The following is a 57,671-nucleotide window of genomic DNA, read 5'->3' as shown; positions in this document are numbered from 1 at the left end:
AGAGAAAAACAAAGGAAAACGAAAAGCTGCAGCAGACGAACTAGGTATTTCGGAACGAACTTTGTATAGAAAAATAAAACAATTTGATTTGTAAAATAACACATTCAAATTGTGTAAAAATTGACAACTAAAATAAATACCTTTGGGGCTTTTAAAAAATAAAATGAGAAATATACAGTACCTAATTATAATTGTAATTGTTTTTACCTTTAGTAGCTGTTCCGTTTACAACTTTACGGGAACAGGTAAAATAGATGCAAAAACATTTCAAGTAAATTACTTCCAGAACAACGCTGATTTAATTGAACCAGGATTAGATCGTACTTTTACTTTACAATTACAAGATTTAATCCAAAACCAAACCAACTTAAACTTAGTGAGTTCAGGTGCGGATTTAATGTACGAAGGAGAGATTACAGATTACAGAATTAGTCCGATGACTGCAACTGCAGATCAACAGGCATCACAAAACAGATTAAAAATTCGTGTAAACGTACGATTCACTAATAGAAAGAAAGAAACAGATGATTTTGAAAAATCATTCGAATTTTATTATGACTACCCGGCACAAGATCAACTTATAGGCCCAATAAAAGATACAGCTATAAAAGAAATTCTTGACCGTATTACCCAAGATATATTTAATGAGTCATTAGCAAAATGGTAAAAGGTTGATTCGTTTAATTGGTTAATCGCTAATTCGATTCAAAAAAAGACGAGTACATAAATAAACAATTTAAAGATTAAACAACAGAATATAATGAATGTTAACGATTATACGTACCTAATAAACAGACCCGATGCTATTACAGAAAAGCAAACGGATGAATTAGGTAATGTATTGAATGAATTCCCCTATTTTCAAAGTGCAAGAGCATTGCGATTAAAAGGACTTTATAGTCAAAACAGTTTTAAGTATAATTATGCCTTAAAAGTTACTGCTGCACATACAACAGATAGAGCTATTTTATTTGATTTTATAACATCTGAAACTTTTTCAACCATTCAAAAAGAATATTACGATAAGAAAGCTTTGGCGCTTTTGGATATAACCGTTATTGATAGTGAGCATCTTTTACCTGAGATTGCAATAGAGGAAGAAGCAACAGAAAAGGTAGAAACTAAATTTATAGATCCTATTGAGCAATCTATCCTTACTTCAATAAAAGAAGCTTCAATACCAAATATTGAAGTAAATATAAAAGCAACAGAAGAGGCTATAGAAATTGCAGAAGAAAACCTAGAATTAGGCAAGCCTCTGGATTTTTCTGCAAAAGAAAAACATTCCTTTCAAGAATGGCTTCAACTTTCTAGAACAGAACCAATTGAACGAAAAGAGGAAAAGAAAGAAGAAAAACAAGGAGTTCCACCTATTGAAATAGACACTGCATTAATCGAAATCAACAAAGAGAAAAAGAAGAAAGCGGAGTTAATTGACAAGTTCATCGAAACTAGCCCAAAAATATCTCCTGTAAAATCGACGACAACAGTTGCAGCTAACATTCAGATAGACATCAACAAAGATGACAATTCTTACTTAATGACTGAGACTCTGGCTAGAGTATATTTGGAACAAAAAAAATACACAAAAGCAATACAAGCATATGAAATATTAATTTTGAAATATCCAGAAAAAATTAGTTTCTTTGCAGACCGCATATCGGATATTAAGACATTACAACAAAATAACAATAATAATTAAACAATGAGCACATTTTCAATTTTTTTAGTTTTAATCACAATAGTTTGTTTTCTATTGATCGTAGTAATCATGGTTCAAAACCCTAAAGGTGGAGGATTATCATCAACAATTAGTGGATCTCAAATGTTAGGTGGCGTACAGAAAACAACAGACTTTTTAGATAAAAGTACTTGGACGTTAGCTACAATCTTAATTGCATTAATCTTACTTTCTAGTTTAAGTTTTACAGGATCATTAAGCGATGTAGAATCTAAACTTATCGAGAAATCTGCTACTACAGCTCCAAGCACAACGCCTGTAGCTCCAGTTCAAGAAACACCTGCTGCAACTAACCCAGCGAAATAATACATTCTTTATAAAATATAAAAATGCCAGCCTGTCAAAGCTGGCATTTTTTATAAGAAATAATGTCAGTTTATTCAAGGTGGCATAGTTTCTGAAAGTTTATAAGCAAACAAAATTATAAACATAACATAATTATAAAATCATGACTTTAAACATTAAACCGCTTTCAGATCGCGTACTTATTGAGCCAGTTGCAGCAGAGACTAAAACTACATAGGGATTTTTATTCCAGATACCGCCAAAGAAAAACCACAAAAAGGAACTGTTGTAGCAGTAGGAAATGGTACTAAAGACCACACTATGACTGTTAAAATTGGAGATACAGTACTTTATGGTAAATATGCAGGAACTGAATTAAAACATGAAGGAACTGATTATTTGATTATGCGCGAAGATGATATCTTAGCGATAATCTAAAAAAACTTCAAGTTACAGGCTTTAAGTCTCAAGAATAAAGTATAAGTATCAGGGAAAACCTGAAACAACTCAAACCTTAAACTAAATTATAAGAAATGGCAAAAGATATAAAATTTGATATAGAAGCACGTGATGGATTAAAACGTGGTGTAGATGCATTGGCAAATGCAGTAAAAGTAACTTTAGGACCAAAAGGTCGTAACGTTATCATCGGAAAATCTTTTGGTGGACCAAACGTAACCAAAGATGGTGTTACTGTTGCAAAAGAAATTGAATTAAAAGACCCATTAGAAAATATGGGAGCTCAAATGGTTAAAGAAGTAGCTTCAAAAACTAATGATTTAGCTGGAGACGGTACTACAACTGCTACAGTTTTAGCTCAAGCAATCGTAAAAGAAGGTTTGAAAAACGTAGCTGCTGGAGCTAACCCAATGGATTTAAAACGAGGAATCGACAAAGCAGTTGAAACTATCGTTGCCGACTTAGCTAAACAAGCAAAAGTTGTAGGAAGTGATTCAGAAAAAATAAAACAAATTGCCTCAATCTCTGCAAATAACGACAAAGTAATTGGTGAATTAATCGCTACTGCTTTCGCAAAAGTTGGAAAAGAAGGCGTTATTACTGTTGAAGAAGCAAAAGGAACAGATACATTTGTAGATGTTGTAGAAGGAATGCAGTTTGACAGAGGATATCTATCTCCATATTTCGTTACAAATCCTGAAAAAATGGAAGTAGAATTAGAGAACCCATACATCCTTTTGTATGACAAAAAAGTTTCTTCTTTAAAAGAACTCTTACCAGTTCTCAACCAGTAGCTTCAATCAGGAAAACCATTATTAATTATTGCTGAAGATGTTGACGGAGAAGCTTTATCAACTCTTGTAGTTAACAAATTACGTGGAGCTCTTAAAATTGCTGCTGTAAAAGCACCTGGTTTTGGTGACAGAAGAAAAGCAATGCTTGAAGATATCGCTATCTTAACTGGTGGAACTGTGATTTCTGAAGAAAGAGGTTATACATTAGAAAATACTACAATCGAAATGTTAGGTATTTCTAAAAAAGTAACTATCGATAAAGATAACACTACAATTGTAAGTGGTGCTGGTGAAGCAGACATGATCAAAAATCGTGTGAACCAAATTAAAGGTCAAATGGAAGCTACAACTTCTGATTATGACAAAGAAAAACTACAAGAACGTTTAGCTAAACTAGCTGGTGGTGTTGCTGTTCTTTATGTAGGTGCTGCATCTGAAGTAGAAATGAAAGAGAAAAAAGACAGAGTTGATGATGCATTACACGCTACTCGTGCTGCTGTTGAAGAAGGAATTGTTGCAGGTGGCGGAGTTGCTTTATTAAGAGCTAAAAACGCTTTAAGCGAAATAAAAGCTGACAATGCTGATGAAGCTACAGGTATTCAAATTGTATCACGTGCAGTAGAAGCTCCATTAAGAACTATTGTTGAAAATGCAGGTCTTGAAGGTTCTGTAGTTGTTGCTAAAGTTGCCGAAGGTACAGGTGATTTTGGATACAATGCTAAAACAGATGAATATGTAGATATGCTTAAAGCAGGTATTATTGATCCTAAAAAAGTAACTCGTGTAGCTTTAGAAAATGCAGCTTCTGTAGCAGGTATGATCTTAACAACTGAATGTGCTTTGATTGACATTAAAGAAGACAATGCAGGCGGAAACCCAATGGGTGGAGGTATGCAGGAATGATGTAATACTATCCCTGACTTAAGTCTAAAAATAAAATCCGAAGTTTATAGCTTCGGATTTTTTTGTTTCTATTTATTTGAAAATCTACCTACCTCTTTCTGTAGTTTAAAAACAAATAACAGCAATACAATCTTAATCTTTAATTTATAAATAAAAGTAGAAACCTAAAGATTTACAGCATCCGACGAATATTCAAATCTTATTCCTGACAAAAGTCTAGAAATAAAAAATCCGAAGTGTATAACTTCGGATTTTTTATTTAAACATCTACTACTCTATTTTATCTGCTGGTCTTTTCTTTAGTAACTTCATTAAAACTGGAAAAGTCGTTATGATAACAATAATTATAATAATATATTCGATATGTTGTTTCAAATCAATTCCTTGTTTCAAAAATACCCCATAAAGGTAATGTCCTGAAAAGATTAAGATAAAAGCCCACAAAAACGAACTTAATATATTATCAAACATAAATTTCTTTTTATCCATAGATACAATTCCTGCAACTATAGGTGCAAATGTTCTAAAAATTGGTAAAAAACGTGCATAGATTATAGCTTTGCCACCGTATCTTTTCAAAGAAATCTTTTGACTGCAATAAGTATTTCTTCTTGAACCAAAAAGTATCTTCTTTTTTAAATAAATAATAACCGCTTTTGGCTCCAAACCAGTATCCAGTCATATTACCTAAAATTCCTGAAATAGCAACCATTAAAGAAAGAAGAAAAACATTTATGAAATCATTTTCTATATAAACCATGTTCTGAATTAATTCACGGCTATAAATTCCAGCTAAAAAAAGTAGGCTATCACCAGGTAAAAAGAAACCTGCAAAAAGTCCTGTTTCGGCAAAAACTATAAATATAACAATGTATAAACCAATTTGAACTCCACCTAAGGTAAGGGTAATATAAAACTCCGGATTAATTAATTGAGTCCAATCAAAATTATTCATATAAGCGATTTATTTGTTAAATTTATAAGTTGGTGAAAGTAATAATAAATTAGTTTAACCACAATAAATTAAGACATTTTAAAGTTTTATTAACGCTAAAAAAGCCCAAATTCTAAGTTAAGCTCTAATATTAATTTCTTTCATATTTACAACACATCGGAAGACCGTCGTAAACATCTTGCGCAGCCTTCGCAACGTCGGTATCATGACCTGATTTAGCAATAGCATTTTTCACATCTGTGACGAGGTTTTCTCTTCATTTAGGATTAAGCTTAATTTATGAGTACTAACATCCATATTGCAGATTTCACTCCAGAAACTCCGAAAGCCGTTTTTTCTATTCTTTTTTTACAGTGCTCACAATTACCACTTACTTAGTTTTCATATTTCGCGTTTATTTATTTATGTTGCCTGAGCGGCAAATGAAAAAAAAGCAACTGCCAATACTATTATTACATTATTACTTATCATTTTTATCTTGTTGTTTCGGAATTCGTGAATCTTCGATTTCATTTTATTCATTTTAAAGGTTCTATTCTAATTATTAAATTTTAATATGTTACGTCTTATTCAACACAAAGCTATGTATTAAAAACAAGTTGTTTTATTTTATTTTAAATCGCAATCCTGCGTAATACATTTTGTCCAAAAACTGGAGCATATACAATTGAAGCATAGAAGAGACACAACTACCAAACGGGTTACCACTTCCTAAGATTGCTTTGTCTTGTCGATAATTTCCAATGTTCTCCCCTCCTACATACACTTCAAAAGTATCCAAAAAACTCTGGTTACTTGTGCATTCATTAAAGAATAAGAAGGCGAAAAATTAGGCAATCTATCCTTATTTGAATAGAAGCTGTATTCGGTAATTGTTGTTGTCCAATCCAGTTAAAAGTATAATCCATTTTCCACTGCTTGCCGTCAACTAGATTTGTTTCGTATTCCAGATTACCAAAAAAACGATGTTTTGCTTGCAAAGGTCTTTCGAAATTTACTGATAAATAATCGGTTCGGATATCATAATATTTATACGCCGAACGAAAATTAAAACTCTTTAGCAATTCATAATTAAACTCAACCTGTAAACTATTTGCATATGATTTTTCCTTTTAAATTATAAAACAAAACTTCTTGTGGACTCTGCATTACATCTACAACAACCTGATTTTGGAAATCGGTTCTGTATAAATCAAAAACTACTTCGGCATGTTTATCAAAAGAGAAAACCTTTGCGAAAAGCTCACCCCATAATTCCAAGCAATCTCTGGACTCATCCCATAAATTTTACCGTTTTTATCCAGAATCGAAAACACTCTAGAACTAGCAAATAGCTGTTGGTTCTCAGCAAAGATATTAGCTGAACGTTTTCCTCTTCCTGCCGAAAATCTTAAAACTCCTTTCTCCCAAGGATTATACCTCATATGTAAACGTGGCGTTACAAAAGTCCCTAAACGATTATGATTATCAATTCTCCCTCCTAAAATAATACTAAAATTATCTGTGTTATCATATGTATATCAAAGAAAGCTCCAACAGAGTTATCGATTCGGCTATAATCATTTACGTTTACAAACTCCTTATATTGATCGTATGCAAAATTTAATCCTGCAGCAAATTTATTCTTAGTATTATCGATAATCGAATTAAAAATCAAATTAGAATAATAACTATTCTGTTTGATATCGTATTGGTTTAAGCCAAAATAAGATCTCTGATTATGACTGTTAAATGCATTCTGAAACCAATACTCTGATAAGGCATATCTGGAAAAACATAACCTATTTTAGTAGCTACATCAATTCGCTCCGTGTTAATTTCGGATCCCCAATAATTTGTTGTCCCTTTTATCACGATCCTTATCAAAATCGAGCTCTCCTGTTTCTTTTATCATTCATATATCTAAGATTGACAAAACCAACCCAGCCTGTTTCGGCATTAGTATATTGATAACGATTTAAAATATTGATTTGCTTTGCCAATGGATTATCCAAGAATCCATCATGATTCATATCTGTTTTTGCAACACGTGCATTTCCGTGAACTAATAAACTTGTTGCCCATTTACCTGAAAGCTGTTTCGTAAAATGAGTATTTAATTCGAAGCGAAAATATGTAGAACCATCGCATTTAAAAAAAACGGAATATCATTCATCGGTTTTAACAACTCTGTATTTATTTGCCCCGAAATACTTTCATACCCATTTACCACGCTCCCTCTCCTTTGGTAATCTGGATACTTTCGAGACAGATTCCAGTAAATGACAATCCGTAAGCTTGAGAAGCTCCTCGAACAGATGGAACATTTTCTTCGGTAATCATTAAATACGGACTTGTAAGTCCCAACATTTTAATTTGCTTTGTTCCTGTCAATGCATCCGAAAAATTAACATCGATAGATGGATTTGTCTCAAAACTTTCGGCGAGATTACAACAAGCTGCTTTAAGCAATTCTTTACTTGTTATAAGTGAAGTATTTCCTGTAAGTGTATATGATTTTTTAATTCCTTTTACTTTTTGACAATTTTAACTTCTTCCAAATTTTCTTGTGCGAAAACAGGAATACAAGTAAAAGCACAGCAAAAAGTGTATATTTTTTTTCATGAGAAATAATTTTAATGCTTAAAAAAGTAGATCCAAACCATACAAGATGATTTGATTTTAAAAAACATTAAAATAGGCGTAAAATATATATTGTTGATAGAGCTTAAATAGCGGAGGTGCATGAGCATCGCTATAATAAGTAATTAGCTGTTTACTTTTAAATTTTGGAATAAGAAAAGCAACTGTTTTGAATTCTTGTAGCGTAAAGGAAAATCAAGCTGAAATAAGAATGTTTTAATAGTAGCAGTATCTGATTTTTTTTCAAAATGAACTACTTTGTCCTTACAACAAGATGATTTTTTTTTAACAGCAATCCCGCAGCATTTTTTGACTGGGGGTGCTTCTAAAGTTTTGTTCAATGAAATAGAAGATAACTTACCTCCACAATAATGCACATCAAAAGCAAGTCCTACATTGGAAACCAATAGTAGAAATGCTAAAAATAAACTAGTGCATCTTTTTATATTCATATCGCTACAAAATTAGCATTATAATCAATTTATAAAATGAAATTCCTCTTAAAAATTTAAAAATTATTTTCACAATTCAAATTCCTGCCCCATTAAAGGAATTACGCAATTAAAACCATATTTTTCTTTAATTTTAATACGAAGCGCATCTGCTGGAACATTTTCTCCATGAACCAAGAATATTTTTTTAGGCTTATTCTCTAATACCGAAAGCCATGCAAGTAAATCATCTTGGTCTCCATGAGCTGAAAGCCCTCCTATTTCTAAAATTTTTGCTTTAACTGGAAAATATTTTCCCCGGATTTTAATTTCATCCACACCTTCTAATAATTTCCTTCCTCGGGTACCTTCAGCTTGATAACCTACAATAATTACTGTTGTTTCCCGCATCCCTATATAATGTTCAAAATAATTCAAAACCCTTCCTCCAGTAGCCATTCCGCTTGCTGCAATAATAACTTTTGGACTTTTGTTATAAATAACATCCATTGTTTCTTGGTAATCCGAAACTAGAGAAAACATTTTAGTCATACCTGTACATTCTTCCAGCGTAAGCTTATGCCACTCTTTATTATTAATAAAGATTTCCAAAGCACTAATTCCCATAGGCGTATCTATAATATACGGAATGTTTGGAACCCGACCTTCTTCTTTAGCTGCCACAACAAATACATTATACTTTGTGCTCGTTCTACAGCAAAACTGGGTATAATTACTGTTCCTTTTTTTTGAAATGTAGTATTGATGTATTTTTCAAGCTCTTCTTTTGCATCTGTATCTGGATGCAATCGATTCCCATAAGTACTTTCTAAAAATATATAATCTCCTTTTCTAGGTTTTTCTGGCGGAAAAAGCAATACATCATCATCTCGGCCAATATCTCCCGAAAACACCAAAGTTTTCTTCTCAACTGTTAATGCAATACTACATGCTCCCATTATATGCCCTGCAGTAGAAAAAACTGCCGAAATATCTGCCTCTAAAAGAAAAGGCTCATTAATCTTAACCACTCTAAAAAGCGGGAACACTTTCTTAGCCTGTTCTACCGTATAAAGCGGCTCTGCAATTTCATGACTAGAATAGCGTTCTTCGTTGGCCTTATTTGCCTCTTCTTCCTGAATTTTGGCACTGTCCAAAAGAATAAGTTTAGCTATTTCTTTTGTAGGTCCTGAAAATATATCTTCCCTTTCAACCCCTGATACACCAATCTTGGCAACCAACCACAATGATCTAAATGTCCATGAGTAAGCAATACAAAATCTATTGTTGAAGGCAAAACCGACAAAGGCTCCCAATTAAGTTCACGCAAAGGTTTTATCCCTTGAAACTGTCCGCAATCAATTAAAACCCTAATACCATTACTCTCAATCAATATTTTTGACCCTGTAACAGTTCCAGCACCACCGATGAATTTGACTTTCATTTGATTTGAATTTAAATTACATAAAAACTACATTCTCAAGAATACCTACACAACTCCGATGCTTCTTTTATTACTCCTTTTATTCTTTGAGAACTCAATCCAATTTTTTCTAAACAATTGTGACTATTTAATAACTCTTTTACCAAAATCGCATCCAAAGCCAATAATTTATCTTTTTCAGTGAGCGTAAGTGTAGTTAAACAAGTTATAGGGTATAGATTATTATTCTCATTCTTTGTTCTCAAATTATTATTTACAGGGTAATCCCAACTCAATAAATTCAATCCAGAACATGTTCCAAAAGTCATTGCATCCAACGTAAATCGGTTGTTTGTAACAATCCAACATTCTGAAATAACATCTTTTTCTGTAAAGACAGAATGTTTTCTTTCTTTAAGATCATTAAAACGAGATAAAATATACATCGGTACTTTTACATCTGTAGAAGCTTCTTTCCCCATATGAAATTTACACTCTATCATAGCAATAACACTATTTTTCTTTGTCAAAACATCTATTTCGTGCGAAACGCATTTACCTTGTAGTGTTAAATTAGTTCTCGTTTCATAATTTTCCATCGAGAAAAGTCTGGCAATATATTTTTCGAAATAAAAGCCATCAGGTCCTAATAACTGAATCGCTTCTTTTAAATTATAACGTGCAGCATGGGAATGAGATTTTTTTCTTAACAGATTAAAAGCCATTTTATAGATTCTCTTAGTAGAAATACCTTCGTAAATTTCTTTTTCAATCATTTGTAGAACTTCTTGAACAACTGACTGATTAGCTCCCGAATTCAGTAAAGACTTTTCTAATTTATTTTTATCAAAAACAACAAATTCTCCTGATTTTTTTACAACTTTCATCTGTTTCTTGATTTGATAATTAAACAAATACAAACCGACAAATAAAGATACAAAAAAGAGCTATTTATTTAGCTTTTGATAATAAAATCAGGAATAAACAACAGTACAAGAATGGGTTGAATTAAAAAACGACGCACATAAAAAAGTATCAAATTATTTTGATTGGTATAAAAATAAATAATACAATAAAAAGCAATAATTAAAACAAGAAAAAACATAGCATATAAAATCGAAGCAAATTTCACCAATTCAATTTCTTTAAAAAGCACATAAACTATTCCCAACGAAACAATTGTATTTAATATGTATCGAAACAGTAATCCGAAAAACAAACGAAACGAATCGAATTCAGGCAGAGGAAGTATTTTATAATCTCTTTCAAAATAAGTTAGAAAAGGATCATAAAACAACTGATTTTCGAAAGCTCTTATGCCTACCAAAAAAAGTACAAGGAGAATCAAAAGAAAAGCTTTTGATTTATTTTTAAGAATATCATTTAGCATATCTGGAAAATTTACTTACCCAAACAATCCACAAAATAAAAACCAGACCATAGATTACCAATGGAAAAAGCACCCCATGCAAAAAATGGGATTTCTCAGGAAAATAATACAGTAATGCACATAATGATGCAATTCTGCAAATATTAAGAATATAAATAAAAAGACTTCCTCCTAAAACATAAAGCAAAGTTGGTTTTAATTTCCCTGAAAAGGCAATTATAAAAGATACGAATAAAATAATTACACTTATTGCATTACAGCCTTCAACAATTGAGGCAACTGTCTTCTCGTTATATGATATCTTTACATATGGTTCCGCGTGAATTTTCTCAAATTTAACATCATCATTAAACAATTGCAATAATTGTTTCGTATGATTCCCTACTAATTTTGTTATCCCATCTAACTCACCAGCAGTTCCAAAACGACTCAAATAAAATTGATAAACGAATGTCAACACAATATAAGCAGCAAAAAATACTGATATAAAAAGAAGGAAAGATTTGTACTGAATTAAATATTTTTTCAAGAGAAATTTTTAACAAATTTATGTATTTTTTGATTTGGCTTTAAATACTTTTGTATAAAAACTAAATAAGATGACATTTCAAGAATTACAACCGAAAATAACTGCGATTATAGCAGACACAAATCGCTCAAGAGACGAAAAACTATTAAGTGTTTGTCAATTATTAAGTGACAATATAGATTATTATAACTGGGTTGGATTTTATTTTGCCAATCACGAAAACAAAACATTGCATTTAGGCCCATATGTAGGAGCTGAAACGGATCACACTGTAATTCCATTTGGAAAAGGAATTTGCGGTCAAGTTGCTGAAAGCAATGCTAATTTTGTAGTGCCAGACGTTGCTGCTCAGGACAATTATATTGCATGTAGTTTTACTGTAAAGTCTGAAATTGTAGTTCCTTTATTTGTTGACGGAGTAAATATTGGTCAAATTGACATTGATAGTCACGTTATTGATCCGTTTACTGAAGCAGATGAGAAATTTTTGGAATTTGTGAATCAAGAAGTTGCTAAACTGTATTAGAAACACAATTACATCTGTTCAGTTTTAAAAATGAAAAAACATGAAATTTAGCTTTCCTCCTTATTTTACAATTGCCTTTTTTTTATTAGTAACGACAAAATCGTTCTCACAAGGCTCCAAAGACCTTAACAAAATATTTTACATGGATTCTACATATACAGAAGCCACAGCAGAAAACTACAAATACATTAGGATTGTCGAGGGATATTATCAAAACAGAACACCTTATATTTTTAAAGATTACTATAAGTCTAAGACTCTCAAAATGATTGGAACATCAAAAGATAGAGATTTTTTAAGAAGAGACGGACAATTTGTTTACTACTATGAAAACGGCAAAAAAAAGTCAGCAGTTAGTTATATAGATACAAAAAAGGACGGCAAAGAATTTAACTGGTACGACAATGGCTATTTAAAATCGGAGCTTGAATATTTTAAAGACAAAAAAGGAGAGGTTATTTTTAAAGTCAATAATTATTGGAACAAGCAAAACGAGCAAAAAGTAATATCAGGAAATGGTGACTGTAAAGTAGAAGACCAAAACTATGAAGGAAGCGGAAAAATAAAGAATGGCTTTCCTGACGGTATCTGGAAAGGAAAAAACCTAAAAGCTAATTATACTTTTACCGAAAGCTATGAAAACGGCAAATTAATCTCTGGCATAAGCATCGATTCCTTAAACATTGAACACCCTTACAAAGTTGTACATGAAAAACCAAGTCCTAAAAACGGAATAGAGACATTTTATAGATATATAGCAAGAGAAATGTTTATTCCGATAGAGGTTAGAAATAAAGTTTTTGGAAAAATATACATGACTTTTGTTGTGGATAAGGAAGGAAATCTAATTGAACCAAAAATAGTAAAAGGGATTGGTTACGGATTAGACGAGAGCGCAATTAACGTAATTAAAGGGGCTAAAAAATGGAAACCTCGGATTAGAAAGAGGCATTCCGACAAGGGTTATTTATTCATTACCCATAACAATTGCAAAAAAGACTCAATAAAATTTATTTTTAGAAAAAAAAATACTATTTTTGCACCCGTCTTACAATAGATGTATGGCATACATAAAAATCATTAAATAATATTGGAATGTATTTAACTAAAGAAATTAAAGAAGAGATTTTCGCAAAACACGGTGAAGCAACAAACACTGGAAAAGCAGAAGCTCAAATCGCATTGTTCACTTACAGAATTTCACACTTAACTGAACACTTGAAAAAAAATCGTCACGATTATAACACAGAACGTTCATTAGTACTACTAGTAGGAAAAAGAAGATCGTTGTTAGATTACTTGAAGAAAAAAGAAATCAACAGATATCGTGAGATTATCAAAGTATTGAATATCAGAAAATAATCAATATAAAAAAGAGGTGCGAGAGTGCCTCTTTTTGTTTTTACACAAACAAAGAAAAAAAGTTTGGTTTTTCATTGGGTTTTAGGCATTAACTACACACAACAACAACTACAACACAACTAAAACCCATTGTATAACCAATAAGGAAAAAATTTATGATTCCACAATTATTTGTAGAGAAAATCGATTTAGGTGATGGCAGAAGCATCACAATCGAGACAGGACGTTTAGCTAAACAAGCTGATGGTTCTGTAGTAGTAAGAATGGGCGACACGATGATACTTGCAACAGCAGTTTCAGCTCGTACCGCTAACCCAAATGTTGATTTTTTACCATTAACGGTAGATTATCGCGAAAAATTTGCTGCTGCTGGTCGTTTCCCAGGAGGTTTCTTCAAAAGAGAAGCTCGTCCAAGCGATAGCGAAGTATTAACAATGAGATTAGTAGACCGTGTTTTACGTCCGCTTTTCCCAGATGATTACCATGCTGAAACGCAAGTTATGATTCAATTAATGTCTCATGACGAAGAAGTAATGCCTGATGCATTAGCTGGTTTAGCTGCATCTGCAGCATTAGCAGTTTCAGATATTCCTTTTTACAACTTAATTTCTGAAGTACGTGTAGCGCGTATCGATGGAAAATTTGTAATCAACCCAAGTAGAGAAGACTTAGCAAAATCTGACATCGACATGATGATTGGTGCTTCTATGGATTCAGTTGCTATGGTTGAAGGTGAAATGAAAGAAATTTCAGAAGCTGAAATGGTAGAAGCTATCAAATTTGCTCACGAAGCTATTAAAGTTCAAATTCAGGCTCAATTGCGTTTGCAAGCTGCTTTTGGTAAAAAAGAAATTCGTACTTACGAAGGTGAGAAAGAAAACGAAGAAATTTACAAAAAAGTAAAAGCTGCTGCATACGATAAAATATATGCTATTGCAAAAGTTGGTTCAGCTAAACATGAAAGAACTGCTTCATTTGCTGAAGTAAAAGAAGAAGTAAAAGCTTTATTTACTGAAGAAGAGTTAGCTGCTGATGGAGATTTAGTTTCTAAATATTTCTACAAAACAAACAAAGAAGCTGTTCGTAATGTAGTATTAGAGTTAGGTGTTCGTTTAGATGGTAGAAAAACAACAGACATCAGACCAATCTGGTGTGAAACTGATTATTTACCAAGAGTACACGGTTCTTCTTTATTTACACGTGGAGAAACTCAAGCATTGGCTACAGTAACTTTAGGAACATCTAGAGAAGCTAACCAAATTGATTCTCCATCTGAACAAGGTGAAGAGAAATTCTACTTACACTATAACTTCCCTCCTTTCTCTACTGGTGAAGCAAAACCTCTAAGAGGAACTTCAAGAAGAGAGGTTGGTCACGGTAACTTAGCTCAAAGAGCTTTAAAAAATATGATTCCTGCTGATTGTCCTTACACTATCCGTATTGTATCTGAGGTTTTAGAATCTAACGGTTCTTCTTCTATGGCTACAGTTTGCGCTGGTACAATGGCTTTGATGGATGCAGGAGTTCAAATGGTAAAACCAGTTTCTGGAATTGCTATGGGATTAATTACTGACGGCGAAAAGTTTGCTGTATTATCTGATATTTTAGGTGATGAAGATCACTTAGGAGATATGGACTTTAAAGTAACTGGAACTGCTGACGGTATCACAGCTTGTCAGATGGATATTAAAATTGATGGTTTACGTTACGACATCATGGAGCAAGCTTTAGGGCAAGCACGTGAAGGACGTTTACATATTTTAGGAAAATTAACTGAGACTATTGCTGCTCCAAGAGCAGACGTTAAAGCACACTCTCCAAAAATCATCACTAGAACTATTCCTGGAAACTTTATCGGAGCGTTAATTGGACCTGGAGGAAAAGTAATTCAAGAATTACAAAAAGCTACTGGAACAACTATTGTAATCAATGAAGTTGATGAACAAGGTGTTATCGAAATCTTAGGTACAGATCCTGCAGGAATTGAAGCTGTTTTAGCTAAAATTCAATCTATTACTTTCAAACCTCAAATGGGCGAAGCTTATGAAGTTAAAGTAATTAAAATGCTTGATTTTGGAGCTGTAGTAGAGTACACTGCTGCACCAGGAAATGAAGTTTTACTTCATGTATCTGAGCTAGCTTGGGAACGTACTGAAAACGTTACTGACGTAGTAAACATGGGAGATGTTTTCCAAGTTAAATATCTTGGACTTGACCCTAAAACTAGAAAAGAAAAAGTGTCGAGAAAAGCACTTCTTCCAAGACCTCCACGTGAGGAGAAAAAAGAGTAATCAGATCTTAGTTTACTAAAGGTTTATTTATAGAAAAAACCCCAATTCATTTATTTGAATTGGGGTTTTTCGTTTTTAGCTATTGTCGATAAACAATTCCGAACATCAAACTCTGCGATCCAAAATTCTTCTCAATCTTATCATTAAATAATCCATAAGGAGACCATTGATAATGACACTGTAATCCAACATTTTTATAATTGAGTTTAATCCCTTGTGATAGATAAAATGTAGTCAAAACCTCTTTTGTATGCTCTCCGTCTTCAAAATCTAATTCTTTTGGAGCATTATAGAAATTTAAAGCCAAACCTATTCCAGAATTCCATTCTAAATTAAAATCTTTTTTTCGCAAAGATAAAGGAACAACTTTTGCAAAACGAGTTCCGATATTTATTGCAAAATGACTTGATTTATATTGAACTATAGTATCTCTATATTCAAAATTAGGTCCTACGGGTTTTTTAAGTATAAAAAAATTAAATCCAAAATCTATAAAATCTTCCCGATTCAATTTATTTCTAAACCAAAAACCAAATGATGGTGATAAATCAAACTTATCCGAAAGTTTCCCGATTGGCTGAACAAAACCAGCTTCAATATAAATTCTTTCATAATCATCAGACAAATCTTGAGATTCGTTTTGAGAGAATGTAAATTCCGAAAACAAAAGAATTAATAGATATAAAAAACTTCTCATAATCACCAATTTAAAAAAGGCATTGACCTTTTATTATTCACATTCCAAAGTCCTAACTGAAAACCTGTAGAATTTGATTTATTAAAAATCCCAATCTGCAATCCTTTATTAACTTGTACTTGATTAAAAACTCCCAAATGCAATCCCTTCAACTCATAAGATTGATTATAAACTCCAATTGTCGAACCAATTAAATCATTATTAGCATTATAAACACCTATTGACAATCCCTTTTGATTATCAGAGATAGTTCCTAGAACAGTAACCGAAAGGCCATTAAAATTGTTGAATTTATTCCCAGCAGAAATATTTAAGCCATTCATACTTGTTGTGGTAAAAAAACACCCTGAACTAAGGTTCAAGCCATTCAACCTTAAATAAGGAGTATAACTCATATTTTTAATTTTATAAACCTCATTCGCCTCTTTGGCAAGATTGTTCTTTTTATTATTCTTAATGATTTCTGGTAGATATACTAATGACATAAAAGCATATAATGCTCCAGCGGCAGGTGCTGGATTTGCTTCTATATTTATCCCATTAATTGTTTGACGCTCTATATTTTTATTATTGATATGCCCAAGACCAAACACAAGCCCATTTACTTGGTCAACTTTTTTTGAAATTGGCGAAAGGCTAAAAATCTGCGAATGTGTTTTTACAGAATCAACTGTATCAATCTGGATTGTGTCCTGAGCATGAATAAACCCAAATGTAAAAAACAGGAATACTAAAATTGACGTTTTCATAAATCATTGTTTTAAAATTACAGGACAAACATATTGCAATTATCACATATGAATTTGCTTAAATCAATAAAACTATTTCTTATATTTGTGATTATCGCAAATCATGAAATATCAAGAATCATTTTTAAAAGCCATTCGAAGTAAAGTTTCAAAATCAGCTTCTCTAATAGACGAAGTTGCATCTATTTTAGAAATTAGCTACGATGCATCACATCGAAGAATATCTGAAAAAAGTAAATTTTCGATAGATGAAACTATCAAACTCGCAGATCATTTTAATATTTCATTAGATAATTTATTCTCAAAAAAAGAAAAAGTTATTGTGGAGAAAACAATTGAAATAGAGACGTTAAAAGATATGCTTCAATATTTCAAAGCTTCTTCAGAACAAATTGAACTTTTAACTAAAAACCCAAAAACGACCCTTTTTTATTCTAACAAGGATATTCCGCTATTCTATTTTATGGATGGAACTATTTTATCAAAATTCAAAGCTTTTGTATGGCTCAATCTTTTAAATACAGATCAAAAAAAAGCTAGTTTTGAAAATTTTGTAATCGAAGATTCCTTTACAGAATATATGCAAAAATTGAAAAATGTATATGATAATGCTATTGTAAATGAAGTATGGAATGACACTACAATAAACAGTAGTTTACAACAGATTTTATATTTTTACGAAGCTGGTTTACTTAACCTAAAAAACGCAAATGCACTTTGTAAGGACTTAAAAAGAATCATCAATTCCATCCAAGAAAAAGGCAATAAACCAAATTCTAATTTCACTATATACTACAATGAGTTAATATTACTAAACAATAATATGCTCATAGAAACAGAAGAAAAACTAACGATGTTTGTTCCTTATACGCTACTCGGTTATTTTATTACCGATAATGTAGACAGTTGTAAAAATGTACATCAATTTTTCAAGCAACAAATTATCAACTCAAAAGCGTTAGGATCTTCTGGAATCAAAGAACAAAATCTATTCTATAATCGGGCTATTCGTAAAATAGATTATTATATTGAAAAAATAAACTCTCAAGTTGATTTATTATTTTAAAAGAGTCGTCAGATCTTAGTTTACTAAGAGGAGCTACATTATTAATTAAAAAAGGAATTTCATCTCGAAATAAATATAATAACGGCTAAAAACTTTAAAAGTTCCTATTTGGAAGATTCAAAAAATAGGCTAAACATCAATATCACTGATAACTTCAAAGTAAAAGAGATGGCAGCTAATTTAAAAACAATCAAAAATGGCATTCTCATGATCTTTTACACTATAGAGTCATTTTTATCAAAAACACAATTATAAGTGTAATTCCTAAACTTTCTTAATTGTTTAGACGGCTGTCTTGTGTTTTTCTAAATACCCCTAACACTTCATTGCCATAAATACATTTCAATTAACTGATTTTTAATCACTTAAACTGGTTGTTTTTAAGATCCATTAGGAATCAGTGTCTTTAATTCGTATATTTGAAAACACACATCCTAAGAAAATTTTACATAACGGATGTTTTTTCAATTAAAATATTTTTGTCCATATTTTATCGGAATTAATTTCAATCCGAGAACAGTTGCTTTTGTCACTTTAGAGGAAATCCCTACCTGTTTATAAGACAAAAAACTACAAGACATAAGTCTTTTACCCTATCGTTTAACGATACAATTATATTTAATTACTGTGATTTTCATCGCGGTAGAAACTTTTTTGCATTATGAATTTTAAAGTCGGAATTATTGGAGCTGGCCCTAGTGGTCTTGCTATGTTACGAGCATTTGAATCGGAACAGAAAAAAGGCAATAAAATACCAGAAATCAAGTGTTACGAAAAACAAGAGAACTGGGGCGGAATGTGGAACTACACCTGGAGAACTGGGGTAGGAAAACACGGAGAACCACTGCATGGAAGTATGTATAAATACCTTTGGTCTAATGGTCCTAAAGAATGTTTGGAATTTGCAGATTATACATTCTTAGAACATTTCGGACAACCCATTTCTTCTTATCCTCCACGGGAAGTGCTTTTTAATTATATCGAAGGACGTATCAAACAAAGTCAAGCCAGAAAACATATTACCTTTAACACTGTAGCAAGATGGGTAGATTACAACGAAGAAACTCAACAATTCCGAGTGATATTTGACGACTTAATCAATAACAAAACCTTTGAAGAAATCTTTGACTACCTAGTAGTAGGAACTGGACATTTCTCAACACCAAATATGCCTTATTTCAAAGGAATTGAAAACTTCTCTGGATCGATAATGCACGCACACGACTTTAGGGGAGCAGACCAATTTAAGGACAAAGATATTTTATTGATTGGGAGCAGTTATTCAGCAGAAGATATCGCAGTACAATGCTACAAACATGGAAGTAAATCTGCTACAATCTCATACCGCACAACTCCCATAGGATCAAAATGGCCTCAAGGAATTGAAGAACTACCTTTAGTAACACATTTTGATGGCAATACAGCCTATTTTAAAGATGGTACTTGCAAAGCGTTTGATGCGGTGGTACTTTGCACTGGATACCAACATAAACTTCCATTTTTACCTGATAACTTAAAAGTAAAAACTAAAAACTGCCTATATCCAGATCAACTTTATAAAGGAGTGGTTTTTAACGAACTTACAAAACTAATTTTCTTAGGAATGCAAGATCAATATTACACATTTAATATGTTCGACGCCCAAGCTTGGTATGCCCGAGATCTGATACTAGGGAAAATAAAATTACCTGCTAAAACAGAACGTACGGCAGATATTAAAAAATGGTTACAAGGAGAAGAAGATGCAAAAACACCTTTTGATCATGTCGATTTTCAAACAGAATATATTCGTGATTTGATTGAAAGAACCGACTATCCAACTTTTAATATAGATCAGGTAGCGGTAATGTTTAAAAGCTGGATTCAGGACAAGGAAGATAATGTACTTACCTATAGAGATAAAGTATACACCTCTGTAATGGACCAATGCAAAGCAGAAAAACACCATACCCCTTGGATGAAAGAATTAGATGACAGCATAGAGCGTTACCTTGAAGAAGAAGTGCCAGATGAAAAGCAATTGGAACGCACAAATTATTATTAGATATTTTTATTAAAAGACCATATAGCGTTTGTAAAAACACATTCTGAATTGTTGTGATTTTTTCACAACTTTATATACATACACTTAAAAATTGAGGAGATAAAATCATGAGACAACTTAAAATTACAAAGCAGGTAACCAATCGTGAAACTGCTTCATTAGACAAATATTTACAAGAAATTGGAAAAGTTAACCTAATTACCGCCGAAGAAGAAGTAGAACTAGCACAAAAAATTAAAGCTGGTGATCATGATGCATTGGAGAAATTAACAAAAGCCAACTTACGTTTTGTCGTATCAGTGGCAAAACAATATCAAAATCAAGGGTTAACACTTCCCGACTTAATAAACGAAGGAAATTTAGGCTTGATTAAAGCAGGACAGCGTTTTGATGAAACGCGTGGTTTCAAATTTATATCATACGCTGTTTGGTGGATACGTCAAGCGATACTCCAAGCTCTAGCAGAGCAATCACGTATCGTCCGCTTGCCTTTAAACAAAATTGGCTCCATCAATAAAATCAACAAGATGTATGCAATATTAGAACAAACTAATGAGCGCCCCCCATCTGCTGAAGAAATTGCAAAAGAATTAGACATGACAATAAACGACGTGAAAGAATCTATGAAAAATTCTGGCCGTCACCTATCAATGGATGCCCCTCTTGTAGATGGAGAAGATTCAAACCTTTACGATGTATTGCGTTCTAATGAGTCTCCAAATCCAGACAGAAAATTAATTCATGAATCATTGAGTACAGAAATAGAGCGTTCATTAGACACACTAACTCCAAGAGAAGCAGATGTAGTTCGTTTGTATTTTGGTCTTGGAAACCAAAACCCAATGACACTAGAAGAAATTGGAGGAACTTTTGATTTAACTCGCGAACGTGTACGTCAGATCAGAGAAAAAGCAATCCGTAGATTAAAACATGCCTCAAGGAGTAAAATTCTTAAAACTTATCTAGGATAATAATATTTGGTTTCAAGTTTTAGGTTTCAAGTTACTCAAAACAACATGAAACTTTTTTAACGCAAACAACAGTTTGACTGACTGTTCGTTTTTGATTGATGATTGAAACTCCGGCTGATTACCGGAGTTTTATTTTTCTTGCTCTAACTGAATTTTATTTCACAATCATACGATTCAAAAAAAAAAAGATTATTACATTAAAAACCAAATAATCAAATAGATGAATTATTAATGTAAAATATTTTTAATTTAATTGTAACTTTTTTGCAACTCTATACGTATAACCATATGTACACTTAAAAATTGAGGAGACAAAAACATGAGACAACTTAAAATCACCAAGCAGGTAACCAATCGTGAGACTGCTTCATTAGACAAATATTTACAAGAAATTGGAAAAGTTGACCTAATTACCGCTGACGAAGAAGTAGAGTTAGCACAGAAGATTAAAGCCGGTGATCAAAGAGCATTAGAGAAATTAACAAAAGCCAACTTACGTTTTGTTGTATCGGTGGCAAAACAATATCAAAATCAAGGGTTAACACTTCCCGATTTAATAAACGAAGGAAATTTAGGTTTGATCAAAGCTGCACAGCGTTTTGATGAAACACGTGGTTTCAAATTTATATCATACGCAGTTTGGTGGATTCGTCAATCGATTCTTCAAGCACTAGCAGAACAATCTCGTATTGTTCGTTTACCTTTAAATAAAATTGGTTCTATCAATAAAATCAACAAAATGTATGCCTTATTAGAGCAATCTAATGAGCGCCCGCCATCTGCTGAAGAAATTGCTAAGGAACTAGACATGACAGTAAATGACGTAAAAGAGTCAATGAAAAACTCTGGTCGTCACTTATCAATGGATGCACCTCTTGTAGAAGGAGAAGATTCAAACCTTTACGATGTATTACGTTCAGGTGAGTCACCAAACCCAGACAGAGAGTTAATTCACGAATCATTACGTACAGAAATCGAACGTTCATTAGAAACATTAACTCCAAGAGAGGCAGATGTAGTTCGTTTATACTTTGGTCTTGGAGACCAACACCCAATGACTCTAGAAGAAATTGGTGAAACTTTCGACTTAACTCGTGAGCGTGTACGTCAGATTAAAGAAAAAGCAATCCGTAGATTAAAACATACTTCAAGAAGTAAAATTCTTAAAACTTACTTAGGATAATAATATATATTTTCAGATTTAAGATTTCAGGTTGCTTTGAGTAACCTGAAAGTTTTAAACTTGAAATGTTTTTAACGCAAACAACAGTTTGATTGACTGTTCGTTTTTTGATTGATGATTGAAACTCCGGCTGATTACCGGAGTTTTATTTTTTTAGCACCTGAAGGATTTTCATAACTTATATTGAAATTTAACCTATTGCTATTTAATCGCAAAAGACGCAAAGCTAAATATTTTATCAGCTTTGTAAACTTTGCATATCCCGATAGTTATCGGAACTGCGCCCTTTGCGGTTAAAAAAACAGTATAAAATACCCTAATGAACTTTACATAAATCCTTACGAACTTTGCGGTTAAAAAAATTACCTTTGCAAAAAATAACACAACACACAACTACACAATGAAAAATACACTAATAGCACCGTCAGTTCTTGCAGCCGATTTTGCAAACTTACAACGTGATATCGAAATGATTAACAACAGTCAAGCCGACTGGTTTCATATTGACATTATGGATGGCGTTTTTGTTCCAAACATTTCTTTTGGAATGCCAGTTTAGAAGCAATAAATAAACATGCTAAAAAAACCATCCATGTTCACTTAATGATTATTGATCCTGAATTCGAATATATATTAAAACTTTTGCTGACTTGGGCGCAAACATATTAAGTGTACATTATGAAGCTTGTACACATCTTCATAGAACCCTACAAGCTATTAAAGCTGAAGGGATGAAAGCTGGAGTAGCAATTAACCCACATACAAACATTGATTTACTAGAAGATGTCATCAGCTACATTGATTTAGTTTGCATCATGAGTGTAAATCCTGTTCTTGGTGGACAATCATTTATTGAAAACACCTATGAAAAAGTAAAAAAGCTAAAAAATCTAATTACTAGAAAAAACGAATCGCCACTATCATAGAAATTGATGGTGGTGTCACCAATAAAAATGCAAAACAATTAGTAGAAGCTGGAGCTGATGTTCTAGTAGCTGGGAGTTACGTTTTTAAAGCCGAAAACCCAACAGCTACTATTGCAGACTTAAAAGCACTCACTTCTTTTTAATTTTTCAGAAGCAAACAAAAACACAAAAGCCGAAGATAATCTCTTCGGTTTTTGTGTGAATTTACTTAGCGTTGTGAATTAGTAGTAACCATTTTATTGATCTCATCCAGGAATTCGATTTCATCTAGAGGAAGCAACTGAGTAACTACTTTTAATAGCAATGCAATATCGATAGATGAATCTTTACCCCCCTTTGAAATTTCAAGTGCTTCATGATCTAATGCCAAAGCGCATAATTTAATCATATTAGAAATAATACATGAAAAGCTACAATAACCTAACACTTTGATTTCTGAAGCACAACCATCCATTTTGTCATTTATGGGCTTTATTGTCTGTGAAATGATCCGTCGATTAATTGTCTAAAATCCTCCGATTTCATAATTTCTCGCGTTTCCATAATTTTATATTTTTTAGTTTTAGTTATCGTAAAAGATAACCTATTTAGGGCAGATATATAACAAAATTTGAATTATCATAAAAGATAATTCATTTTGGAACAGAGCTTACAACAAAAAGTCGGAAAACGAATTCAAACAATTAGAATTGAAAAAAATATTTCTCAACAGGATTTAGCAGCAAAAGCAATTTTGAAAAAAGTAATATGTCAAGATTAGAAAAAGGAAATGCTAATGCAACGCTTTCAACTTTAGAGAAGAGGTATGCTATGTATTACAAGTAGATTATATAGAATTATTTAAGTTTTAAAAAGACCTAATGGTCATTTGAGAAAATAATATTCCGCGCCAACCCCCAATCCATTAAAATTCGTGTAATTACTTCATCCGTTAACTCAGCTGAACTTGTAGAAAAAAAACAATTTAGTCCTATTAGTTCATAAAACTCTTCGCCTTTCGATAACCAGTTAAACTAATATTTCTGTGTTTCTTAAAAAATTTATTGAGATGACTTTCGTCTGAAAAACCAAATTCATCTACAATTTCATTGATTCTCATATCACTAAAACTTAATTGGTGTTCTATCAATCTAATTTTATAATTCGAGATAAAAGACTGAATTGTTTCTCCACAATGATTCTTAAAATAACTCCCTAAATACGTATCAGATATATCAAATTTCTCTGCTATAGCCGAAGCTTTAATTTTTGAGGACAAAAAATATTAGCCTGAATATAATTAATGATTTCAAGGATTCTTTTTTATCTGCATTTTCTTTTATACCAACAGGTTTTATCTTTGCCAATATTTTTCTCAGCAATTACAATCAATGCATTCACATAATGAGAAACTAAATCTTCTCCATAAATATCTTTGTTTTGTATATCATGTATCAAAGATTCAGCTATAGACCTAACAAGAAACTCATCGGCTTTATTTTTCAGAATACAACCTGACAAATGGGTTGCGTAATGCAATAAACACTCGATATGGTCAATACTTTTCGACTTATATTCTTTTACATACTCACTATTAAGCTTAACCAATAAAAATTCTGTAGTCGTTACAATATCAAACGTATGATAATCATTTGGTGTAAGCAACATTAAATTTCCTGTTTGATAAGAAATACGATTGCCATTTATATGAAGAAACCCGTTTCCTGAAACAACATAAACCATCTGAAAAAAACTAAACTGTGAATTTACAATTGGGCATTCATTAACTTTCTTATAAACTACTTCAACAGATTGATGCATATTTTCTTTTTTCATGTAGTAAAGGTACTCTTTTATAGTAGAATTGTACTGAAGTAAATATAATATTCAGTTTATTTTTGCTAAGCATAAATAACATAAGAAATGAACCAAAAATTAAACTTTACAAAAAATAGAATCGCCATGATTGCCATTTGTCTGGCTACTCTAATGTTCTCACTAGAAATTTCAAGTGTCCCTGTAATTCTTCCAACACTTGAAAAAGTATTGAACGCCAATCTCAGAGACATGCAATGGATAATGAATATTTATACAATTGGCTGCACCACTGTTTTAATGGCCGCTGGAACTCTTGCTGATCGATATGGCCGAAAACGTATGCTCATCATCTCTCTAATTTCATTTAGTATCTCTTCATTGATTTGTGGACTAGCACAAAATGTAACTGTATTAATCATTAGCCGCTTCTTTCAGGGAATAAGTGGTGGAGCAATGCTTATTTCAGAAATAGCAACTTTATCTAATCAATTTCCAGAAGGCAAAGAACGTAGTAAAGCCTTTAGTATCTGGGGAGTTTTCCTTGGAGTTGGATTGGGTTTCGGACCTATTATTGGTGGCTCAATTATAGCGTTATTATCTTGGAAATGGGTATTTCTAATACACGTTCCAATAGCAATTATCGCTGCTATTCTTGTTTATAACAATGTGATCGAATCTAAAGATTCTCAAGCCAAAAAATTAGACATTTGGGGAATGCTTACATTATCTATTTCCATTTTTGGACTTAGTTACTTCATTACCCAAGGTCCTGATTTAGGATTCACCAGTATAATCGCTCTAATGAGTATTTTTATTGCCATAATAAGTTTAATCCTTTTTATATGGATCGAAAAAACAAATCCTCATCCCATGTTTGATTTTACAGTATTTAAAATCAATACTTTTTCTGGAGCAATATTTGGTTCTATCGGTATGAATTTCAGTTTTTGGCCATTTATAATTTATTTACCTATTTTCTTTCAAAGTTATCTAGGTTATGATGTTGTAACGGTAGGACTCTCGTTACTTGCTTATACCTTACCTACTCTAGTTATGCCTCCATTTGCAGAATATCTTTCGGTTCGATATCGCTCTGGAATTATAATTCCCTTCGGCCTTTTTATACTAGGATTGGGTTTTATTGCCATGAGATATGGCAGCGTTGCAGAAAATGCCAGTTGGCTCACTATGCTCCCTGGTTCTCTATTGGCTGGCATCGGATTAGGTTTAACCAATACTCCAGTAACGAATACAACAACCAGTTCTGTGTCAAGTAATCGAACAGGGATGGCATCTGGTATAGATATGAGTGCCCGATTAATTACTTTGTCTATTAATATAGCCTTGATGGGATTTATATTAGTCGAAGGAATTTTATCTCATTTAACAACGGCCTTTTCTGAATCATTAGATCGGGAATCATTACGCTCAATGGCACAAAAAATAGCTGCAGGAAACTTTTCTTCGCTCAAACAAGATTTTCCTGAACTAGCGACTCTAGATTCTTCAGGTCAAATTGCACGAGATGCTCTGGCACATGGTTTTGATTTAGTCCTTTTATATGGAGGTTTTGGTGTATGGATTTTGGCTCTGATTAGCTTTAATTTTTTTAATTCTTTTAAAAAGATACTAAGGCACTAAGGTTCTGAGGTACAAAGACTGAAAGGCCTTCTATCGATACGCTGAAAAATCATTTTAATCCTTTTAATCAGTGGCTGAAAAAAGGTTCAAAGGAACTGAGGTACAAAGGCGCAAAGGCTTCCTATCAATGTGCGAAAAAATTCTTTTGATCCTTTATCCCAATAGTTATAGGAGTGACTAAAAAAGAACTTTTGAGTAAAATTATATTTTAATAAAATTTAACATTTTAAAATTAAGTTTTTAACTTAGCGTAAATTCCTATTTTTTTCAGAAATCATTAAAAAACAATTCCCTTCTAAATTCCATTTTCTATTACTCATTCGCTAAATAAATTAAGACAACATGAAACAAACTTATTTTAATTCGAGTATTTTATTTATCTGTTTAGTATTTATAGTGAGCAACATTGGTAACGCTCAAGAAAAAACTAAATATTTAGATGCCGAACAAAGTGACCCAATCAAGATGGGCTGGATGGTGGGTTCACCACCACCTGCAGACCGTATTCTTCGCTTTGATGATGGAAGTTTCTTTCAATTCCCTGCATTAAGATGGAGTGTAGCACATATGCGTCAATTCATGCCAACTATAAATGTCTCTCGTGGTTTGGGCTCTTCAACCCCTTTAGAAACAAATAGCAATAATGATATTGATAAAATTAAATTCACCCCATTAGGCGAAAAAAAATCAATTACTTGGGAAGAATCGTTGCAAAAAGTTTACGCCGATGGAGTAATCATTATGCATCATGGGAAAATTGTATATGAAAAATATTTAGGCGCATTGACTGTTGATGGTCAACATGCAGCTATGTCGGTTACAAAATCTTTTACTGGTACTCTTGGAATTTTATTAGCACACGAAGGGCTCATAGATCCTACCAAGCTTGTCTCTGAGTACATCCCTGAGCTTCAAAATTCAGCATTTGGAGATGCCACAGTGAGGCAAGTAATGGATATGACCACTGCTTTACAATTCAGTGAAGACTATGCTGATCCTAATGCCGAAATATGGAAATTTTCAGCAGCAGGTAACCCGCTGCCAAAACCTAAAAATTATGATGGCCCAAAAACATATTATGAATATCTCCCTACGGTAAAGAAAAAAGGAACTCATGGAGAAGCCTTTGGTTATAAAACAGTCAATTCTGATGTTTTAGGCTGGATTATCGCCAGAGTTGCAGGGAAGACTATTGCCGAGGTATTATCTGAAAAAATATGGAAAAAACTAGGAACAGATCAAGATGGTTATTATTCAGTAGATGCCATAGGAACTCCTTTTGCAGGCGGTGGTTATAATTTAGGATTAAGAGATATGGCACGTTTTGGTCAATTAATCTTAAATAACGGAAAAGCTGGCGATGAACAAATTATTCCAAAATCAGCAATTGATGACATAAAAAAAGGAGGGAATAAAAAAGCATTTGCTAAAGCAAACTATACTCTTCTAAAAGGATGGAGCTATAGAAATATGTGGTGGATTACCAATAATGCCAATGGTGCTTTTTGTGCTCGTGGAGTACATGGACAGCTTATTTATATTGATCCAAAAGCAGATATGGTCATTGTACGTTTTGCATCAAATCCAGTAGCAAGTAATTCAGCAAATGATCCCTATTCACTACCTGCCTATGAAGCTGTAGCAAAATATCTCATTAAAGCCAAATAAGGCGTTGCTTACTTTACTTTTTTACTGCCCCAAAAAGGATTAGAATCAAGCCTCCATATATAAGCAATTTGGAAATTTCCAGAAGACACCCCTATGTTACTATTGTTATTATCTGAAAATGAAGAAAAAATAAGATTATTAACATAGGATAACCCTAGCGACCATTTTTCTTTGTTATAGCCTATTGCCACTCTTGGAAAGAATGTGGGGTATATTTCTATCTTTTTCTTAGCAAAATCATTTATTCTTTCAGTACCAAAGTTAGCTCCCATTGTTGCTGAACCACTTGTAAACCATTTTTCATTAATTGCCCAGGTATAAGCATAGCCCCCACTTACGCCAAACTGAAAATTGTGTAAAGAATTCTTAGTCTTATGCACAAAAGAACTATCCGAATCTATTTTTGTAAAATAAACACCTCCTCCTAACAAAAAACTTCCCGCAGATTTTAATTGTCTTTCATTTTGATTAAAGGCTGCTTTATAAGAGAATTTTTTATTATTAAAAACATACTGCCCAAAAGCCCCATATCGTTGAATTTTTAAATCTGGATATAATTCTATATTTTTATCATTATCATCTGCAGTATAAAATCCATGATACTTTTGAACAAAAAGGTCTATTATAAACTTTCGTCCATAATTATGGATTTGAAAATCTAATGCTTTAGTCTTTCCCTTTTCTTTATCTTTCATAAAATTCATACCATATCCATAACTCAAATTGATTATAGTATTGTTTAGGGAAACTCCAAAACCTAAATTCATAGGCGTATTTGGCATGAACTTTTTAATATCCCCATCTATTTCCTGTTCCATTGAAATAAACTTCATAGACAGATATGTTCTTAGCGAAAGCTTATTCTCAAAAGGTTTAATGTAAATAGTATCAATTTGCGCATTGCAAAAAAAAGGAAGAATAAAAAGGAGTAAAAAGTAAAAATATGTTTTCATTATGCTTTAAAACGGAAATTATTGACTCTTATTATTTAAAAACCTATAAACAGGATTTTATCAATATATAGAAATTATATATAGCAATCATTGGTACAATTATTCTTTAACTCATAAAACTTATTCTCCAAAATCTAAAAATATTATTCTTTAAATAAGCCACATAGAGATATAATAAACTGATTCTGTTTCTTATTAATAAATGGCTTATCATTATACTTTTAAAATTCATTGAATCTGTTTTATTTTCATTTTACGAGTATTTTAGCACCTAAAATATGTATCATGATTAAATCACTAATTCTATTCTTTTTTTGCTTTCTTTTAACAAGTTGTGACCCAGTAAGAAACATTACCTTTATGAATAAGACTAGTTCAGATGTTAAAGTAAAAATCCATTTGAATCCAGAAGTCGAAAATTACACTTCCAATATTCTAAAAAGCAAATCAAATGGAGATTCTATTGTCTTCAATCTAAAACAAAAAAATACTGTAAAAATATCTTTTGGAGCTGGAGTTTGGTCTGATCCTATAATTGATGAATTTTCAAATTCGATATACAATATAGAATTAGACACTAAAGATGTCAAAACCATTTACAAAACTCCCGAATCTGTAAAAAAACTGCTAAAAGACAATAAACATGGTTTTTTACATAAATATCAAGTCGACGTAGGTATTAATTAATCTTATTTATTCTTTTATAAAATTTTAAACCAGTACTATTTATAACTTACATTATTTCAGAAAAGAAAGTTAACAAATCTATTTATTCCCAAATGTTTCCAGAAATCGAGTTTTATTTTGGTTGGTATTCATACTTTTGAATTACATAAAACAGACAGGACATGAAAATTTTAATAATAGAAGATGAGGCTGGTTTACGTGAAGTGGTCCAACAATCACTTGAAAAAGAAAAATATATTGTAGAAACAGCACATGATTACATTTCTGGGCTAGACAAATTAGGCGCATATGATTATGATTGCATACTAATAGATATTATGCTTCCTAATGGAAATGGCTTAGACTTGCTAAGAGAAATAAAAAAGCAGAAAAAGCAAAGTGCTGTTATCATTATTTCGGCAAAAGATGCTGTAGATGATAAGGTAAAAGGATTGGATTTAGGCGCCGATGATTATTTAAGTAAGCCTTTTCATTTATCAGAACTACATGCCCGAATTAAATCGGCATTACGTAGAAACAATCATAATGGAGACAATTTAATTGTTTGGAAAAATGTAACTCTTTGCCCTGAACAACGAACCGTAGTTATAGATAATAAAGAACTAATCTTAAATAGAAAAGAGTTTGATTTACTTTACTATTTTATAATAAACCCAAATCGATTGATTAATAAGACTGCAATAGCCGAATATGTTTGGGGCGACCATACAGATCAGGCTGACAATTTAGATTTTGTGTATTCTCAAATTAAAAATTTGAGAAAGAAACTTAAAGACAGTGATGCTGAAATTGATATTCAGGCTGTTTACGGAATTGGATATAAAATGAATTAATGAAATTACAAAACTATACTATTCGCTATCTGGCACTTACGCTTCTTGTTGTAATCCCTATTTGGGCTGGGATTTTTTATATGCTAATTTTAGATGAAGTACATGACAATATCGATGATGATCTAAAGAATTCTAAAATCATTATTATCCGTCATGCTTTTGCCGACAAAAAACTATTAAATTCTCCAGAATTTGGCATCAACAAGTTTACGATAAAACCACTTCCAAAAGGTAATTATTCTCGAAAAGATGAATTTTCTACTTCTAAGGAATTCATGGAATATGATAATGATAACGAACCTATCAGGACATTAAAAACTATATTTAATGATGATAAAGGCAATCCTCATGAACTGATTATAAAAGCATCTATTGTTGAAGAGGATGAATTGCTGGAAGATTTACTCCTTGCTTTAATTGGTCTATATGTTATGCTTGTAATTAGTATATTGGCAGTAAACCATTTGTTACTAAAAAAAATATGGAAATCATTTCATATCATTTTAGATAATCTTAAAGAAATTAAATTAGGAACTGGCAGCCGATTAAAACCTATACATTCTCCTATCGATGAATTCAATATTTTAGCAAAAGAAGTAGAAAAAATGCTTAATCGTAATGAAACAATTTACTCAAGTCAGAAACAATTTATAGAGAATGCTTCTCATGAACTACAAACACCACTAGCAATTAGCATTAACAAACTCGAATTATTTGCTGAAAATACTGTTCTTCCTGATGAACAAATGATGGAAATAGGCAAAATAACCGATACCTTAACTCGCTTGACAAGATTGAATAAATCGTTATTGATGTTATCTAAAATAGAAAATCAACAATTTTCGGAAGAAGAAAATGTCAACTTTAACAAACTTATCTTAGTATTGACAGAAGATTATTCAGACTTGGCAGAATTCAAAAAAGTAAAAATAAACGTAACCGAGAATGATACTTTATTCTTTATAATGAACAAAGGATTAGCCATTGCATTAATTAGTAATTTATTAAAAAATGCTTTGATACATAATCACCCAGATGGCTTTGTAAATTTTACAATAAATAAGAATGAAATTATAATTTTAAACAGCGGGAATAATGCTCCATTGAATTCCGAAGCAATTTTTGGAAGATTTTATCGCCATACCACAACAAATGAATCGACTGGTTTAGGCTTGTCTATCGTAAAATCTATTATAAATAATTACTCAATTACTATCGAATATTTATTTACTGGAAATCATCAATTCAAAATTAATTTTCCAAAAAAGTAGTCTTTTATTTATTTTCCTAATTGTTTCCAAATTCTGGTTATACACTTGTATTAGAATTAAAAATAAATAATTATGAAAACTAAATTAAATTTGGCTGTATGCCTAATAGCAGGATTAGCGTTTGGACTTTCTGTAAATGCTCAAAAAACTGTAATTACTAAAGCCGCATTACCAGTAAATGCTCAAACTTTTTTAAAAACCCATTTTGCAGGACAAGAACCTACTTATATAATTGAGGATAAAGAAATGTTCTCTAAAGACTACAAAGTTCAGTTTGCAAATAATCTAGAAGTTGAATTTGATGGAAAAGGAAATTGGGAAGAAGTAGATGGTAATAACCAACCAATTCCTATAACTCTAATTCCGAAAAAAATTGTATCTTACATAAACACCCATTTTGCTAATACAGCAATAACTAAAATTGACAAAGGTACTTGGGGTTACGAAGTAAACTTAAGCAACGGTTTAGAGTTGGAATTTAACTCTAAAGGCAATTTTATAAGAATCGATAATTAAGAATCAATAATTTAATACTTTAATCATGAAAAAAATAATCTTATCAGGCTTTATTGCTTTAACGCTTTTATTTTCGGCAACATCTTGTAATAGTGATGATGATGATAATGACTATGAAACTATTATTAGTGCTAAGGACTTACCTCAACCAGCAACAACATTTGTTTCCTCATATTTTCCTACTGCTACTTATAAACTAATAAAAAAACAAAACATTCCTGATTCTGATGGTTCTGTATATGATGTTTTATTGAGTAATAATTTTGAAATTGATTTTGATATAAACGGAAATTGGGTTGATATCGATGGAAATAACCAAGCAATTCCTGTTGAATTAATTCCTGAAAAAATTAATACTTATATAAAGGAAAATTATCCTAATCAATCTGTAACAGCTATTGATAACGAAAAACTCATATCGAAATAGAACTTTCTAATAATTTGGAACTTGTATTTGATCTTGAAGGAAATTTTATCCGAATAGATAAATAAGATTTGATTAAAAGCAAAATACCGCCTCATGGTTAGAGGCGGTATTTATTTACCAACAAAAAATTAAAAACTAAAAAACATTTTTTATAGGCTTTATTATTTTTATTTATAAATTAAGTACTGCTTTCTCATTTTTTTAAAGGCTTGTAAACCTTCTTTCCAACTATTTCTTATCTCTTCTTCGGAGGTTCCTGCTTCTATCTGCTGTTGTAATTTTTCATTTCCTGCTCGTATTGAGAACTTTCTTTTATCAAAAAATTTAGATTTATCCGATGTTGTTTGGTATGCTTTAATCAACCATTTGATTTCTAGTTTATCTATTTTAGGTATTGCCGATAAATCCTCTCCATTACACTCTACTCCATTATATAAAGGATCTTTATCCCCAAAATTAGGCTTGGGAGTAAATGCAAAGTCACTTTTGGGCAAGTATGGAGATCCATAAATCTGAAATTGCTTTTCGGTTCCGCGTCCCATACTCACATTAGTTCCTTCAAAAAGACACAAACTAACATATAAATTAATCGATTGGTCATTAGGCAAGTTTGGAGAAGGTCGTACAGGCAAACTATAACTCATACTTCTGTCATAATTTAAGCACGGAATAACTGTAAGTTTACACTGAATCCCATCTTTTAACCATTTTTCTCCATTAATCATTTTGGCTTCTTCACCCAGAGTCATTCCGTGAAGCAAAGGTGTTGGATGCATCCCAATCCCACTTTTAAAAGCAATATCCAAAACTGGACCATCTACAATACCAATATTTGGATTTGGACGATCCATTACTATCAACGGGACATTATTCTCTGCACATGCTTCCATTATTCTGTGCATTGTAGAAACGTACGTGTATAACCTTGTCCCCACATCTTGTAAATCAAAAATCATGACATCAATTCCTTTTAATTGTTCTTGACTTGGTTTGTTGTTTTTCCCGTAAAGGGAAACAATCGACAAACCTGTTTTTGAATCGATTTCATCAGATACATGTTCGCCCGCATCGGCAGTACCTCGAAAGCCGTGCTCTGGTGCAAAAATGGTTTTTATCTTTACTTTTTTCTCAACCAAAAAATCAACAAGATGAGTTTTCTTGTCAATAATTCCTGTTTGATTGGTTACAATTCCAATAGTCTTCCCTTTCAGTAAAGGCAAATATTCAGTATAATTTTCTGCTCCTGTCTTTATTTTTTGAGCTAAAGAAACAGTTGTAATTAGTACGCATATTATGGTTAGTTTTTTCATAGAGTTTATTTTTTTATCACTAATTTTTGCCTCTCACAGATTCTGCAGATTTTGGAGATTTACATTATAATAAATTGCCTCTCGCAGATTTAATTTAATTTTTATAATCTGTGATGATTTGCTTAAATCTGTAAAATCTGCGTGAAAACGTAGCGTCAACAAAATAGAAATCTTTTAATCTGTGGCTAATCTTTCTTAATTATTTATTTGTTTCCAGATCTTCGAGCTAAAATCATCTTTATACATTAATCTATTGGTTCTGGTAGGATTTACGCGATTGGTAAGGATAATCAAAAACCTATTATTATTGGGATTTAAAAAGAAAAACGTTCCTGTAAATCCTGTATGCCCAAAATTATTCTTTCTCATAAAACTCATCTGGTTTTCTTTTATCAAAACCAAGTCCGCGATAAATTCCCTTTTTAACAAGAGGTGATTTTGTAAACGTGGCAACTACCTTTGCTTTTAAAATTTGCTTTCCCTGATACTTTCCTTTATTAAGCAACATTTGGCATATTACCGAAATAGATTGTGCATTGGCAAATAATCCTGCATTTCCAGAAATCCCTCCTAAAATGGCAGCTGCTTCATCATGCACATACCCTTTAATCGTATCTTTTCTAAAAAAATTGTCAATTTCTGTTGGTATCACATTTTGTTCTGAAGTCCATTTTAAAGGATTATATCCAATTTTTGAAATACCTAATTCATCATAAATTGCTTTTGCCAGTTGATCGAGTTTTAATCCTGTCTTTGTTTCCATCATTTGCTGTACAAGAATCAAGTTTAAATCGCTATATAAATACTTACCTCGAGGATTTGTATTGGCTACAGCTATTTTCTCATATACGGTTTTATAAAATTCAGGATTCAACCATATATTTTTATAGACTTGCACATAATTGTCTTTTGGTTCGAAAAAAAGGTATTTTGTATCATAAACTATATTCTTGTTTACATACATATTATCAAACAAATCAGGATAATTATCTGATTTTCTGACTACTAATAACAGTAATCATCTAAGTAGAAAGTAAGCTTTGATAAAAAAGTAATACCTGGATTTTAGTCCATGATATGTGTTAATAATTCAAAAAGGGTTAAATGGAATGGCTGTGTTTTTGTACACGCCAAGACACTTCGCCCAATTTATCTTCTAAATTTATTTTATCTTCTTCCAACCAGATGCATTGCTACAAGTGTTGCTCCCAAAACTTTAGACATAGAAGCCAGATCGTACACATCGTCTGTTTTAACTAATTCTTTATACGAATAATCATGATAACCATAATTTTTCAAATAAAAACAGAGTCTTTACTCCCCACAACAATTTGTGCTCCCGGAAAATTCTTTTTCGAGCGCATTATTTACCATCAAGAATATGAAATTTGATTTTGTTTTGTATCGAAAACTAGAGTTTTAGTTGGAATGGCAACTAATCCCTAAAAGAATCAGGAAAACAAGTACGATTCTGACTCCTATTTTTTTCATTCTTTTAAGGGTTAATTCTTAATTCCTGCCCAGCCATAATTGGCTCGTTATTTGTCCCTGTAATCATAATTTTAACTGCTTTAACTGGCTTTTTAGGGTAGATTGAGGCATTTCCATAATCAAAACTATCTCCTTTTTCAAAATCAACTCCATTATATGAATATTCTACATAACCATCATTAACAATGAATCTTGGATGATGCGGAATTCCTGTCAATACATCAATTTTTGAAGAAACAACAGGATTGGTAAAAGTGTATAGAATCCAGTCTCCATTTACACATGGAGTATCGGTACGCAAATAGGTTTCTATATTATAATCTTCTAGTCGTGAGAATGGAAATTTTGGATTTTCGACCATTGATGAGGTCACTTTTACCTCTGGTTCCATATAAGGCGAACAATTGAAATTTACTTTCGCATCAGATTCTTTTGCTTCTTTATTTTCAACAGTAAAATCTAAACGATACTTATTTTTATCATTATAATTTTCTATCGCAAATCGCAAACGAGGTTTGGACTTCAACGTTTTTTCCTCTGGATAAGTTTGTATTAATTTATCATTTTCAAAAAGTGAAACTGATTTTACTATCCCACTTGTTCTTCCATCAGCTATTGGATTAAAAGTTAGGTACCAAATCCCACTTTTATCAACATGCTCTGAAATATCCTCAGAAATAGTTAAAGTTTCCACTTTTGACGTATTCCAATTTGCGACTGGCAGCTTCTCTACTTTTACTGATGGACTTGCTGAATCTTCATTAAAAAAAGTACGGAATTGATATTGCTCATAATCTTTTGTCTGAATTGGATTTGTATATAAAGGAGATTGTCTTGTTGGTTCATTTCCTTGCGCATCATATCGTACAACTGCTCCTTCATAAGGTGGTGTTACAGTAATAATTCCACTTTTATAAATAGCAGTTGGGGGGAAATCTCTAAAAGCAATTCCCATATTAGCCAATCGTTGTAAATGGCTGTTGGTTAATCTTCCGTAAAAATTATCCCAATTTTTATCTTCTTTTTTAGACCATCCAATTTCTGACAACGCACTAATTCTTGGGTAACTTTGGTATTCTACAAATCGTGTTGGGCGATCAAGATATTCACTCCACAAAGCTCCTTGTACTCCTTTTATCAATTTTTGCTGATCAGGCGTTAAATCACTATCTGGTATTGGCTCGAATGAATAAGCTCTTTTTGTGTCTGTTATTGCAGCCCAGCGATGACCTCGCTCGTTTTCGGACTGTGCCATATCAAAATAAGTATATTGTCCCGGCATCATAATGGTTTCATAACCTCTTTTAGCCGATTCAATTCCGTAGTTTATTCCTTGCCAAGCACTAATTAAAGTATTTGGATTTATTTCTCCGCCTTTTAAAATTTCATTCCAGCCATTTGTTTTTTTATGATATTTATCGACAATGGTTTGAACTCTTCTAAAGAAATAATTCTGAAGCTGAAAACTATCTGTAAATCCTTCTTTCGCCATCAAAGCCTGGCATTTTGGGCAATGTTCCCAATTGGCTCTATTTACCTCATCTCCTGCAACATGAATATAATCAAAAGGAAACATTTCTGAGACCTCTCTAATAATAGAATCTAAAATTTGATAGTTTTCTTCACGTCCTACACACCATACATTTTTTACTTCTCCTTGAACACTTTTTGTTTCCTGAGTTGTAACACATCCTATTTCTGGATATGCTGCTGTTACTGCACGTGAATGTCCGGGGATTTCGATTTCTGGCATAATTGAGATTCCACGAGCTGCTGCATAAGCCACAACTTCTTTCATATCGGCTTGGGTATAATAACCGCCATAACGTTTGTTTCCTGAACCATAGGATGGTAACAATACTTCGCCTGGTCCTCTCCAAGCTCCTTTTGAAGTTAAATCTGGCATTGATTTAATTTCGGCTCTCCAACCATTATCATCAGTAAGATGCCAATGAAAAATATTCATCTTGTGTGCTGCCAACCAGTCAATGTAGTTCTTAACTGTTTCCTTATCAAAAAACTGTCTTGATACGTCAAGCATCATTCCGCGCCATTCAAAACGAGGATAATCTTCTATTTTTACAAATGGTATTGTTCCTTTTTTCACCTCTTTGGCTGAACAAATCTGCAATAAGGTTTGAAGACCATTTAAGACTCCATTTGTGGATTTTCCTTTTATAAGAACTCCTTTTTTAGTTACATTCAATTCATAACCGTCATTAGGAAGATTTATTTTTTCATCTACTAAAAATGATATTCCGTCTCTTTTATTACCTTTCCCAATAGAAACAATCGGTTTAATTCCTGTAGTTGCAAAAAAATTGCCTTCTATATAATGTGCACTCTTTGTATTTTTTTATCTACAACAATTTGTACCGATGATGGAATTATAAATGTTCCTTCTTTCTGTTCTATTTTTACTGGCTGCGGAATTATATCCAGTTTCTGAGCTTGTAATACATTCAAGGAGCTCAAGAAAACTGCAATTAGTAGCATGTTTTTTTTCATCTTTTCTGGTTTTTTGTTTTGTTAAAATTGTATTGGAATGCTTTCCGTTTGTGTGGTACTCAAAGCGGTAATAGCATAGATATAGTTTTCAAAATTAGCATTTGGTATTTCTAATTTTGTTGCTGTGGTTACGTAATAAATATTCTCTGGATTAGAGAAATCAGTTATTTTCCCTTTAGGAAATCTATAAATCACAAATTTTTTATTGTTTAATCCTGCCTTCCAATTAAGCTGTCCTTTTTCTCCTTTTTGAGTAATGGAAGTACTTATTGGCGGTTCTGGTCTTATTCTTGTAATTCTATTTGCTTCGGGTGTTAAGGCGATATATTTATATTGTTTTTCGATAATAGGTTTTCTAAGGGTATCTCCTTTTTTCAGAAAATTATTTGCTGTAAAATACATTGAGCCATCTAGTAAAGGCAAAGAACGAACCATTTCTATTTGCTTTACAATCTGATCTGAATTTCTCCATTCTACTTCATTTGCTGTTTTTGAGACTTATAAACTCCATGACCGATATAAACATTTGCTCCATATTTGTGTTCTGCCCACCATTTTGCTAAAACTTCAAAATTTGCTCTATCAAAACCAATATGCCAATATAGTTGAGGTGTTACATAGTCAATCCAATTTTCTTTTTGCCATTTTAAGATATTAGCATACAAATCATCATAATTTGTTGCTCCTGCCATAGTATTTGATCCTTGTGAATCTCTTGCTATATTTCGCCATACTCCAAAAGGTGAAATTCCGAATTCGACCTCTGGTTTATTTGCAATTATTGTATCTCTTATTTGCTTGATTATTAAATCGACATTGTCTCTTCTCCAATCGTCTTTGTCTTTAAATTGTCTAGGTTCTTTGGCAAATGCAACTTGATCAGGAAATTCTTGTCCAGCAATTTTATATGGATAAAAATAATCATCCATATGTATCGCCTGAATATCATAATTCCGAACTATTTCGCCCACTACTGAAGCTACAAAATCTCTGGTTTCTTTGTAACCGGGATTAAAATATCTAGTTTTTCCGTAAGTAAGGAATAACTCTGGTTTCTTAAAATACAAATGTGTTTTTGCAAGTACATCTTTGGTTGTGTCTTTCTGTACACGATATGGATTTAGCCAAACGTGAACACTCATCCCTCTTTTTCCTGCTTCATCTATCATTAACTGCAAGGGATCAAAACCAGGTGCAACTCCTTGCGTTCCAGTTATCCAATGTGACGCCGGCTCCTTGGTCGATTTGTAATAAGCATCTGCCGTAGGACGAATTTGAAAAATTACAGTATTCAAATTATAAGATCGTAAATTATCCAAAAGCGTTATCATTTCTGCTTTCATTTCTTTATCTGAAAGCCCTGGTTTTGATGGCCAATCTATATTATCAACGGTAGATATCCAAGCGGCCCGCATTTCTCTTTTTGCTGGTTGTTGTCCAAAAAGATTGGCTTGAATCAGCAATACTAGAATTAAAATTTTTAAGTTTTTCATAAATTCTATTTTTGGTTAGTTAATATGTTTTACAGGTAATTTAACCGCAAAGGACGCAAGGCTTTTACGCAAGGTTCACTAAGTTTTTAATCTGTTTAATTCTTTAATCTGTGGCAGAAAAGCGCACCAACCACTTATTCCAGCAAATATATACTGCCTTCTATGAGTGATGTCCATACTCTTCCTTGATCATCAATTGAAAATCCATTTATGCTGGAGCTTCCTAAATTAATTTGTTTTAGAATCTCAAATTTCCCCGCATCTACAATAACAACTTCTCCCTTTCGGCTTCCTATGTATATCTTATTGTTATTTTCAAATATTGGTGCAGGATTGTGCTCGTATCCAAGCTTTAAGTCCAAAACTTTACTTTGATTAATCAAATTTTCTTCGGTTAATTCTAAATTATCATTAAGGGGCAATTTCAAAAGTTCCCCATTCATTGTTTTTCCATAAAACCACTTTCCATCTTGACTTTTCCCCATCGATTCTCTAACTTTCCATTTGGAGGTTCTCAAAAGTGTTTTGCCTGTTTGCAGTTCTAGAATTGTTAAGAATCGTTCGGGTGTCACAAAATAAAGTCTATTTTTTGATGAGACTACATTTACGTTTCCTGCTGAATACAAAACTTGCTTTTCATTTCCATTATTCCATTTCCAAATAAGTTCTCCTGTAATTTTATTTAGACAATAAAGATTAGTATCCCATGCTCCAAAAATAATTTTATCATCTTGTATTAAAGGAGTTCCTTGCGAATACGATTGTGGCAAGTTATTCTTCCAGATTACCTTACCACTAACAGCATCTATGCAAATAAAAGATGTTGAACTTGCTGTATAAATTTTATTGCTTTCGGCAATTGGTGAACCTACCAATACTCCGCCAACTGGTATGTTCCATTTTTGTTTACCAGACGCTGCATCAAATCCTAAAAGGTTTCCTTCTATCGTACCGATAACAAGAATATTCTTTACAATAATTGGTAAGAAATAGATCGCGTTTCCTGTTTCTGTTTTCCAATTCAGCACTTTATTTTTCAAATTAATCGATTGTATCTCACCAATAGAATTAGTAAAATAAAGGCTTTTTTTATCAAAACATGGAACACTATAAACTGATGCAATATCTTTTATGAATGGAGAGAAATTAGTTTCTAAATTATCTTTTGGAATTTCAATTTTTGAAGGTTTAGTGGGAACTGAAAACTTAAAAATACCTTGTTTTGCTATCTCTTTCTGATAAATACTAATACTATCGCTATTGATGATTACCTCGTTATAACTTCTTGTTTTACCATCGCGAGAAGTAATAGATGCTCCCATAATACCACTCAATCCTGAAAAATCATATTTTTTTAAGGTATGTCCATGACCACAAAAACTTGCAACTGTTGGGTGTTTTTCTAAAACTGAAAGAACTTCTTTATAATTACTAACACTATTATCTAGTGGATAATGAGCGAAATTCAGAACTTTTTTATTGCTATTTTTAAGACTGTCTTTTAGTGTTTTATCTAACCAAAGAACATCTTCATGTTTTACAAAACCATCTCCCATTTTCATATATGGTCCACACGGAAATCCTATAAAAAGGTAATCTCCTTTTGAGAAAACAAATCGATCGTCGCCCCATATTTTTTTATAGGTCAAACCAGCACTTTCGCTCCAATTTGTTTCATGATTTCCAGAAATTACATAATACGGAATTTTTAAATTGCCCAAAATAGAATGTACTTGTTTTAGTTCATCATCTGCACCACGATTTGTTAAATCCCCCGTTACTACAACAAATTCATTATCCGAATTATTAATTTCTTTTATAATATTTTGTAGTAAAAAATCATTTTCGTTCCCTACTGAAACATGCAAATCTGTAAGCTGTACAAACTTAATATTTCCTGATTTTTCTATCTTCTGAGAAAACCCTGATGCAATTATAAAAAATAATAATATTATGGAAAGTGAATGTTTCATAAGCAATTGTTGTGTGTTATTATTGTGTTAGACGCATTGTGGTGTGTCTCTACGATACATCTTGTATTTTTCTCTCGCAGATCTGGCAGATTCAATTCGTACAAATTCATGAACTTGTGGCGAAAAAAAATATTTAATTTTCTATTGAGATTAGTTTAGAAAATTCCTAACAGGTTTTAAAAACCTGTTAGGATAGGTAACCAAACCAATTTATATGTATTGCTTTATTGTAAATCGCAGCACACAATCTCTTATTACATTTTATCTTTGAAAAAATTATTAAAAAACAGTAATTGAAATTTTAAGGAGTTTTCCCAATATTCGATATTATGTTTCCCTGGACGTTCTATATAATCATGATTTATTTTTAGACTGAGCATCTTTGTATGAAGTTCTCTGTTTACGTCAATAAAAAAATCATCAACACCACAATCAATAATAAGATTTAGCTGATTACTTTCTACTAATTCCAGCATATTCACCACTGTGTTCTTTTCCCAATTTTCAGGAAATTCTGTTATAGAACCCAATCGTTTTTTTATATCCCACTTTTCAGGAAATGGACGAAAGTCTACTCCTCCGCTCATACTTCCAGCTGCTCCAAATACTTCTTGATGCTTAAACGAAAGATACAATGCTCCATGTCCGCCCATACTAAGACCTGATATGGCACGGCCTTCACGGCTTGCGATTGTTTTGTAATTTTTATCAATAAAAGGAACTAGCTCATCAATGACATAAGTTTCATATTTAAAAGTTGAATCAATCGGACTATCAAAATACCAGCTTGAATAATTCCCATCAACACCTATTACTATAAAACCATATTTATCGACCTGTTGCCCAACCTCTTTAAAGCTTTTTACCCAAGTTGCATAATTTCCGCTATACCCATGAAGCAGATAGACTACTGGTAATTTCTTCTTGTTTTTTTTATAATTATCAGGAAGTATTACACACGTCTTTATGTTTTTATTCATCGAAGTACTAAACACTTGTATAGTGTCAATTTTGGCTGCTTTCGCAGAAAAAAACACGAAAACTAAGAGGGCTATATAGATTGTTTTTTTCATAGAATTATAGTTTCTTTTGGTTAAAAAGAGGCAATAACTTTTCTTCAAAATGTATGAGATTTTTTATTTCTGATACATTTTGTCAAAAAAATATAAAATTTATATTCGAGAAATTTATTTCAAACAATCCCTCAAAATCGTCACTGGATGCATTGCTTTTCTATTGGTTCCGTCAAAAATCTGATGGCGGCAACTCGTCCTGCAGCTGCAATTGCTGTTGTTACTTCGGTTGAACGTATCTTTGGGAACAAAGTATCTTCACCCATTTGCATACTGATTTCGTAATGCTCTTTTTCATATCCAAAGGAACCTGCCATACCACAACAACCTGAATTATAAATGGTAACTGAACTATTTTTAGGTACGTTTAGCATTGCAAATGAAGCTTCAACAGTACTCAATGATTTTTGGTGACAATGTCCGTGAATTTTAATTGTTTTCTCTACATCCGAAAATTGTCCAGAATGGATTTTTCCTGTTGCGATTTCTCTCTTAAAGAACTCTTCGATAGTAAATGTATTTTTCGATAATTTTTCAGCACTTTCTTTGTCTTTTGCCAATCGAATGTATTCGTCTCTAAAAGTTAATATTGCAGAGGGTTCAATTCCTATTAACGGTATGTTTTCTGAAATTAAATCCTTGAAGATACCCACGTTTTTATTGGCTATATCTTGTGCTTCTTCCAAGAATCCTTTTGATATAAAAGCTCTTCCACTTTCTTCATGATCTATTACAATCACTTCGTAACCTAATCCTGTCAATAATTCATAGGCATCTATCCCAACTGAAACATCATAATAATTGGTAAACTCATCACAAAAAAGATAAACTTTTCCATTTGTAAAAGAATTGCTTCCTGCTATTTTTTTATTTTTTGTACCACTTTCTAAAAGTCGTTGGTGCTAATAATGGAACCTGTCTTTGGGATGCAATTCCCATACTTTTTTTAACCAAAGCTAGATTAGCTACAAAATTAGTCATAGACGGTGCTATACTCCCGAGTTTATTAAGTTTTGAATTGAAAGCAAATATTTTATTTCGAACAGAAAATCCATTTGCTTTTTGATATTGGTATAAAAAACTCCGATTTTAAAGTAGCTACATCTACATTACTAGGACACTCACTTGCACATGCTTTACAGCTCACGCACAGCTCAAATACTTTATATAATTCTTCGTGGTCGAATTTATTGTCTTTCTCTGAATGGGTTAAATATTCTCTCAGGGCATTGGCTCTGGCACGAGTAGTATCTTTTTCATTTCTAGTAGCTCGGTTAATCGGACATAAAGTTCCTCCCGCTGAAGGTAATTTTCTACAATCACCTGAACCATTGCATTTTTCGGCAGCACGCAAAATCCCCATGCTATCCGAGAAATCCTGAATTGTTTTTATATCTGGCTCTACTCTACCCGCTTCTACACGAAGGTTTTCATCCATCTTGAAAGCGTTCACAATTTTTCCAACATTCAAAATTGTATCTGGATCAAAAGCGCTTTTGATTCGTTTTAATAATTCATAGTTTTTTTCTCCTATCATAAAAGGTAAAAACTCTCCACGAACTATTCCGTCTCCATGCTCTTCACTCAATGAACCTATATGTTTTTACCAAAATAGCTACTTCGGTAGCAATGTTTCTAAATTGGTGTAATCCTTCTTTTGTTTTTAAATTTAAAACTGGACGTAAATGAATTTCTCCTGCTCCTGCATGTGCATAATAAATAGCACTTTGTCCATGACTTTCCATCATGGCAGAGAAATCAGCAATATAATTAGGTAAATCACTTAGTTCTACTGCTGTATCTTCAATAGAGTCGGCTGCTTTATCATCACCTACAATACTTCCTAAAAGTCCAAGTCCTGCTTTTCGTAATTCATTTATTTTATCAATATCGGCTCCATAAATTTTAGGCAAAGCGTACCCAAAATTATTTTCCTCAAGATCTTTTATCAAGGCATCTGCCTGTAATTCGGCATCTTCCATACTATGATGCGATCCTACTTCGAGCATGATAACTGCCTTAGGTTCTCCTAAATAAAAAACCTGTTTTTTGCTTGTTCTCTATTTGTTTTGGTACAATCTAATATCGTATCATCCATCATTTCACAGGTGTACAAATGATGCTTCATAGCAGTAACTACAGCTTCTAAACTTTCTTGAATAGTATGAAAATGTGCCACAACCATAACATTATTTGTTGGTGGCAAATCATCTACTTTAAGTGTAATTTCTGTGGTAAATGCCAAAGTTCCTTCACTTCCACAAAGTAACTTCCCTAAATTTATTGTGTTTTCTGTCCCTGAGAAGAGCTCCGATTTTAATAATAAATCAATCGCATAGCCTGTATTTCTTCGGTGAATTTCTGGCTTTGGAAATTCTTTTACAATCTCTTCCTGATTTTCTTTATTCGAAAGTTCTTCATAAATTGCTTTGTAAATTTTATTTTCAAGCGAATCACCTTTTGTCTTCTCTATAAATTCTGCTGAAGATATTTCTTTGAATACTACAGTACTGCCATCACTTAAAATAGCCTTTATCTCGACTATTTTATCTCGAGTAACTCCATATCGTATAGATGTTGTTCCTGATGAATTATTTCCTACCATTCCTCCAATCATGCATCGATTTGTTGTCGATGTATTGGGGCCAAAAAATAAACCATGTGGTTTTAAATACAAATTCAGTTCATCTCGAATTACTCCAGGTTGAACAGTTACCGTTTTTTTTATAGGATCAAATGCTACAATTTTGGTAAAATGCTTAGAAACATCTACAATTATTCCGTTACCCACCGTTTGTCCGGCCAAAGAAGTTCCTGCTGTTCTTGGTGTTATTGAAATTTTATTTTTTGATGCAAAGCGAATAATTTTAACAATATCTTCTTCTGTCTTTGGAACTGCCACTGCTACTGGCATTATTCTATAAGCAGAAGCATCAGTAGCATATAATTTTTTATGAAGCTCATCATAAAAAAGAGTTCCTTCTAATGAATCGGATAGTTGTTGTAATTGTAGTGAGTCGGACATTTAATTGATGCTATTGTTTTTTTAAAAATACGAAATAATTAATCCTCATTTATTGTCTTACAAGGTTTTTTTTGACCCTATTTGTTTGCAAGATTAAACCTAACAGATTTTAAAAATTTGTTAGGTCTGTGGTACAAAATCTTGCAGGATTATAATCCTACTTGGAAATTAATATTTTATTAATCGAAATCTGGATGTTAATAAGAAAAACGCTTAAAAGCTTCAATCGCTTCATATTCAGCAAGACCTAAGTCATCGTATAGCTTTGCTGTATTCTTATTACGTTCTTCGGCTCTTACCCAAAATTCTCTAGAATCGTTTCCTTGAAACATCACTCTGTCTTTTTGGGATTGATGATATAATATAGCATGTCTCTTAATAGTTACTTCATCTGGACTCAATGGCACTGCCATATCTATTTCATGTCTATCCCATTCATGCCAAGCTCCTCTGTACAGCCATAGCCAACAATCATACATATACGCTTCTGTTTTTAATTCTTTCATTGCTGCAAATATAGCATTCAGGCATACTTCATGAGTTCCATGCGGATCTGCCAAGTCTCCCGCTGCAAATACTTGATGAGGTTTTATTTTTGCTATAATATCTTTAACAATTGCAATATCCTCTAATCCTAAAGGGTTTTTCTTTATTTGTCCCGTTTCATAAAAAGGCAGATCTAAAAAATGCGTATTCTCATCTTTTAAACCAATATCTTGTGGCTGCATACGACTCACGTCTTCTTATCAACCCTTTTAACTTTCGAACTTCTAATGAATCTACCTGATTCTCTGTCTTATTATTTAGAAAATCAATAACTGATGAGAAATTAACTCCATCAATCTCTTTTCCTATAAAATGTTACATACTTCCGCAAATTTTAATGCTTCATCATCTGTAACTGCTATATTTCCTGAAGTCTGATATACTACATGTACATCATGTCCTTGTTTTATTAATTTAGAGAATGTTCCTCCCATAGAAATCACATCATCATCTGGATGTGGACTAAAAGAATTACTCTTTTCTTTGCTGGATTAGCTCTTTCAGGTCTATGCGAATCTGAAGTATTAGGTTTACCTCCTGGCCAGCCTGTAATGGTATGCTGTAAAACATTGAACATATTAATATTCAAATCATATGCAGAACCTTCTTGAGCTAAAAGGTCTGACATTCCATTATTATTATAGTCTCTATCGGTAAGTTTTAATATCGATTGTTTGGTTTCTTTACAAAGCCAAACGATTGCTTTGCTTTTTAATTCTTGTGTCCAAGTACATCCACCAACTAGCCATGGTGTTTCAAAACGAGTTAATTCAGATGCCGAAGACTGATCTAACACAAAAGTAGCATTGGAATGATTTTGCAAAAATGTAGCAGGAACTTCTGAACTTATATCTCCTTGAATCGTTCTCTTAATAATTGCAGCTTTATTTTGTCCCCAAGCCATCAAAACAATTCTTTTTGATCTAAGAATTGTAGAAACTCCCATTGTACTTGCTCTTTTTGGAACGTTATCAATACCATTAAAATCTGATGAAGCATCGACTCTAGTGATATGATCTAATGTTATAATTCTAGTCCCTGAATTAATATGAGAACCAGGTTCATTAAAACCTACGTGTCCTGTACGTCCAATTCCTAATAACTGAAAATCAAGCCCTCCTGCCTCTTTTATTTTCATTTCATAATCAACACAATACTGATTAAGTTCTTCTAGAACAACTGTTCCATCCGGAATATTTACATTTTCAGGTTTAATATCTATATGGTTAAACAGATATTGATGCATGAAATAATGGTAACTCTGACGATTTTCTTTGGTCATTGGATAATATTCATCCAAATTAAAAGATATTACATTGTAAAAACTAAGCCCTTCTTCTTTGTGCATTCGAACTAACTCTTCGTATACTTTTATAGGTGATGAGCCTGTTGCCAGACCAAGTACACATGTTTTATTCTTAGCTTGTTTAGAACGTATTAATTCGGCTATTTCCTGAGCAACTGCTTTAGAACCTACAATTGAGTTATCAAAAATCACATTATGGTTTTTCTCAAATCGGGTTTCTTCAAATTTACCAGGTATGTCGTAAGCCAAAGAAGTATTGGTTTTCATAATATATCTCTTAGTTAAAAATTAGTTTAACAAATATATACAAAAAACAAAACGAATGCATTATTTTACATTATTTAACAAAAATAAATTCAAATACCGTAAAATAACGCAGAAATTGTTGGTTGTATTTCAATCTACAACACAAAAACTCCAGATTTTCTATATTCTTCCAGCCTTGAATCTTCCGGATCTAAATTAGTAACTATAGTATCTAGCTGGCTAAGTTCGCAAACTACGTGCGGCATTTTTGTATTCAATTTATTTGAAGAAAACATAGAAACTACTCTATCAGAGGATTCTATCATAGCTTTTTTGACAATAGAAACTTCATAACCTATCTCTGTTAGCCCTTGCTTTACATTAATACTACTAGCTCCTATAAAGCAAATATCAGCTTTGATCTTAGACAGGACTTGTATTACATCCATACCTATAGTAACCATTGCATTTTTCTGCATTTTCCCACCTATAAATATCAAATCGATATTTGGGTGCTGGGATAGCTGCATTGCTATTGGCAAACTATACGTATATATAGTCGCCTTCAAATCCGAGGGAATTAACTTTGCAAAAACTAAGTTAGTACTTCCTCCACTCATTATAATAACTTGCCCATCATGCAATAATGACAATGCTTTTGTGACAATTTCTTTCTTCTCTTCTTCAGCTGTTATAGCAATATCAAAAACATTTGCAGACTTTTCTGTAGGCTGTATTGCACCTCCATAAACTTTCTCAAGAAGATTCTTACTGTCTAATTCATTCAAATCTCTCCTTATCGTATCTTCTGACAAATCTAGCGCCAAAGCCAGATCTGTTCGTAACGACTTTTTGATCTTCAAAGAGTCTAGTCATTATATATTTATGTCTTTCGGCTTTCAGCATTTTTTATAAATTAAGGATTTAGCACAAATATATCAAATATTTCAATTCAAAAGCAGAGATTACCTCAACAACTGCAATAGTTTGCATATTTTAATCTAAAAAATAAAAACTGAAGTCATAACGAATTAAAAATGCGTTATTTTGCGTTATTTTAGTTAATTTTTGAAAATAATTATAAAATACCGCATTTATATGCAATAAATAAATATATTTGCTCAACAACCATTAAAAAAACCAAATAATCATGAAAAAATTATTCCTTATTTCATTGTTGGTTTTGTTCATTCAAGTAACATTTGGGCAAACGAAAACAATTACTGGAACTGTAAAAAACAAAGCGGATGGGATTCCTATACCGGGAGTTAGTGTCCTTATTCAAGGAACTGCAAATGGTAGCTCAACCGATTTTGATGGAAACTACAGTATTGCTGTATCATCAGGACAAAGCCTTAGCTTTAGCTACATGGGATTTGAAACCAAAGTGATCAAATTTGAGGGACAACAAAAGCTCAATGTTGACCTTTCAGAAAGTACTTCCAAATTAGATGAAGTCGTAGTCGTGGGATTCTCTTCTCAGAAAAAGGCCAATCTAACAGGTGCTGTCGCTTCTATTGATGTCAGTAAAACACTAGGAAGCAGACCTCTAACCGACGTAAGTAAAGCATTACAAGGTACTACTCCAGGAGTGAACATTAGCTTTAACTCAGGAAACATTAACCGTGCAGCTAACATAAACATACGTGGTGCTGGAACTGTCAATACTAATGCTTCTGATGCTCCTCTTGTATTAGTGGATGGTGTTCCAACTGACATGTCTCTTATTAATCCAAATGATGTAGAATCAATATCTGTACTAAAAGATGCTGCTTCGGCTTCTATCTATGGAGCTCGTGCAGCCTTTGGTGTAATCCTTATTACCACAAAAGGAGGTAAAACAGGAGAAGGAAAAGTTAGATTTTCTTATAGTGGAAATACTGCCTTAAACAATCCGATTTCTACACTACAATTCTTAGACCCAACAGAAGAAATTCCAGGGTTAATTGCAGCAGCAACTCGTACCGGTAGTGTACCAGAATTTTTTGGTGCAAATTATAATACAATGCTTCCAAAAATTAAAGAATGGAAAGAAAAATACGCAAATAACCGTACTAGTAATGAGATGGTTTATGGTGAAGATTGGGAAATTATAAATGGAACCCCTCATTTTTACAGAGTTTGGGATGCTAATAAAGAATTGTATGCTAGCAATGCCGTTCAAACTTACCACAATTTCTCGGCACAAGGTAATCTAGGAAACAATAGCTCTTTCTTTGCTTCGTTTGCACTTACGGACCAAAAAGGGATGTTAAGAGTTAATCAAGAAACTAGAAAGAGATCAAATATAAATTTAGGATTCACAACAAAATTAGCCGATTGGCTTACTGGTGATTTCAAAGTAATGACTATTCGCAATACTTATGAAAGTCCTTTTAATTATTATGGAGGTGCCGGTACAGATGATACAGGATTTACAGGCTATCTTGGTTATGCACTTCGTTGGGGACAATACACTCCTAATTTTGGAACCTACAAAGGATATAATTTCCGTACTGCCGGAGGATATTTATCTAATGCATCTATGAATGAAAATGACCAATACAACAACAGATTAAGTGCTAAATTTACTGCTGAAATTGTAAAAGATTTTAATTTAATAGCCGAAGTAAGCAGCGTAACTGATTATTTTTCAAGAAAACAAAACGGTGGTAAATTTCAAGCTTGGGATAGCTGGTCATCTATGCCTTATGACGCTACAACTATACAAACTGCAGTACCTACTACTCTTGAAGCAGGAAATGATTTTGTAGCTCAATCAAAAGCTGAAACAAAAACAAATGTGGTTAACATCTATGCTAACTATAAAAAACAATTCAACAATCACAATCTTAAATTCTTAGGAGGTTTTAACTCTGAATGGCAGAGTTTCTCACGTACTTATGCTAGAAGAAATACTCTTTTAGACAAATCTAAACCAGAATTTAACCTTGCCGTAGGAGAACAATTTGTTTCTGGAGCTGCTAATATCACTTTAAATCCTGCAGAAACAACTTATTCTATTGCTGGTTTCTTTGCTCGTGTAAATTATGATTACAACGGAATTTATTTATTAGAATTAAATGCGCGTTATGACGGTTCTTCTAAATTCCCAACAGACCAACAATGGGGATTCTTTCCTTCGGCTTCTGTAGGATATAGAATCAGTAACGAAAAATTTATGGAAAGCACTCGCGGTTGGTTAAATGACCTTAAGTTACGTGCTTCTATGGGGGCAATTGGAAATCAAAACATCGGAAACAATGCCTTCTTATCTGTATTAAATGCTACAAACCCTTCATGGATAAATAGTGGAGCAGTATTACCTCCTTCTACTGGCTTACCAACTAATGTTGACCCATCATTAACTTGGGAAAAAGTGTACACAAAAGATTTTGGTATTGACGTTAGAATATTTGACATACTTGGTGCATCATTTGACTTATACCAACGTGATACTAAAGGAATGTTAGCTCCAGGTATAACACTTCCTGGTTCATTTGGTCAGGCTGCAGCTCAAACCAACTCAGGAAACATGAGAACAAGAGGTTGGGAATTAGCTTTAAATTTCAACAAACAAATAAACGAAAACGCTTCTGTATTTGTTGACCTTGCTTTATCTGATTATAAATCGGTGGTGACTAAGTGGAATAATAGTTCAAAATTATTATCTACTTATTATGATGGATATGAAATTGGTCAAATTTGGGGTCTTACAAGTGATAGATTACTACAATCTACCGATATAATAACTGATAATGGTAAAACTGTAAACGGGATTGACTATTCTAAAACAATGGGCGGTAATTTTAGATACGGAGCTGGAGATGTACATTATGTAGATACAAATGGAGATGGTGTTATCTCTCGTGGAGCTGGAACTGCAGACGACCATGGAGATTTAAAGAAAATTGGTAATACGACTCCTCGTTATAAATATGGGATAACAGTAGGTGGTAAGTTTCATGGATTTGACATTTCTGCCTTCTTCCAAGGAGTTGGAAAACGTGATTACTGGGCTGCTTCAGATGCTGTATTGCCATTTTATCGTTCACCTCAACAAATGTATGCAAACCAAGCTGACTATTGGACACCTGAGAATACTGGTGCATATTGGCCTAACCCTTATTCTGGTGACGAAGCAGGAGGCTTTGGCGGAAGCACTACTGGTAGAAATAACTTCATTACTCAAACGAGGTACCTACTTGATATGTCTTACCTACGTCTTAAAAACTTTAGTCTTGGCTATTCTTTACCAAAAGAATTCATCAAAAAAGCGGGCTTAGAGAAAGTAAGAATATACACTTCGGGTGAAAATTTATTGACTTGGGCTGATAGCCGTCTTCCTATAGATCCAGAAACTAATGAATCTGAAATTTTCTGGGGAAGAACTTATCCTTTTACCAAAACATGGTCTTTTGGTCTTGAGCTATCTTTCTAATACTAACTATTCAAAATTTTTAAAATGAAAAAATCAATTATAAAATCTAAATTACTACTGATGTTCGCTACAGCTTTTGTAGCAACAACTTCAGTTAGTTGTGACGACTACCTATCAGACGACCCTGCAGATAAATTTACAAACGAGAACTTTTGGCAATCAGAAGATAATGTAAAGACATTTTCATGGATTAATTACGACACTTTTTATGGTTACGGAAATGGTGTAACAATCGGACTTTCTTCGTTCTATTACCATGGAAGTGATTTCAAAATAGATGACAACCTATCCGCTTTTACTTTTCAGCAAATGCCAATTACACCAACGCCTACTAATATTTATTCTTGGAATGATTATTACATACTTATTCGTCGTTGCAACTTAATGTTGGAAAAAATACCCACTGTTCCTATGCCTGAGGCAAAAAAGAATCATTATATAGGAGTAGCTAAATTTTTCAGAGCCTATACGTATTTTCGCCTAGTACAAAAAATGGGAAATGTTCCTTATACTGATAGATATTTATCTCAAAATGATCCTGCTGTTTATGCTCCGGCAAAACAAAGAGCAGAGATTATCGATAAAGTTATTGCAGATCTAGAAGAAGCAGCTAACTTGTTACTTCCTTTAGATGATAAAAATGTTACTGTTAATAAATATACTGCTTATGCAGCTTTAAGCAACGTTTGTATCTATGAAGGAACTTATAGAAAATATCATTTAGGTCAAGACGGAAGTTCTTATCTTAACAAAGCCAAAACTGCTTCACTAGCTGTAATGAACAATGGAGGTTATAAATTAAACACCGATTGGAAGTCTCTTTACAACTCAGTTGAATTGGCTGGTAATACAGAAGTGATACTTGCAAAACGTTATTTAACAAACGTATTAATGCACTCTCTTCAAAATTATACCAATTCATCAACCATCCAATACGGTTTAACGAAATGGGCTGCCGATAGTTATGTAACTACAAACGGATTACCTATTCAACAAGCAGGAAACACGCAATATACAGGTGATGATAACGTTACTAAAACTTTTGCTAATAGAGATCCTCGTTTTGGTAAAACAGTAAATCCTAGCAATTATGGATATAAAGGAAAACCTTTTAGTACAGCTGCATTAGTTTCAATGTCTGGATATGTATTTGAATTATACAACAATCCTGCAACAACAGGTCCAGATGTTACTACAGGAGGACGTAATTATACTGACGCTCCTATATTTACATTAAGCGAAGTATATTTAAATTATGCTGAAGCTTGTGCTGAACTTGGTACTGCTACAAATACTGATCTTGATATGTCTATTAACAAAGTACGTGCTCGTGCTGGTATAGCTGCTTTAACTACAGATGGAACTAATGCTTCCGCAGGAGGAATACAAATTAATGACCCAAGAAGAACAGCAGCTTTAGAGCAAATATCTGGTTCTGTTAACCCTCTAATCTGGGAAGTACGTCGTGAGCGCCAAATTGAATTTATGAGTTGGACAACGATTAGACAGATGGATATTTACCGTTGGAAAAAAGGTGACTACCTTGATACTTCAAAAAATCCAGATGTAAATCTTGGAGCAAGAATTGGTACTCCAGTTGGATCACAAACTGTTGTAGATGCTAACGGATATGTAAAAATATACCCAACAAGTACAAGAAACTTTGAAGCAAAACACTACTTAATGAATATCCCTACTAATGATATTGATTTATACAAAGCTCAAGGTGTAGAATTAAAACAAAACCCAGGTTGGTAATTCGTAATTACAAAATCTGATAAAATAACAAACTACCTCTGAACATAAATATTCAGAGGTAGTATTTTAAAAATTATATATTCGTACATCGAAAATATAAATGAATCAAGCTGACGAAAATAAAATTTAGTCTGGAATCTCAGACAAACACTATCTTTAATTAACTACAACCAACAACAATCAAAAAATACTGAATACCAATCAAACAATAATTAAAAATTTTATTTAGTCAATTTCAGCCTTCTAACTTTTAAACAGCAAACTAAAATGATAAAATTCATAGCAAAAAGTGCTCTTTTTATAGCAACTGTATTTTATATCCCATCCTATTCCAATACATTTCAGCCCGTTGGAAAAAACAATACTATAGAAATAAATAATCCTATTATTAAAACTGGAGCTGATAATTATGAAAAATACCTGCCTTTATTAAAAGATAAAAAAGTAGGAATCGTTACGAACCAAACAGGGGTTTTATCTAACAAAATGCACTTGGTAGATTTCTTATTAGAGAAAAAAATTGCTGTCCAAACCATTTTTGCTCCTGAGCACGGATTTAGAGGAACGGCTGATGCTGGCGAACATGTAGTAGACGCAAAAGATCCTAAGACAGGCTTATCTATAATCTCTCTTTACGGAGACAATAAAAAACCAAAAGCAGTACAATTAGCAGAAATTGACCTCATGATATTTGATTTGCAAGATGTTGGAGCACGTTTTTATACCTACATCTCTTCTTTACACTATGTAATGGAGGCTTGTGCAGAAAATGGAATCCCGCTTATGGTACTTGACAGACCAAATCCTAATGGAGGTATTGTAGATGGTCCTCTTTTAGAAAAAGAATATACAAGTTTTGTAGGCATGCACCCAATTCCACTACTTCACGGTCTGACCATCGGTGAATATGCTCAAATGATAAATGGTGAAAAATGGCTTAAAAACGGAATCCAATGCAAATTAACTGTTATTCCTTGTCTAGACTATAATCGAAAAATGGAATATAGCTTACTAGCAAAACCATCTCCTAATTTGCCAAATGACCAATCTATTAATCTATATGCAAGTTTGTGCCTATTTGAAGGAACAAATGTGAGTATGGGACGCGGAACTGAAAAACAATTCCAAATTTATGGCTCCCCTTTTTTAACAAAAACAAATTTTAGTTTTACCCCTAAACCTAATTTTGGAGCTAAAGATCCATTATATAATGGAAAAGAATGTTTCGGTGAGGATTTAACAACTTATCCTAAACTAACTCAATTAGAATTAAAATGGTTAATTAAAGCCTATCAAAATACGAGTGATAAAACTAAATTCTTCAATCCTTTTTTTACAAAACTTGCTGGAACAAAAAAATTACAACAGCAAATTGAAAGCGGAATTTCCGAAAGTAAAATTAGAAAAACATGGCAAAAAGATTTAGAAGCATTTAAAAAAATGCGTACAAAATACCTAATCTATTAAAACATACCCTTATTTATTGTCAAATAAATTCTTGCTGTATTTTATGACACTCAATTATAAAATATGCTCTAAACAAAATTAAAAAATAAAAAAATAGCTAAAAAAAATAAAAATGGCAAAAATAAATCCAGATACAGAACGTGAATCACTTTACTCTAATTTAGATAAAATGACCACAAATGAGTTGCTTACCAATATAAACAATGAAGACAAAAAAGTAGCCGATATTGTTCAAAAACAATTTTCCTAATATTGAAAAATTAGTAGATGCTATCGTTTCTAAAATGAAACTTGGCGGAAGACTATTTTATATCGGCGCAGGTACATCTGGAAGAATCGGTATTCTTGATGCTTCTGAGTGTCCTCCTACTTTTGGAGTTCCAGACAATTGGATTATTGGTATCATTGCAGGAGGAGATTCGGCTATCAGAAAAGCAGTAGAAAATGCCGAAGATGATATTGATCAAGCCTGGAGAGATTTATCTGCCTATGATATTTCGAGTTTAGATGTCGTTTTAGCAATCGCAGCTTCAGGAAATACGCCTTATGTTATTGGTGGATTAAAAAAAGCAAGAGAAAATAATATTATCACAGGTAGTATTTCTTGTAATAGTGCCAGTCTTATTTCTAAAGAAGCCGACCATCCAATCGAACTAATTGTAGGACCAGAATTCCTTACTGGTAGTACAAGAATGAAAGCAGGAACCTCTCAAAAGCTAGTCTTAAACATGATTTCAACATCTGTTATGATTAAACTAGGAAGAATTTACGGCAACAAAATGATAGACATGCAATTGTCTAATAAAAAACTAGTACAAAGAGGTGTTGAAATGATTGTAGAAGAACTTCAGATTGATGAAAAACGAGCTTCTGAATTATTAAAAAAACACAAAAGTGTTAGAGCAGTTTTATTAGCTGAGAACAAAAATCTAGAAATTTAAAAAGCAGACTAATCAAAATCTTTTTTATAGATTTATGCAAATTAAAACCACAATCTATAACTTTCGAGATTTAACGAAAACCTAACAGGTATTTAAAATCTGTTGGGTTTAATCAAAAGAATAAAAACCGAACCACAAAAGCTATAAAATGACACCAAGTACAATCCTCATCCTAATCATCGTTTATTTCGGAACACTATTCTATATCTCACATAGAGTCAGCAGAAAAGATAATGGAAATGAAGCTTTCTTTACAGCTAATAAAAACTCAAAATGGTATCTCGTTGCTTTTGGGATGATCGGAACTGCTCTTTTCTGGGGTAACTTTTATCTCAGTCCCAGGAGAAGTAGGCGCAGCAAGTGGAGAACAATTCAAATACTTTCAGTTTGTATTAGGTAATGCTATCGGATTTATAATAATTACAAAGTTATTATTGCCCTTGTACTACCGAATGAATTTAACCTCTATTTATGGATATATAGAGCAACGAATGGGGTTTTACAGCTATAAAACCGCAGCTTCTATTTTTCTGAATTAGTGAAACCGTAAGTTCAGCATTCCGACTCTACTTAGTTGTAATAGTATTGCAGCGTTTTGTATTTGATTTTTATGGTATTCCTTTTGCTTTTACGGTATTAATGTCTTTAGTTCTAATTTTTTCTTACACTTATAGAGGAGGGCTAAAAACTATTATTATCACAGATACTTTACAAACATTTTTCTTAGTTACTTCAGTATTTCTTACCATTTATTTTATTTGTGACCGTATGGATCTAAGTGCTATTGGCGCTTTTGAAGAAGTTAAAAATAGTAATTATTCTAAAATATTTTTCTTTGATGACTTTCTAGGAAGCAAATTTCATTTTATAAAACAAATATTAGGAGGAATGTTTAGGTGCTGCCTCCCTAACAACAGGAGCATGTATTAACCTTAGCAATACGTAACTGGAACCAGTAAATAATACAGTAACAT

49 protein-coding genes and 10 pseudogenes (1 of these 59 running past the window's edge) are annotated in these 57,671 nt (G+C 32.5%); 27 read left to right on the top strand and 32 right to left on the bottom strand.

Annotation, left to right across the window (positions count from 1 at the left end):
* The 6 genes and pseudogenes from AC1RYN_RS02730 to groL form a co-directional block, all read left to right on the top strand.
* Window positions 1-94 carry the final stretch of a sigma-54 interaction domain-containing protein gene (locus tag AC1RYN_RS02730; RefSeq protein ID WP_481805737.1) on the top strand. The gene continues 1,166 nt to the left of window position 1, outside the view, so 94 of the gene's 1,260 nt are visible here — the last part of the coding sequence; its start codon lies beyond the left edge, outside the window; its stop codon occupies window positions 92-94.
* A gap of 69 nt (window positions 95-163) precedes the next feature.
* Complete coding sequence (locus AC1RYN_RS02725; protein ID WP_481805736.1) at window positions 164-667, top strand: LptE family protein; 504 nt, start codon at window positions 164-166, stop codon at window positions 665-667.
* Window positions 668-760: 93 nt separating this feature from the next.
* Window positions 761-1,702 carry a tetratricopeptide repeat protein gene (locus AC1RYN_RS02720; RefSeq protein WP_481805735.1) on the top strand — a complete coding sequence of 314 codons (942 nt, stop codon included), beginning with the start codon at window positions 761-763 and terminating at the stop codon, window positions 1,700-1,702.
* Window positions 1,703-1,705: 3 nt separating this feature from the next.
* Window positions 1,706-2,047 (top strand): preprotein translocase subunit SecG, encoded by a 342-nt coding sequence (secG, locus tag AC1RYN_RS02715; protein WP_481805734.1) that lies wholly within the window; start codon window positions 1,706-1,708, stop codon window positions 2,045-2,047.
* 142 nt (window positions 2,048-2,189) lie between these two features.
* Window positions 2,190-2,464: pseudogene (locus tag AC1RYN_RS02710) on the top strand (co-chaperone GroES).
* Window positions 2,465-2,559: 95 nt separating this feature from the next.
* A pseudogene (groL, locus tag AC1RYN_RS02705) lies at window positions 2,560-4,182 on the top strand (chaperonin GroEL).
* Between the two features lie 270 nt (window positions 4,183-4,452).
* Here the strand turns inward: groL and AC1RYN_RS02700 are convergent.
* The 14 genes and pseudogenes from AC1RYN_RS02700 to xrtF form a co-directional block, all read right to left on the bottom strand.
* Window positions 4,453-5,137 (bottom strand): annotated as a pseudogene (locus tag AC1RYN_RS02700) (DedA family protein).
* Between the two features lie 604 nt (window positions 5,138-5,741).
* The gene (locus tag AC1RYN_RS02695; RefSeq protein ID WP_481805733.1) at window positions 5,742-5,918 is read right to left on the bottom strand and encodes a hypothetical protein; all 177 of its coding nucleotides are present in this window, start codon (window positions 5,916-5,918) and stop codon (window positions 5,742-5,744) included.
* A 418-nt stretch (window positions 5,919-6,336) separates the two neighbouring features.
* Window positions 6,337-6,609, bottom strand: coding sequence for a hypothetical protein (locus AC1RYN_RS02690; RefSeq protein ID WP_481805746.1), 273 nt, complete (start codon window positions 6,607-6,609; stop codon window positions 6,337-6,339).
* 8 nt (window positions 6,610-6,617) lie between these two features.
* The gene (locus tag AC1RYN_RS02685; protein WP_481805732.1) at window positions 6,618-6,794 is read right to left on the bottom strand and encodes a hypothetical protein; all 177 of its coding nucleotides are present in this window, start codon (window positions 6,792-6,794) and stop codon (window positions 6,618-6,620) included.
* A 38-nt stretch (window positions 6,795-6,832) separates the two neighbouring features.
* Complete coding sequence (locus AC1RYN_RS02680) at window positions 6,833-6,991, bottom strand: hypothetical protein (RefSeq protein WP_481805731.1); 159 nt, start codon at window positions 6,989-6,991, stop codon at window positions 6,833-6,835.
* 8 nt (window positions 6,992-6,999) lie between these two features.
* Window positions 7,000-7,149: a hypothetical protein gene (locus AC1RYN_RS02675; protein WP_481805730.1), complete on the bottom strand. Its 150-nt coding sequence runs from the start codon at window positions 7,147-7,149 to the stop codon at window positions 7,000-7,002.
* Window positions 7,150-7,342: 193 nt separating this feature from the next.
* Complete coding sequence (locus tag AC1RYN_RS02670) at window positions 7,343-7,588, bottom strand: hypothetical protein (protein ID WP_481805729.1); 246 nt, start codon at window positions 7,586-7,588, stop codon at window positions 7,343-7,345.
* Window positions 7,589-7,798: 210 nt separating this feature from the next.
* Window positions 7,799-8,211: pseudogene (locus AC1RYN_RS02665) on the bottom strand (HYC_CC_PP family protein).
* Window positions 8,212-8,280: 69 nt separating this feature from the next.
* The gene (locus AC1RYN_RS02660; RefSeq protein WP_481805728.1) at window positions 8,281-8,874 is read right to left on the bottom strand and encodes an MBL fold metallo-hydrolase RNA specificity domain-containing protein; all 594 of its coding nucleotides are present in this window, start codon (window positions 8,872-8,874) and stop codon (window positions 8,281-8,283) included.
* Entirely contained in the window at window positions 8,826-9,347 is a 522-nt protein-coding gene (locus AC1RYN_RS02655; protein WP_481805727.1) for a hypothetical protein, read from the bottom strand. The genes AC1RYN_RS02660 and AC1RYN_RS02655 overlap by 49 nt, the downstream gene beginning before the upstream one ends.
* A gap of 14 nt (window positions 9,348-9,361) precedes the next feature.
* Complete coding sequence (locus AC1RYN_RS02650; protein WP_481805726.1) at window positions 9,362-9,634, bottom strand: MBL fold metallo-hydrolase; 273 nt, start codon at window positions 9,632-9,634, stop codon at window positions 9,362-9,364.
* Between the two features lie 35 nt (window positions 9,635-9,669).
* Complete coding sequence (locus AC1RYN_RS02645; protein WP_481805725.1) at window positions 9,670-10,500, bottom strand: ATP cone domain-containing protein; 831 nt, start codon at window positions 10,498-10,500, stop codon at window positions 9,670-9,672.
* Window positions 10,501-10,560: 60 nt separating this feature from the next.
* Window positions 10,561-11,003: pseudogene (locus AC1RYN_RS02640) on the bottom strand (exosortase F system-associated membrane protein).
* A complete protein-coding gene (gene xrtF / locus AC1RYN_RS02635; RefSeq protein ID WP_481805724.1) occupies window positions 10,993-11,532 on the bottom strand; it encodes an exosortase family protein XrtF in 540 nt (179 codons plus the stop codon). Before xrtF ends, AC1RYN_RS02640 begins: the two are co-directional and overlap by 11 nt.
* 70 nt (window positions 11,533-11,602) lie before the next feature.
* Between xrtF and AC1RYN_RS02630 the strand changes: the two genes are divergently transcribed.
* The 4 genes from AC1RYN_RS02630 (at window position 11,603) to AC1RYN_RS02615 (ending at window position 15,711) form a co-directional block, all read left to right on the top strand.
* Window positions 11,603-12,058, top strand: a complete 456-nt coding sequence (locus tag AC1RYN_RS02630; RefSeq protein WP_481805723.1) for a GAF domain-containing protein — start codon at window positions 11,603-11,605, stop codon at window positions 12,056-12,058.
* Window positions 12,059-12,200: 142 nt separating this feature from the next.
* On the top strand, window positions 12,201-13,115 hold the full coding sequence (locus AC1RYN_RS02625; protein ID WP_481805722.1) for an energy transducer TonB: 915 nt from the start codon (window positions 12,201-12,203) through the stop codon (window positions 13,113-13,115).
* A gap of 38 nt (window positions 13,116-13,153) precedes the next feature.
* A complete protein-coding gene (gene rpsO, locus AC1RYN_RS02620) occupies window positions 13,154-13,420 on the top strand; it encodes a 30S ribosomal protein S15 (RefSeq protein WP_129537341.1) in 267 nt (88 codons plus the stop codon).
* A gap of 155 nt (window positions 13,421-13,575) precedes the next feature.
* Entirely contained in the window at window positions 13,576-15,711 is a 2,136-nt protein-coding gene (locus AC1RYN_RS02615) for a polyribonucleotide nucleotidyltransferase (protein ID WP_481805721.1), read from the top strand.
* A 79-nt stretch (window positions 15,712-15,790) separates the two neighbouring features.
* Here AC1RYN_RS02615 and AC1RYN_RS02610 read toward each other — a convergent pair whose 3' ends face one another.
* Together AC1RYN_RS02610 and AC1RYN_RS02605 are read right to left on the bottom strand one after the other, a co-directional pair.
* Complete coding sequence (locus AC1RYN_RS02610; protein ID WP_481805720.1) at window positions 15,791-16,408, bottom strand: hypothetical protein; 618 nt, start codon at window positions 16,406-16,408, stop codon at window positions 15,791-15,793.
* A 2-nt stretch (window positions 16,409-16,410) separates the two neighbouring features.
* On the bottom strand, window positions 16,411-17,157 hold the full coding sequence (locus AC1RYN_RS02605; RefSeq protein WP_481805719.1) for an LA_2272 family surface repeat-containing protein: 747 nt from the start codon (window positions 17,155-17,157) through the stop codon (window positions 16,411-16,413).
* 103 nt (window positions 17,158-17,260) lie between these two features.
* Between AC1RYN_RS02605 and AC1RYN_RS02600 the strand changes: the two genes are divergently transcribed.
* The 5 genes and pseudogenes from AC1RYN_RS02600 to rpe all read left to right on the top strand — a co-directional run bounded on the left by AC1RYN_RS02600 (window position 17,261) and on the right by rpe (window position 23,490).
* Window positions 17,261-18,223 (top strand): hypothetical protein, encoded by a 963-nt coding sequence (locus tag AC1RYN_RS02600; RefSeq protein WP_481805718.1) that lies wholly within the window; start codon window positions 17,261-17,263, stop codon window positions 18,221-18,223.
* A gap of 658 nt (window positions 18,224-18,881) precedes the next feature.
* On the top strand, window positions 18,882-20,267 hold the full coding sequence (locus AC1RYN_RS02595) for an NAD(P)-binding domain-containing protein (protein WP_481805745.1): 1,386 nt from the start codon (window positions 18,882-18,884) through the stop codon (window positions 20,265-20,267).
* A gap of 107 nt (window positions 20,268-20,374) precedes the next feature.
* Window positions 20,375-21,238 (top strand): sigma-70 family RNA polymerase sigma factor, encoded by an 864-nt coding sequence (locus AC1RYN_RS02590; RefSeq protein WP_481805717.1) that lies wholly within the window; start codon window positions 20,375-20,377, stop codon window positions 21,236-21,238.
* A gap of 319 nt (window positions 21,239-21,557) precedes the next feature.
* A complete protein-coding gene (locus AC1RYN_RS02585) occupies window positions 21,558-22,421 on the top strand; it encodes a sigma-70 family RNA polymerase sigma factor (protein ID WP_026707723.1) in 864 nt (287 codons plus the stop codon).
* 400 nt (window positions 22,422-22,821) lie between these two features.
* Window positions 22,822-23,490: pseudogene (gene rpe, locus AC1RYN_RS02580) on the top strand (ribulose-phosphate 3-epimerase).
* Window positions 23,491-23,555: 65 nt separating this feature from the next.
* On the opposite strand, the gene AC1RYN_RS02575 reads toward rpe, so the two are convergent.
* From AC1RYN_RS02575 to AC1RYN_RS02565, 3 genes are all read right to left on the bottom strand, one after another.
* Entirely contained in the window at window positions 23,556-23,801 is a 246-nt protein-coding gene (locus AC1RYN_RS02575; RefSeq protein WP_481805716.1) for a hypothetical protein, read from the bottom strand.
* A gap of 519 nt (window positions 23,802-24,320) precedes the next feature.
* A complete protein-coding gene (locus AC1RYN_RS02570; protein ID WP_481805715.1) occupies window positions 24,321-24,605 on the bottom strand; it encodes a helix-turn-helix domain-containing protein in 285 nt (94 codons plus the stop codon).
* Window positions 24,606-24,649: 44 nt separating this feature from the next.
* Entirely contained in the window at window positions 24,650-25,162 is a 513-nt protein-coding gene (locus tag AC1RYN_RS02565; RefSeq protein ID WP_481805714.1) for an AraC family ligand binding domain-containing protein, read from the bottom strand.
* 87 nt (window positions 25,163-25,249) lie between these two features.
* Here AC1RYN_RS02565 and AC1RYN_RS02560 point away from each other — a divergent pair, with 87 nt between their 5' ends.
* Complete coding sequence (locus AC1RYN_RS02560) at window positions 25,250-26,785, top strand: MFS transporter (protein WP_481805713.1); 1,536 nt, start codon at window positions 25,250-25,252, stop codon at window positions 26,783-26,785.
* A 342-nt stretch (window positions 26,786-27,127) separates the two neighbouring features.
* Entirely contained in the window at window positions 27,128-28,453 is a 1,326-nt protein-coding gene (locus tag AC1RYN_RS02555; RefSeq protein ID WP_481805712.1) for a serine hydrolase domain-containing protein, read from the top strand.
* 8 nt (window positions 28,454-28,461) lie between these two features.
* On the opposite strand, the gene AC1RYN_RS02550 is transcribed toward AC1RYN_RS02555, so the two are convergent.
* The gene (locus AC1RYN_RS02550; RefSeq protein WP_481805711.1) at window positions 28,462-29,406 is read right to left on the bottom strand and encodes a DUF4421 family protein; all 945 of its coding nucleotides are present in this window, start codon (window positions 29,404-29,406) and stop codon (window positions 28,462-28,464) included.
* A gap of 360 nt (window positions 29,407-29,766) precedes the next feature.
* On the opposite strand from AC1RYN_RS02550, the gene AC1RYN_RS02545 reads away from it, so the two are divergent.
* The 5 genes from AC1RYN_RS02545 (at window position 29,767) to AC1RYN_RS02525 (ending at window position 33,140) form a co-directional block, all read left to right on the top strand.
* A complete protein-coding gene (locus tag AC1RYN_RS02545) occupies window positions 29,767-30,093 on the top strand; it encodes a hypothetical protein (RefSeq protein ID WP_481805710.1) in 327 nt (108 codons plus the stop codon).
* Window positions 30,094-30,254: 161 nt separating this feature from the next.
* Window positions 30,255-30,926 (top strand): response regulator transcription factor, encoded by a 672-nt coding sequence (locus AC1RYN_RS02540; protein ID WP_481805709.1) that lies wholly within the window; start codon window positions 30,255-30,257, stop codon window positions 30,924-30,926.
* Window positions 30,926-32,197, top strand: a complete 1,272-nt coding sequence (locus AC1RYN_RS02535) for a sensor histidine kinase (RefSeq protein ID WP_481805708.1) — start codon at window positions 30,926-30,928, stop codon at window positions 32,195-32,197. The genes AC1RYN_RS02540 and AC1RYN_RS02535 overlap by 1 nt, the downstream gene beginning before the upstream one ends.
* A 72-nt stretch (window positions 32,198-32,269) precedes the next feature.
* Entirely contained in the window at window positions 32,270-32,713 is a 444-nt protein-coding gene (locus AC1RYN_RS02530; RefSeq protein ID WP_481805707.1) for a PepSY-like domain-containing protein, read from the top strand.
* Window positions 32,714-32,738: 25 nt separating this feature from the next.
* Complete coding sequence (locus AC1RYN_RS02525; RefSeq protein WP_481805706.1) at window positions 32,739-33,140, top strand: PepSY-like domain-containing protein; 402 nt, start codon at window positions 32,739-32,741, stop codon at window positions 33,138-33,140.
* 167 nt (window positions 33,141-33,307) lie between these two features.
* Here the strand turns inward: AC1RYN_RS02525 and AC1RYN_RS02520 are convergent, their stop codons facing one another.
* The 12 genes and pseudogenes from AC1RYN_RS02520 to AC1RYN_RS02465 form a co-directional block, all read right to left on the bottom strand.
* On the bottom strand, window positions 33,308-34,450 hold the full coding sequence (locus AC1RYN_RS02520) for an exo-beta-N-acetylmuramidase NamZ family protein (protein WP_481805705.1): 1,143 nt from the start codon (window positions 34,448-34,450) through the stop codon (window positions 33,308-33,310).
* Window positions 34,451-34,645: 195 nt separating this feature from the next.
* On the bottom strand, window positions 34,646-34,819 hold the full coding sequence (locus AC1RYN_RS02515; RefSeq protein ID WP_481805704.1) for a hypothetical protein: 174 nt from the start codon (window positions 34,817-34,819) through the stop codon (window positions 34,646-34,648).
* Entirely contained in the window at window positions 34,806-35,324 is a 519-nt protein-coding gene (locus AC1RYN_RS02510) for a hypothetical protein (protein ID WP_481805703.1), read from the bottom strand. Before AC1RYN_RS02510 ends, AC1RYN_RS02515 begins: the two co-directional genes overlap by 14 nt.
* 621 nt (window positions 35,325-35,945) lie before the next feature.
* Complete coding sequence (locus tag AC1RYN_RS02505; RefSeq protein WP_481805744.1) at window positions 35,946-38,234, bottom strand: beta-N-acetylhexosaminidase; 2,289 nt, start codon at window positions 38,232-38,234, stop codon at window positions 35,946-35,948.
* Window positions 38,235-38,269: 35 nt separating this feature from the next.
* Window positions 38,270-38,449, bottom strand: a complete 180-nt coding sequence (locus AC1RYN_RS02500) for a hypothetical protein (RefSeq protein WP_481805702.1) — start codon at window positions 38,447-38,449, stop codon at window positions 38,270-38,272.
* Window positions 38,450-38,470: 21 nt separating this feature from the next.
* On the bottom strand, window positions 38,471-38,884 hold the full coding sequence (locus tag AC1RYN_RS02495; protein WP_481805701.1) for a hypothetical protein: 414 nt from the start codon (window positions 38,882-38,884) through the stop codon (window positions 38,471-38,473).
* A gap of 38 nt (window positions 38,885-38,922) precedes the next feature.
* Window positions 38,923-39,942, bottom strand: coding sequence for a glycoside hydrolase family 10-like protein (locus tag AC1RYN_RS02490; RefSeq protein WP_481805700.1), 1,020 nt, complete (start codon window positions 39,940-39,942; stop codon window positions 38,923-38,925).
* 134 nt (window positions 39,943-40,076) lie between these two features.
* Window positions 40,077-41,915 carry an outer membrane protein assembly factor BamB family protein gene (locus tag AC1RYN_RS02485; RefSeq protein WP_481805699.1) on the bottom strand — a complete coding sequence of 613 codons (1,839 nt, stop codon included), beginning with the start codon at window positions 41,913-41,915 and terminating at the stop codon, window positions 40,077-40,079.
* Between the two features lie 254 nt (window positions 41,916-42,169).
* Entirely contained in the window at window positions 42,170-42,988 is an 819-nt protein-coding gene (locus AC1RYN_RS02480; RefSeq protein WP_481805698.1) for an alpha/beta hydrolase, read from the bottom strand.
* A gap of 114 nt (window positions 42,989-43,102) precedes the next feature.
* Window positions 43,103-46,013, bottom strand: a pseudogene (locus AC1RYN_RS02475) (FAD-binding and (Fe-S)-binding domain-containing protein).
* A 197-nt stretch (window positions 46,014-46,210) separates the two neighbouring features.
* A pseudogene (gene nagB / locus AC1RYN_RS02470) lies at window positions 46,211-48,132 on the bottom strand (glucosamine-6-phosphate deaminase).
* 134 nt (window positions 48,133-48,266) lie between these two features.
* The gene (locus AC1RYN_RS02465) at window positions 48,267-48,974 is read right to left on the bottom strand and encodes a DeoR/GlpR family DNA-binding transcription regulator (protein WP_481805697.1); all 708 of its coding nucleotides are present in this window, start codon (window positions 48,972-48,974) and stop codon (window positions 48,267-48,269) included.
* A 287-nt stretch (window positions 48,975-49,261) separates the two neighbouring features.
* Between AC1RYN_RS02465 and AC1RYN_RS02460 the strand changes: the two genes are divergently transcribed.
* The 5 genes and pseudogenes from AC1RYN_RS02460 to AC1RYN_RS02440 form a co-directional block, all read left to right on the top strand.
* Entirely contained in the window at window positions 49,262-52,531 is a 3,270-nt protein-coding gene (locus tag AC1RYN_RS02460) for a SusC/RagA family TonB-linked outer membrane protein (protein WP_481805696.1), read from the top strand.
* Between the two features lie 24 nt (window positions 52,532-52,555).
* A complete protein-coding gene (locus AC1RYN_RS02455) occupies window positions 52,556-54,289 on the top strand; it encodes a RagB/SusD family nutrient uptake outer membrane protein (RefSeq protein WP_481805695.1) in 1,734 nt (577 codons plus the stop codon).
* Between the two features lie 267 nt (window positions 54,290-54,556).
* Window positions 54,557-55,756 (top strand): exo-beta-N-acetylmuramidase NamZ family protein, encoded by a 1,200-nt coding sequence (locus AC1RYN_RS02450; protein ID WP_481805694.1) that lies wholly within the window; start codon window positions 54,557-54,559, stop codon window positions 55,754-55,756.
* A 112-nt stretch (window positions 55,757-55,868) separates the two neighbouring features.
* Window positions 55,869-56,697 (top strand): annotated as a pseudogene (gene murQ, locus AC1RYN_RS02445) (N-acetylmuramic acid 6-phosphate etherase).
* Between the two features lie 148 nt (window positions 56,698-56,845).
* A pseudogene (locus tag AC1RYN_RS02440) lies at window positions 56,846-57,591 on the top strand (sodium:solute symporter family transporter); the annotation flags it as partial.
* Window positions 57,592-57,671: the final 80 nt, after the last annotated feature.

The sequence above is a fragment of the Flavobacterium sp. TC780 genome, assembly GCF_056783245.1.
This window is presented reverse-complemented; position numbering and strand designations above follow the sequence as displayed.

Bases quoted from the DNA above. Each gene is read 5' to 3' on its own strand.
- AC1RYN_RS02725 (WP_481805736.1), top strand. From the start codon at position 164: ATGAGAAATATACAGTACCTAATTATAATTGTAATTGTTTTTACCTTT.
- AC1RYN_RS02720 (WP_481805735.1), top strand. From the start codon at position 761: ATGAATGTTAACGATTATACGTACCTAATAAACAGACCCGATGCTATT.
- secG (WP_481805734.1), top strand. From the start codon at position 1,706: ATGAGCACATTTTCAATTTTTTTAGTTTTAATCACAATAGTTTGTTTT.
- AC1RYN_RS02675 (WP_481805730.1), bottom strand. From the start codon at position 7,149: ATGAATCATGATGGATTCTTGGATAATCCATTGGCAAAGCAAATCAAT.
- AC1RYN_RS02650 (WP_481805726.1), bottom strand. From the start codon at position 9,634: ATGAAAGTCAAATTCATCGGTGGTGCTGGAACTGTTACAGGGTCAAAA.
- AC1RYN_RS02645 (WP_481805725.1), bottom strand. From the start codon at position 10,500: ATGAAAGTTGTAAAAAAATCAGGAGAATTTGTTGTTTTTGATAAAAAT.
- AC1RYN_RS02630 (WP_481805723.1), top strand. From the start codon at position 11,603: ATGACATTTCAAGAATTACAACCGAAAATAACTGCGATTATAGCAGAC.
- AC1RYN_RS02625 (WP_481805722.1), top strand. From the start codon at position 12,201: ATGGATTCTACATATACAGAAGCCACAGCAGAAAACTACAAATACATT.
- rpsO (WP_129537341.1), top strand. From the start codon at position 13,154: ATGTATTTAACTAAAGAAATTAAAGAAGAGATTTTCGCAAAACACGGT.
- AC1RYN_RS02615 (WP_481805721.1), top strand. From the start codon at position 13,576: ATGATTCCACAATTATTTGTAGAGAAAATCGATTTAGGTGATGGCAGA.
- AC1RYN_RS02610 (WP_481805720.1), bottom strand. From the start codon at position 16,408: ATGAGAAGTTTTTTATATCTATTAATTCTTTTGTTTTCGGAATTTACA.
- AC1RYN_RS02605 (WP_481805719.1), bottom strand. From the start codon at position 17,157: ATGAAAACGTCAATTTTAGTATTCCTGTTTTTTACATTTGGGTTTATT.
- AC1RYN_RS02600 (WP_481805718.1), top strand. From the start codon at position 17,261: ATGAAATATCAAGAATCATTTTTAAAAGCCATTCGAAGTAAAGTTTCA.
- AC1RYN_RS02590 (WP_481805717.1), top strand. From the start codon at position 20,375: ATGAGACAACTTAAAATTACAAAGCAGGTAACCAATCGTGAAACTGCT.
- AC1RYN_RS02585 (WP_026707723.1), top strand. From the start codon at position 21,558: ATGAGACAACTTAAAATCACCAAGCAGGTAACCAATCGTGAGACTGCT.
- AC1RYN_RS02575 (WP_481805716.1), bottom strand. From the start codon at position 23,801: ATGGATGGTTGTGCTTCAGAAATCAAAGTGTTAGGTTATTGTAGCTTT.
- AC1RYN_RS02565 (WP_481805714.1), bottom strand. From the start codon at position 25,162: ATGAAAAAAGAAAATATGCATCAATCTGTTGAAGTAGTTTATAAGAAA.
- AC1RYN_RS02560 (WP_481805713.1), top strand. From the start codon at position 25,250: ATGAACCAAAAATTAAACTTTACAAAAAATAGAATCGCCATGATTGCC.
- AC1RYN_RS02555 (WP_481805712.1), top strand. From the start codon at position 27,128: ATGAAACAAACTTATTTTAATTCGAGTATTTTATTTATCTGTTTAGTA.
- AC1RYN_RS02550 (WP_481805711.1), bottom strand. From the start codon at position 29,406: ATGAAAACATATTTTTACTTTTTACTCCTTTTTATTCTTCCTTTTTTT.
- AC1RYN_RS02545 (WP_481805710.1), top strand. From the start codon at position 29,767: ATGAATAAGACTAGTTCAGATGTTAAAGTAAAAATCCATTTGAATCCA.
- AC1RYN_RS02540 (WP_481805709.1), top strand. From the start codon at position 30,255: ATGAAAATTTTAATAATAGAAGATGAGGCTGGTTTACGTGAAGTGGTC.
- AC1RYN_RS02535 (WP_481805708.1), top strand. From the start codon at position 30,926: ATGAAATTACAAAACTATACTATTCGCTATCTGGCACTTACGCTTCTT.
- AC1RYN_RS02530 (WP_481805707.1), top strand. From the start codon at position 32,270: ATGAAAACTAAATTAAATTTGGCTGTATGCCTAATAGCAGGATTAGCG.
- AC1RYN_RS02525 (WP_481805706.1), top strand. From the start codon at position 32,739: ATGAAAAAAATAATCTTATCAGGCTTTATTGCTTTAACGCTTTTATTT.
- AC1RYN_RS02520 (WP_481805705.1), bottom strand. From the start codon at position 34,450: ATGAAAAAACTAACCATAATATGCGTACTAATTACAACTGTTTCTTTA.
- AC1RYN_RS02515 (WP_481805704.1), bottom strand. From the start codon at position 34,819: ATGAGAAAGAATAATTTTGGGCATACAGGATTTACAGGAACGTTTTTC.
- AC1RYN_RS02500 (WP_481805702.1), bottom strand. From the start codon at position 38,449: ATGAAAAAAAACATGCTACTAATTGCAGTTTTCTTGAGCTCCTTGAAT.
- AC1RYN_RS02495 (WP_481805701.1), bottom strand. From the start codon at position 38,884: ATGGTTCGTTCTTTGCCTTTACTAGATGGCTCAATGTATTTTACAGCA.
- AC1RYN_RS02490 (WP_481805700.1), bottom strand. From the start codon at position 39,942: ATGAAAAACTTAAAAATTTTAATTCTAGTATTGCTGATTCAAGCCAAT.
- AC1RYN_RS02485 (WP_481805699.1), bottom strand. From the start codon at position 41,915: ATGAAACATTCACTTTCCATAATATTATTATTTTTTATAATTGCATCA.
- AC1RYN_RS02480 (WP_481805698.1), bottom strand. From the start codon at position 42,988: ATGAAAAAAACAATCTATATAGCCCTCTTAGTTTTCGTGTTTTTTTCT.
- AC1RYN_RS02460 (WP_481805696.1), top strand. From the start codon at position 49,262: ATGAAAAAATTATTCCTTATTTCATTGTTGGTTTTGTTCATTCAAGTA.
- AC1RYN_RS02455 (WP_481805695.1), top strand. From the start codon at position 52,556: ATGAAAAAATCAATTATAAAATCTAAATTACTACTGATGTTCGCTACA.
- AC1RYN_RS02450 (WP_481805694.1), top strand. From the start codon at position 54,557: ATGATAAAATTCATAGCAAAAAGTGCTCTTTTTATAGCAACTGTATTT.